We start from the raw sequence: 53,708 nt of genomic DNA on the forward strand, positions 1-53,708 counted from the left end.
CCTTTGATCTGGGCGACGTGGCCCGTCAGGATCATGGAGGCCTGACGGCGGCTGATGTCCTCGATGCGGGCACTCAGGGCCATTAGAGCGCGGGTCATGTCGTTGCTCATGCGTCATCTCCCTGCGTGTCGATCAAGACATCGTTGATGTAGACGTCGGGCGGCACGATCTGCGCGTCGTTGAAAAGACCGTCTCCCAGGTGGCGGAGATCCTGTGTCCACTCGACGGCGATGATGGCTGTTGCCCGTCGCTTGATGTCGCCCGCCACAACGGGTGTGATGCGGGCCGCCCGTGGTCCTGACAAACGCGTCAAGCCGAACAGCTGTGCTGCCGTGAGATCGGAGACAATGACTTCTGCGATGTTCCAGGCGGTTTCATCGTGGCGCTGGCCGTTGGTGATGACGAAAGCGGCGCAGGAAAGGGTTGCCGTCTTCCGGTCTGCGGCCTCTTGCGTGCAGTCAGCCTTCAGCACGGCAACGCGCACTGACGGAGTCTTGACGATGATGCTGTCCAGCGCCTCGATGTCGAACCGGCCGAACTGAATATCGCAGCTCTTCAGCTCTGGCAGCAGCGCCTGAATGTGAGAGGTTACGGCAGTGCGGAAGAGGTTGATGCGTCCGGTCATTGCAGCAACCCTTGCAAGCCATCCTCGACCATGTCGACGATTTCGCGGCGGTTGTCGAGGGACAGGCCGAGATACGGCCGTGCCGGGATCGTGACGCTTTGCACAAGCCGGAACTGTCCGGCAATACGGAACGCCAGCGCCTTGGCAGTGCGGGGTTTGATCGTGCCGCCCTGCTGATGAATGCGGGCATAGACCAGCGCCGATCCAACCTGCACTTTTTCGGGACTTGCGGCATAATCGATTGACCGGGTCAGGGCACCGTCCTGAAAAAGGATGGATGTCCCCGCCGCATTGGGTTTCCACGGCGTTCCGTCCGGGGCAGTCTTCTCGTCTGTGATGCGGCGACGGGTCTGCTCCTGGACAAGACGACCGATGCTGTCGGCCAGCTCCGTCATTGGCGCATCGGCGATGCGGTTGATCTGCAAGAGCGCACTGGTCAGCGCCTGGTCCTGCACGTTAAACGAAATGCCGCCCATCAGTAACTCCTGCGGGTAAAGACGCGGGGCTGCGCATAAAATGCTGCCCCATCACCTGAGGCATTCTCATCGTGCGACACGGCAGGTTCATCTGCCCCGAGGCCCGCGCGCCCGTCGGCAATTCGCTGGAGGAGTTTGACGGCATCCTCGTACCGCTCACGGATTGTCTGGGTCAGCGTGGCGTGTCGATTGGCCAGTGTGTAAATGGCAATGTTGATAGCGGGCATACGCAGGTCCTGGTGGAGAGACCTTCAACGGCAGCTCATAACGCGCCGACAGATGCGTGTCGATTTCGGTACTGGCTGCATCCAGCGCGGTCGCTGCTGCGGCCTCGGGATCGCTGTCCTCATCAATCAGGCTGAGCAGAAACTCAGTCCCGTAAAGCGCATCGATGTCGGTCTTCGTCGCATAGGCCATTGTGGTCTCTGTTCGTTCGAGAGAGGGAGCGGCCGGTCGGTCGCCCCCTGAAATCACCAGATCGTCCGGGCGCGGACGTCAGAAGACGTCGAGGGTTTTCAATTCGGCAGAGATCGTCTCGGACAGATCGTCTGGCAGATGATCGCCGATCTCGTAACGAGTGCCGGCATAGTCGACACGTTGCATCACCTTCGGACCGAGGACAGGTGACTTTGGCGGCTCCACCTGTTCCGATGTCGTCTGAGGGACCTGTGTCTGAAGAGCCTGTGTTTGCGGCTCGTTCCCAGGGGCGGCTTCCGGATCGATGACCTCCGGCTTTTCCCGGGTGTCAGATGCCTTGGGTGTGGTGCGCTTCGTGGTCATGTCGCTTGCTCCCGGATCAGATGGGGTTCTTGATCAGATAGCCGAGGCTCTTGGCGACACAGAGTTCGCGCACCCGCTCGCCAACGCGGACCCTTTCGCCCCCTTGCAAGCCAATATCTGGATCCGGAATGGAGCCGGAGATCCGCGTGCCGAGTTCTGCGGTGAAGCCCCAGGTCATGATCGCGTCATTGGCAGCCTGCTTTGTCACGTTGACGTAGCGCAGCGAGATGAAGTTGCCCCAGGCGCGATCCAGAGACACGGTCTGCCCCTTGGCGGCGGTGTTGATCCAGGCTTCGCCGAGCAGGAAGTTTTCCAGGTCGATCTCGAACAGATCACAGAACTGCTGTTTGGTGATCGCACCATCTTCGGTCAGACCGCCCTTGCTGGCCTTGATCAAACGCGGGTGGCGCTTGAGCCGATCCCAGACCGGGCGGGCCATCGTGATCTGGTTCGGGCGATAGATGAGCGTGCTGCTCATGCCTTCGTCGATCACGCCATAGGGATCTGAAGCGTCGAAGTCGGAGAACTTGGATCCGCCAGCCAGCACAATCTGACGGCTGGCATCGTAGTTGTTGCTGTCCTGAACAACGGCTGCCACGCGGACTTCGCGGTCATTGTCGAGCTGATCGGTCAGGCCTTCAACGGCAGCGGCACGTGGATCATATGCGGACCGCTTTTCGGCCCGCAGTCGAGCCGCTTCATCGACGTCCGACTGCGGGATCGGACTGTCATAGCCATAATCCTTGGTCGAACTATCAGCTTCTTCAGCTCCGAAGGTCAATTGCTGGACACGCCCCAGCCGGCCGACTTCGCTGTCGGAGGTGTTGAACGCCTTTTCCAGAGGGAAGACGTTGTATTTGAAGGTCTCACCGCCAACCGCCACACCCGGTAAGGCGCGGGCGGCGATGCGGGCGGCGGCCGGATTGCGATAAGCAATGGAAACGGCGGTCAGGGATGGGTCAACGGGGAACGGGCGCGGAGCCATGGGGCGATCCTCTAAAAAAGGGCGGTCGATCAGGCGGAGGCACCGGTGATGACACCGGGCGCAACGCGATAAGAGATGACGTCGTCGGCATCGCCGTCTTCTTCGGCAAAGCCGATGATGCGGACGGTGTCGCCGCTGTCGGGCGCAGCCAGAACAGCCTTGGCATTGGCGTCGCTGGTCAGCGGATCGCCATTGGCAACGGTGCCGCCCAGGCGCACATCGAGACAGACCGGCCAGCGTGATGTCAGCCATGCCGCCATCACTTGAGCCGGTATCGCCGACCGCACCGATCAGTTTGTCACCCGGCCCGCTGGCGAGCACAGCGGCCCGTGTCCCGGCGACGGAGGCCGCAATGAGATGCGCCGCAATGCCCGTGGCAGTGCGATAGGACATGGTCAACAACGGGATCATGCCGTTTTCTCCTTCAGTTCAGCGATGGCTTCCATCGTGGAAATGCTGCGCCCCAACTTGGCCTGGTCGTCCTTGTAGGTGCGGGCGGCGGCCGCGAGCTGCACCGGATCCACCGGCTTGTCCTCGCCGGTCCCCGGATCGGCCCGGCGCGCGTCGAGATCGCTCGGCTTCAGAATGACCGGCAGGGTGGCTGCCAGTTCGCGGAATTGACCCAGCCCGCCGTCGGCCTTGCACATTTTCTCGTAGGTGAGGCGGCTTGCCGGTGCGATCTTGCCTTCGGCCACGGCGGTGTCGAGCACCGATGCGATCTCGCGCTCCATGTTCTGCGTGGTCAGCTCTGCGACCTGGGCTTTCAGGGTTTCAAGCTCACTCTTGGCCGATTGCTCGGCCGCGATGACCTTGGTCTTTTCGTCAGACAGGCCTGCAATCGCGGCTGGCACATCGGTCATTGCCGTGACATTCAGCGCCGTCAGCACGGCCGCACTGTCTTTCTTTTGCGCCTCGATGGCCGCCAGAACGGCGGTCGCGTCGGCGCTTTCCCCGAGGCCGAGAGCCTGGGCAATCTTGTTCAGATCCATTTGATCCTCGTTGATGTCTGGGTTTTGAAGATGCTGGGCCCGTGCAAGGGCAGGCATGGCGATGGCTGGCCGGTTGACCAGAGCCGCGCCGGCGACTGACAGGATCTCGCCCGCCTCATTGGCGTAAAATTCAGGAGAAATGAAACGGTATTCGCGGGCGCTGATCAGCTGACGCGCCCGATCTGTCCAATCGACAGCGGCGAACAGGCCTTTGCCTGCGCGCCATTCCATGTTGGTGATCCAACCGGCAGCCGGTGCGATGTCGCCAGCCGGAGCCTTGTGGTACTGGGCATGCTCGTAGTCGATGACCAGCGCGCCATCGTTGGCCTGGAACGCGGCAATGATGGCGTCGGGATTGGTCAGCTGCCAGCTGCGGCCGTCACGGGCCTGAATGTGTGGCCCGGCCGGAAACAGCATGATCCACTTCGGGGCTGTCTGGTCGCCGGCAAGCTGGGTGCCGAAATAGGCTGTTGCGGTGCTCTTGGTCATGCGGCAAGATTGCCGTGTTGCTCCAAAGCAAAAGAGCCTGACACTGTCAGGCTCCTGCATCTTCCGGGGTGTCAGTGCGTCACCGCACCTTTCACGCCCTCTTCATATCAAATTTGAAGCCCCTTCAAAGCCCGTGGAGCGTTTTTTATCGCCTCCGGCAGGGATTGTGGCTGAAAGGCCTCTCTGTGGCGCTGTGAGGGGCTTATTGAAATCGCCGCTCTTGATCTCTTCTGAACAGATGTCAAAGCTTTGCCGGAGTTTCTGTCCGGTTCAGGCGATCAACTGATCCTTCAAACGAAAGCCAAGCAGTGGCCAGATCTTCTCGCGGGCGTTTTCCTTTGCGTATTTGCGACCAAGCGCCTCATCGAAGTTTTGAGGCGAAGCACAGGCGCTTTCGCCCGTAACGGTGAAGCCATTCCGGAGGGTCAGGCAGCAGACTGTGAGGCAAGAGCCCGTAAAGACGTGGAAGTCAGCGCTGACGATCTCTGCATCCAGCATATCAGGCGTGATACGTGGCGCGATCAGCCCTTTGGTCTGGATTTCGGTTTCAATCTCTGTCTCGTTGCGGGTCATGTGATCACCTTGTCCTATGTGCTGCTTGCAGGGATGTGGTCGGTTTGGCATACTCAGTGTCAGGCGCGAGCCAGGTTCTCTCAGGACGGGTTTGCCGTATCTGCGAGGGAGTGCCGCCCCTCCGCGCCGATGTCACTCAATCAGTTTTCCTGTCTTGCGGGCCCGTGCGATGGCCCGGCGGGCGTCTGTCTCGCTCTTGCGATGGAAGCTGGTCAGATACCATTCCTCGCCATCGCCGACCGCCTTCAGCACAACCCGCCACCACTGACCGTTGCTGATGCCGAGCAATACGGCAGAACCGGCCTGTTTGGCCTGAATGGCTGCGGCCGGATCCGCTGCCACGCTCAGGGCATGGCGCAGATCATCCGGATCAAGTGCCCGGTCCGGATTATCGTGCAGGATGTGCCCGACACTGTCTGCCGACAGCCGCACCGGCACGGCCTTGACCTTCAGTCGCTCGGCCACTCTGACCGGTGCCGGTGCGACAGGCAGCCAGCCCTTCGGCATGTGTCCGTCAACCAGCGCCTTCAGGAGACGGGAGCCGACAAGATCCTTGATCGCGATGGCCTGTCTCTGCTGCGGCATGGCGGCAATGTGGTCGCTCAGGAAAGTGCTGATATTCCGGGCACGATTCCTGCCGGGGTTTTGTGCCCAGCCGGGGTCAATCCCCTCGGGCACCTGCTCGCGGGCTCCGGTTCTCTTGTTCGTCCAGGGGCGGGTGCGGATTTCCGGCGCAGCCTGACCGTCCTTCCATCCCAGGCTGATGGCTTCGCGGCGTGTGATCTGACGGGCAGAACACTCGCAACCCCAGCCATTGGGCGGGTAATGCGTGTTCCACCAAGGCATCATCGACCGGCAGCACCACGTCGACAAATTGCAGATGTTCCTGCCGTGGTTCACGCGCCGCCGTGCGTTGATAGCGCAGGAAGGGCAGAAAGCGCTTGGTGCGCTGTGTGCGCTCCCATTCTCCCGCCGCGTAGGCGGTGCGGGTGTTGGCCCAGTAGATTGTTCGCAGGCGGCGTGGGCTGCCGAGCTGGACAGGTGCCAGGTCTCCATCTGCGGGATCTGTTGCCAGTGCCTGTCCCCACCATCCTTTTTTCTGCAGAATGGGTGTCAAGGACTTTGAGAAGGTTTCGAAGGGCACCTGGTCGCGAATGGCCACCGTCAGTTCATCGCGGATGTCATCGAGAATGTCATAGCCCGCTGACTTGGCAACGGTGAAGGTGAAGGCATGTTCGCTTGGCGCTATGTCACGCCAGTCAAACGTCGGTTTGGTGCCTTTGGCATCGAAATAGCGCGTGACCTCGGCCGGGGCCTGGGTGAAGAGATCATCCGCCATTGCGGCTGTCCTCAGGCAGGTCCCCCAGACCGCGTGCGATCATCGTCAGCTTCGCCAATCGCTCCGCCAGCGGCCCCGCATCCATGTGCGCAATCATCTCGTCCAGACCCGCTGCGATCTCGTCATAGGACGCGGCCTTTTCAAACAGGCTTTGAAGCGGCTTCACAAGCGGTTCGAGATCATCTTGCCAGTCTGCGAGTGCATCCGCTGCAATCTGGTCCAGTTCCGTGCCCTGGGCCGCTGCAGTGTGGTGGCCACCACACTGCGGACAAGGCGTCTTGGAGGCGAGCCGCGTTGGCCGTTGCAGGGCTCTTGCCTGATCCGTCGCGATGGTCTGGCTTGGCGAGGTCAGCAGTTCATCCGTGTCGTCGGGTGTGTCGAGCCCGATCTTGCTGCGCACGCTGCTCATGGACACCTTGAGCCCCAGAGGCACAAGCCGCTCGACGGACTGGGTCAGCGTCTCGATGTCTTCCGGTTCGACAATTGGCCAATAGACATTTGGATAGCGCTCTTGCGGGCCAAAGTTGAGGTCGACAAACGGTCTGATGAGATCTCGGTTTGTTGTTGCCGACAATTGGCGGGCATCGGCCCGCGCAATATCCTGTCGAACCTGCTCATGCACTTCGGCCTGCGCCATCGACGATCCGTCGTCAGATGTCATCGTCTGCCCAAGCACACCCTTTGAAATCTGCTTGTCGAGGTACTCTGCCTTGGCTTCAAAGACTGCATTGCCACTGCCGCCCTTGGCTTCGATGAATTCAATGTCCATTTCGCGCGGGATGATGGCGGCGGCATCGGCGGAGAGATCGCGCACGGCGCGCAACAGTATGCGTTTTTCGTCCTGACTGGCATTTTTCGAATAGCGGCCAACGCGCAACGGCATTCCGAAGACTTCCAGAAAGGCCATCCAGTCTTTCAGCGTATAGGACTTGAACAGGAAGGCCCAACTTGCTAGGCGCGCCAGTCCGCCGCGCACCGGCAGGCCGGATTTGAGCTTTGGCCGATGGATTGAAAACTGAAAGGGCGGCAGGTCCAGTCCTTCCAAATCACCGGATGTCTTCAGGCGCACTGTCTGCCCGTCGGTCCGGTCAATGACGAAATGCCGCTGGTCGCGCCACTTGTAGCTTCTCGGCCACCATTCGCGGGCGGAAAAGTCCCAAATGGTTTCGACAATCGAAAAGCCTTTGCCAAGCGCATCCAGCAAATCCAGCACATAGGTGTCGATGAACTCCGGTTGTTCGATCAGCTCGCGCACCGCATCTGCGATTGTCTCATCGCGCGCCGCGTCGCTTGCCGCCTTGACGATCGGTGTGATGCCGGTCAGGGCCATCTTTCGTGTTTGCAACACAGACGCATAGTGCAGATCGCGTTCTTCCATCTCGACCGCCAGCGCAATGTAGCGATCATGATACCCGTGCGCCGCCTGTTCCAGCAGATAGGCAAGGCCGTGCGGCGTCAGGCCAGCCGTGATGGTTTCCTGCCAGACAGAGCGCATACCAAACAGTTCGGGAGCCGCAAATTCCTGTTTCAGGGATGCGGTTGACACAGGCCGGCCAAGGCTGTCGAGAATGGGCATCAGATCAATCCTTCGCTGATTGCCGGCAGAAACGGATTGCCCGGGCGGTTTTCAAAAAGCGCATCCTGGCTGACATCGAGATCACGCGCAGAAGTGTAGTCGATGATCTCGATGTCGCTGCGCGTGGCGAAGAAAGCCAGCGCTCCGGCAATCGCACCATCGCCATGGCGATCAAAGCCGTCGGTGCCTTTCAGCCGGTGATTGTCCGGCACCTTCACATAGCCGTTGACATAAGCCAGCGCCTGATGATCCGTGAGCACGTCTTCATGGGCGGGCAGGATGATCGTCTTGTCCGCAAAGGCTTCCAGGTATGCTGGCATTTCTGTCTTGTACCAGGCATCAGACAGCTGCACTTCCATGACATTGGAGCCATAGCGCTGCGCGGCCTTCTCGGCGATATAGGCCCCGTTGCCGCGCGCATCGAGCGCACCACCGGACAGGCGCGGCAAGCGGTCGACGATGTAGAACAGGATTTCGCGCTGTTGATCGAAAGGCACATTGCGCAGCTCGACCTGAATTTTGGATCTGCGGATCAGGTCGCGGCCCAACTCCAGGGCCAGAATGACGGTTGCATCGCCTTTGCGGGCAAAGTCTTCGCCAAAATAATGCGCCCGGCGACTGTCGAGCGTATCGAGAACGGGGCGCACTTCGCGCTTGCAGAAGTCTGATGCAGCTTTCGTTCGCACGTCATCCGGAGCGTTTTTGAAGTCATCGTCACAATGCCAGCGAATGACTGGAATGCCTTGCTGCTGACATGCCTCAATCTGCACGCGGCTTAAAGCAGCTCCTTCGGCGTCTGCCGGGATGGCGTCGAGCTCCTGGCGCATCTGCGCCTTGCGAACACCATAGCTGGCCCGGATCTGATCTTCCCAGTCCCGTTCATTGTCCGGCGTCCAGTCAACGCCTTTGATATAGCACACGCGGCGATAAAGACCGTTGCGGATCGCCGTTTCAAACGGGATCTCATGCACGGCAAACGGGATCTTTCCGGCCCGCGCTTCCCGGATCAGCTCGTTGAAAGGCGAGAGGGTGCCATTGTGAGAGGAGATAACGCGCACCTTGCCACCCCAGATCAGCAATGCATTCACCGCGTCGAGCACTTCGCGGACATCTTTATGGAACGCTGCTTCGTCGATGACGACAACACCTTGCAGACCCCGGATGTTTTCCGGACGCGATGACAGGGCCTCGACGCGAAAGCCGGAGGCAAAGCGCACCACATAGGTGGCGATCTCGCGGGTGCGCCCATCGGCCTGCTGATCCAGAAAGACACCGTCTTCAATCGAGGTGATCTCGCTGGCCACCGTGCGCGCGAAATGTGCCACATAACCGATGAACTCGCGGCCTTTGTCGCGAGTATCGCCAATGTAAAAGACATTCTGGCCACCGGCTGAGCGTTTGGCGGCGGCAATCAGAGTATCGTCCAGGGCTTCGGCAAAGGTTATGCCGGTGCGCCGCCCTTTGGCGCAGGCCTTCAGGTCGCTTTGGTCGGCAATCCAGCCGGCCTGATGGAGCATCAAGACGCCATCTGCCAGAGGATCGAGATCGTCCGGCAAATCAGACCCGCGCGGCAGGTCTGCTGGTAAGGCGTGAGGATCGCGTGGTAAAACGGGATCCTGCCAGGCACCGCGGGGGATCTCGGGGCTATCGCTCATGCGTCACCTGGCGTGGTCTTGGGGCGCACACCAAGGAAGTCGCGGCGCAACTGTGCAATCGTGTCGGGAGACAGACCCTTTTCGTTGGCCACCCGGTCGATGGCGGCCGTGGCCTTGGTTTCAAATTCCTGTTCGATGGTCCTGCGGCGCTTTGTCGAGACGTTCTGTGCCAGGGTTGCCGAGCGCAGCGCGTCGGCCAGCGCTTTAGCGCCCTTGGGATCAATGCCTGCTTCACCAGAGGCCGTCAGCAGTTCGAAGACCAGCGTCTTGATGGTCTCGGCCGCAATCAGCGTCAGATCGTCAGAGCTTTCGGCATCCATGCGATCTGAGATGGTGGCTGCGATCTCGCGTGTTTGCTCCAGCCGCCGGGTCATGAGGGCCAATTTGAGCGAATATCTGTTGAAGGCAGTGAAGGAGGGAAGATCAAAATCGATCCCGTGTTCGCCCTGGATGGCGATCAGCTTGGTTCGAAATTCCGGATAGATGTCCGTTTGCGTCCGGTCGCGGTCGGCCAGTTCGCGCGCGGCCCAGGCGACGATTTCGTCGCATTCCTCGGGCAACAGATCAATCTTGGAAAGACGTCCGCGTCCTCGGGCCATGCTCAACGCTCCAGCGACGGACGGGCGACCCCATCCAGTTGAGCGCGCCTGTCGACATGGTCGAGGCCGGGTGCCTTGAGCGTGGCAATCAGCACGGATCCGGCTTCGTTCAAACGCACCGCTCCGAGATCTTCCAGAGTGCGTAACTGTGTGCGCACCCATTGCCGTGTTCGGTTGTGACCGAAGGTTTCCAGAACGCGCTGCAAAATGGTCTCATTCAGTGTGTTGTGGGTCTGCGCTGCAAGCTCTTTCAGAATGATGAGCCTTGCGTCCTCGGTCAGGTATTCGTTGAAATCGCTCATCACAGCTTGCCCTTCAGCAGATAGTCTTCGACGCGGTGTACGGTTCTGGAAATCCCGCCCATGTGTTCTTCAAGACGTCCGATAACGCCGCTCAGATTGGCCAGAGACAGTTTCACTTCCATCAGGGCTTCAGCATCCGGAAGGTGTTCCATGTCGGCCTCGATCTTGTCGATGCGATGAACCAGCGCTGCATTCTGTTCGATCGTCCGTTGTGACAAGGCCTTCAGTTCGCGTGTGTTGTCATTGGCACGCTTGCTCATCCAGACATAGGCCGCGGTGCCGGCAGAGCTGAACGCTGACAGGATGGCCAGCCAGTCCTTGATTGTTCCGAGCTCCATCATCGGTGTTGGCTCTCCTGTTCATGGTCTTTCTGGCAGGGCAGGCAGCGGATTGCGGCATAGCGGTCGCGGCGCAGATCGCTGATTGGCTCGCCGCATGCACAGACCGACCTGCCTTTGCGGGTCAGCGACTGGCAAACAGCGACGACGCCGTCGCAGCGTTCGCGTTCACTGCGGGCAGCAGCCATGGTCGAAATCTCGTTCATTCATCATTGCGGCTCTCATGACTGGCAGCGGAGACGGCGGCAACCCGACGCTCTTCGCAGGTGCGCAGGGACGAGCGGTCCTGAGACCAGAAGCGTGTGGTCTCGCCTTCGCTCAAGCCTCGGTCTGGCAACCGCACCGGCTTGGCGCAGGGCGTCGTGGCCTCGGCTGGCAACTGAATTTCCACCCGCGCCGTGCGCACGACCGGGCGATCACTGGCGGTTGAGCAAGCGGACGCGATCGCGCTTGAGGCCACCGCAACCATCATCCGGAAGCGCTGCATTCTCTTTCTCCAACTCTGCGAGTTTCTGCTCGGCGGACTGTATCTGGGCGGTGGCGTGTTGTTGCGCCTTGAGCGCCGCAGTGGTTTGAGCCGCTTTCCAGGCTTCAACCTGGGCATTGCTCTTTTCGAGCGCGGCCCGCCAATAGGCATCGCGTTCGGCGGTGGCATGCTGGCGGGCATCCCGCACCATCGCGTGCACTTGATAGGCCGCAAAGGCGGCAGATCCGCAGGCAAGCGCCAGCACCACGGCGCACACCAGTACCGGTCCGCCAAAGCGGCCGGCGAGCTTAATCAGCAAGGCGGTCATCTGACGTCCCCTGACACGTCGCGATCCCGTCCGCGCGCAGTTGCGGTGTCATCCGGGGTGTCCGTATATGGTTCGCACAGTGCCTCGTGGCGGGGCATGCGCCGGTCGTTGCGGGACGGGCGTCCGGCAAGCGTTGCCATGTCGACGGTGCCGAACCCCCGATGAATGCCCAGCATCGCGGCGATCAGAATGACCATGGATGGCAAGGCGATGCGCGCCATTTCCACGGCGTTGTCTTCGCCAAGCAAAGCCCCCAGGACGAGCGCGAGAATGACCAGCCATGCAAGCGAGGCAGAGATCCATAATGCGCGTTTCGACGTGGTATAGTGCGGCTTTTCCATGATCAGCACCCCGCTTTTGCCATGGGCAGCGGTCGTGATCGGACCGGCAATGCCGTCGGGATTGAGCCCATTGGATCTCTGAAAGGCTTTGACAGAGGCTTCCGTGGCTGGTCCGAAGGTGCCGTCAATGGCTCCGATCTGGAAGCCGAGGTCTGCCAGGCGTGATTGCAAACGAGCAACGGCTTCGCTTTGCAGGCCCCGATGCAACACAGGCCCCTCAAAGCGGATTGCAACGTTTCTACCCATGAGGCCGGCGATGACGTCCTTCGCGACGGCAAGCTTGTCAGAGCGATCTTTCAGGCCGTTGGTGCCGCCGTTAATCTCATGCGTGATGGCATAAATGTTGTCGGCATCGGCCAGCCGGTTGAGGTTGTGAACGGTCCAGAACCAGATGGCCGAGAGACTGGCCCAGGGGCTTCGGTCAGCAGACTTGGATGAGCTTCAAAGTCCGGAGCGTTGGCCTCATGATGAGATCTGACCCAGACCGTGAAGGCCCGGTAGTTGCTGCGCCCTGTGCACTGGATCGGGCCACGGCCGCGAAACCGGCGACCGTCACCGGGCTCTGTGTTGCCCAGATCTTTCCGGCCTTCATATGCCGAGCCGGAGGCGTATTCGGTCAGTGTCTGAAAGCTGTCGCTCTCATGGGCAAGCTGGGCAAGGAAGTGTGCCGAGGCGCAAACTGGTCGAGATCCGGGCGCGATCCAGCAGAGAGCCAACGCGTTGACAAAGAGTGTCGGTGACAGTGCGCGTTTCGGCGGAGTTGACACGGCCGATCAGGCGCAACACGTGCGGGGTGATTTCGTCTGTCAGGCTGGGCATGGTCACTCCGGGTCTCTTGACCGTTTCGATGGAGTGAGTATGCTTTGTCAGACCTTCCGGTTAGCAGCCTGACACTGTCAGGGCCATCAGTTTTGGGGCTTGGTTTCGTCCAGCAGCCCGGTGATGTTTGCCCCCTCTTTCCCGTAACCCGAAATCCCGATCCAGCAAAAGGCATCCTGGCTGATGAAGCTTGGCTGCGAGTTTTTGACCCGCTGATATGCGTCGTCAAACTGGCGCAGCTTTTCCGGATCATTAAAAAATTCGGCCCGGATATGGTTTCTGTGAATAGCCTTGGCGAGAACCGCCTCATTCACTGACAACGTGTCGCAGAGATCGGCGAAAGCAGAGGCATCGCCCAGGATCTCGAAAAAGACACCGGGTGTGTATCTCATGTTGGAAGCAGCCCAGGCTGCGTGCGTCGAAATGATGATCAGAGATCCGGCGAGGAGGGCAATCAGGCGAGACATGTGGCAATCCTTGAATGAACCCGGAAACCCTAACAGCATCTTTTCGGCGTTGCCATGACAATAATCAGAACAGGTTGCCCTGATCGTCGCTGCCGGTCTTCCGCTTGCGGGCTCGGGCGCGGTAGGCCGAGCGCACATGCATGCCTGCAGCCTGTGCCGCGTCCGGGGCGGTCATGCCAGCATCGAGAGCACGGGACAGACGCTGGCGCTGAGCTGTAAAGCGCGCGAGTGGAATGAGCAGGCGCAGCCCCGTCTCGCCCACCCGGAAATGGGTGCAGATCTTGTCGGCAGCGTCATGACCGACCAACTCATAAAGCCAATGCCCCGGACCGGAATGTGCCGGAATGTAAACCACACGGCCGCCTTGCGCCCGTGCAACATCCCATGCCGCATCCATACCGGCAACTTCTGCGATTTCTGCGAGCACGTCGGGCAGCATGGTCATGGTGATCTCCGCTTGAGCTGCAATTCCGTTTTCAATAGATCGGACGTCACTGTCATCAGCCGGTCTTCCAGACGCCAGCGTCTGTGACTTCCCGGTTTTGTGGTTTGAAGGCCTTTCAACAGCGCGTTACGCTGTGCCTGAAGGGTCTTCAAATCCTGTCGTATATCGGTGACATCAAAGAGCGGGCCGAGCGATCGGGCTCTGTCGATGTTCACCGGGCGGGTCATTTTGTCTCGTGCCCGGTTCTGTAATCCCGCGACGGCCAGCCCTTCTTCACGCAGGTCACCACCGTGTCCTGCTGAAGCACAAACTTGACACCTTCGCTGATCACCCCGCTTGCCCCAAACCGCACACCGTCCACCACGGCGGCTGCGATCTGCTTGCGGATGGCCTCGATGTCGACGCCGTGTCGCCGCTCAATGTAGCGCAACACCGCATGATCCGTGACACAGACGATCGTCAGTCCTGTCTCTTTCATGACCGCCGCCCTTCATTCTGCGCGCGACGGATCCGCTCCCCCAACGCATTGGACACCTTTTGCCACTCCGCCTGTCCAAGCAGGGCAAGACTGGCTTGCTGCCGGGGGCTGCAATTGCCGCGACAGCCTCATCAAAACCTCGTCTGTCGGGATAAAGTGATGCGCCCGGTGTCAGGATCTGCCATTGCGCCCAGGCAACTTTGGCGATGTCACGGGCAAGCCAATCGTGACCGTTGGTGTTTCCGAACGTGACGCCACCCTCTCGGTGCAGGATGGCCTTCAGCGCTTCAATGGCTTTCCGGGCATCGGCAGGGTCATGGCAGAAGCGCACAGCATCGACGCCTGTCTGGCGTTTGACAAAGGCTTCCAGAGCGTTGTCATCCTTGTTGCGGAACACGCCGAGGTTCCAGCCGGCGATCCACAGCGCCTGCAATTTTGTGGCAAAGCGGCCCGTTAGTTTTGCGCGACCATTCGGACGCCGCGTGCGCGGCTTTGGCTGAAACCCGTCTGAGCGAAAGACGGTCAGCACCTGTTGCCGTTGTGCTTCGCTCATGTCTTTTGCCGACGTCTTGCCCGTGATCTTGGCCAGTTTGGCGCGGTAGGTTTCTTCATCCAGGCCGAGCTGTTTGCGGGCCACATGAATGGCAGCGAGAGAGGACGTCATGCTGCTGCTCCTTCCAGTCGTTTCGCCTCTGCCGTAAGCAGGCGGCTTTGAACCACTGAGCCTGTTGGGCAGGGCGTACTGAATGAAATGCTGTTCTGCTGGGTCGAAACAACGAAGGTTGCGCCACACTTGAACCGCCTGGATGACCCGGTTGCGCTGATCTCGCTGTGATCCGCACCACAGACGGGACAACGGGAAAGCACAAGCAGGCGCGCATAAAGACTGGCGTTGTTCATTTGCTTGACCTCACGCCTTTGCCAGATCGATGGTAATTGCCCGCCACGGGCCGTTCGGTGTGTCGCGCTCGTAAAAGCGCACATAGCTGCGGCTGCCAACCACCCGGATGGCTTCCCGAATGGCGGTCATGGCGCGGATCCAGCGCTCGTCGGTGATCTCCAGACGTAGCAGCATGAAGATCTCTGCCTTGTTGATCTGGCCGCTTTTGTCGGTGTTGAAGGCGCGGGTGACGATGGCCCGGATTTCCGGGCGTGCGTCGGCAGACCATTCGTTGAGGCATTCATCCAGCAGCTCCTTGGCGATCTGCAATTGCGGTCCGAACTCGATGGTGTCGGCCACCTGGACCTGCACCTTCAGACAGCCGTCGAAACTCAGGAAGGTCTTGTTGCCTTTCGAACCACCTTTGCTGACGCCGTATTCCTGCGCCATAAGGCTTTCCAATGCGCCGAGATCTTCAAAGGTATGCCCCTTGAAGCGGGCGATCTGGTCCGAGAGTTCACGGGCAAAGAACATGATCTTGCGCACCGTCTCATCTTCCAGCGCATCTTGTGCTTTCACCAGTTCGGCCGGAACAAGCGCTCCCTTGGCATCCTTCATGTAGACCGCTTTTTCCATCTCGACTTGAGAGGCCTTCAATGCAATCTGAAGGCGGTCTTTCTGGGCGTCCGGTGTGGTCTGCATATCCATGGGTCAATGTCCTGTTTCAGGCGGCGCAGAAGCGCCTTTGTTGAGGGCGAGGGAAAGGGCGCGGTGAGATTGGTTCATGCAGCCCCATCAGGCGTGTGAGCGCGGGGTGGCCGGCGTTTCGGGTCAAATACAACCACCTTTCCGGTGATCAGGTCTGAGGGGCCGATCAACGCCTGCAGGCGGTCTGTTGGTCAGCTGGCGGGGTTCCTGATCCAGCGCCATCGCATGACAGTCGTCGAGAGCCTTCTCGAAAAGATCGGCAACCTTGCGCGGCAGCAAGATGCTGCCGTCCTTGCGTCTGGCCTGACGGTAGGTGTTGCAAAGCACACGAAGATGGGTGGTCAACATTAGACGTCCTCCCGGGATGAACGGAACATGGCGCGGCCAAAGGTTGGGCGAAGCACGTTGTCGTCTTGAGTGTCTGGTTGCAGGTGGGCGGTGGTCTGGCGGGCAGTGGTCTGACGGGCGAACTCGCCCACCTGACGTCCGGCTTCGAGCATGCGAAAACTTTGCAGCTCCAGTTCCTGCGCCTGGGCTAGATCGCCAAGCGCCCCAAGCATGTCGGCGAGTTGGGTCACATCGGTTCTGGACAGGCCGTCGCTTTCACGAACCGAGGTGGCCAGATGTGCCAGTTCGGTGGAAAGACGTGTCATGCCATGTCCTCCACGTCCCGGTTCTGCCAGTACCTGACGGATGTGGTCGAGCGTGACGGTCTCCCGACCACCACCGACTGCGAGCATGGTCGCAAGCTTCATGGTCTTGTCGATCTGCCCAAGGGCACCGCCCTTGAGGCCAATGCCCGTCAGCAGTTTTGCTGCTTCCGGATCGGTCACACCCCAACTGGCGATATATGCGGCCAGATCATCCTGACGTGGCTTGTGGCGCTTGAGCCGCTTGCCGATCCGTCGCTTCAACTGCGCGTAGCTAGGACCATCATTCTTCTTGGTGAACCGGGCGTAGATTTCCTCGTTGCCGACCAGGGCCACACCACAACCATGGTTGTCGACAAAGTGGCGCAGCTGATTGACTGCATCATCGACGAGGTTCTGAGCTTCATCGACGATCAGCAGCGTGTTGCCGCCGTTGCTTTCCAGGCGCTGGCCGATGGCATCCACATACCGTGCGGGATTGTGTTGCTGGATGCCAAGCGCATGAACGAGCGTCACCAGCATGCCATGTACGGTCTTCGTGTGCGGGCTGATCGTCACCATGTGTACATGCGGTGTGGTGCGGGCGTAGTAGCGGCAGGCTTCCGTCTTGCCCAGCCCCGACGCCGCCGTGATGACAACAAGGTCCGGGCAGAGCTGTGACCACTGCAGGGTCTGCAGGATTTCTTCCGACATCTTCAAACGCAGGAAGCTCGGTCCGGCCGGAATGGTGGCCGCAAGCGAGGACTGATCCTCGACCGCATCCAGCCACTTTGCGATAATATCGTTCTGCCGGTCGAGCCGACCGGCATAGCTGCCGGAAAACCACTGCGAGAACGTACCACTGGCCATGTTGGACCGGCGCGCAACGTCTGCCTTTGTCCAGCCATTGCGCAGGGCGGCTTCGCGCACCCGGTCAATCAGGTTCCACCACGTTTCGACATCTTCAATTTCCCGTCCCGGAATAATCTCCGGCGCAGTTGCGGGGCGTGTCCAACCCGTTGTGGTTGCATTTGCACTTGTCGTGTTGAGGGTCATCATCTATAAAGGTTCCTGTTTCTATTTGGCGCTTGTCGCCATTCTTGGGGCGGGCTTCACAGCTCGCCTTTCTTTTTGGAACCGTACTCTTCACTCATCGGCTCTTCCCCTTGCGGGAAACTCAGGACGTCGGCCTTCGGCATGCGTTCCATTGCGCGTGCAAACATTGTGTCAAAGGCATCGTCATCAATATCGTCAGCAGGCTTCAGCGCAGCAGCCGTGCGTGCCCTGTGGCCTGTCGCCAGTCGTGTAACGGATGGCTTGATCGAGACCGGTGTCTGGTCGACCGGGCTGCGCGCTCCGGTGTAAAGCTGTGCCAGCTCTTCCGCAGACAGAGCGGCATGCGCATCGCGTTCAGCGCGCAGGGCCTTCTGATAGGTTGAGCGCGCTTTTTCATGCTGTCGGGCCGCTTCCGCGTCGTGGTAACCCGTGTCGACAACACAAGGTGCTTCGCAAATCAGTTGGTTGTTGAGGTCATAGACCCTCAAATCACGCATCAGATTATCGGGATCAAAACGGATGATCACTGACTTGCCTGCAAAGCCGGTCAACTCCGGCGACCAGTACCGGTTGCCATAAAGATGGATTTCACCGTTGCCCTTGCGGGCGCGGATGCCTTCCGAGGCCAGCAGCCACAAGGCGCGTTGCGCTGTCGACGCCTGTCGAACGATGGTCGCTGGATCTGCCATGCTGTCTTCAAACGTCTGATCGAAGCTGCGACCTTTGCAGTTTCCGCCTGTGCGTCCGGTCCGGGCGTTATGTTCAGCCATCGTCTGGTCAACGTGTTCGCGGAACACATCCAACGGGACCGCGCGGGTGCCATAGTTGTCCGGTTTGTTTTCTGGCTTGTTGCCTGTGTACGCGCCGGCACAGATGGGGTGTCTGGCGACATCGTCGGTGAGATCACGAAAGGCGCGCTCAATCGGCTTGGACTGACCGGAATAGGGCTTTGTGAATTGCAGATCCACCCCAAGGGTCGTCAGCAAGCCTTGTGGATCTTCGTCTCGTACCTTGAAGCGATAGCGGGTTTTTGAACCGCCCGTGATCCACTTGCTGGCAAAAGCGCGGCCGTTGTCCAGCGTGATGCGGTCTGGAATGCCGAAGCGTTCAACCATGTCGCCAATGACCAGGCTGTGTCGTTTCCTTGTTCTCGCTGTCGGACAAGCGCCAGGACGACAAATTTGCCGGAATACAAGTCTTGCAGAGCAACGAGGAAAAGGCGGGTCACACTGCCATTTGGCATTGAGACGAACACGTCGAACTTATGACCGTCCATATTGACAGCCTCAAGCGCATGCAGGTGATCGCGCAGACGGCGTTGAGCGGGATAAAGGGCCTTTGCCTTTTCGCGCCCCGACCGGGCAAGAACTTGAGCAGACTGCGGCACTTCCGCTTCCAGGCGACGACGCAGAGCCCGCTCAGATGGAAGCGGTGTCCACTTGCGTTGCGTGGCCAGCGCGGCGACACGACGATAACAAGCAGAAAAGCTGGGGCGTTCTGGACGGAGAAAGTCTGACTTCAGCGTCTCCCAGAGCATCACGGTGGCACGCGCAGTGGTCTTTTTTGCTCTGATATGATGGGGCGAGTACGGCCAACCAATCTGCACGTGGGCACGCAGCCGTTTTTTCAACCCACCTGTAAAGTGTTGCGATAGATGTGTGATCGCGCTTGGCGATGAGCGCGGCCGCTGCCCTGGCCTTGCATTCCTGCGATAGCTCAAGAAAATCCAGAACAGCCTTCAGGCGCTTTTCTGCAATGGCCTTCTGCTTGGCAGGCAAGGCTTCAAACCGTCCCCAAAGCTCCGATGAAGTCTGCTTGACCGGCTCGTCATTGGCAGGCAGGTCAAAGATCATGGCAAGACGTGCCTGTGCTGATTTGGGCAAAAGGCTGATGTGATACTCGTACCCGCCGCCCTTGCCAGCGCTGCGCCGGCAGCCGTCCATATGTCGCCACCCTTCGCGGGTGATCAGATCATGAAGGGCGCTTTTGCCCGATGGCATGCCGGGCAGCCTTGGCTTCCAGAAGGTCTTTCGGAGTGAACCATTGTTTCTTCACTTGGTCCTCCCCCGCACCTTTGAGGGCACAGATTTGAGGCCACGGATACGGGCCTTGATCGCCTCCTGTTCCTGCTGCCAATAGGCGATTTCGGCCAGGCATGGGTTTCATCGCCATCCATAATGGTCAGACCGTCATCACAGACCAGTTCATCCCAGAGCCAGACAGCGCCGGTTGCCTTCACAAAGGCCTTGAACCGCACAAGACTGATGTCATGGGTCTCCTTGCTTTCGGCTGTGTAGCTGTCGAGCGCGGTCTTGCTGATCGTGCGTCCGAGATACCGCGCCATGCGGGCGGCAATCTCGGCCCGGTCATACGGGCATTCGCGGATCGCACGTGCCATGGCCCGTTTCAGCTTTACCCGCAGCCGGTCCAGGTCAACGGTGTTGACCGTGGTTCGGACAGGGAAAGCTGTGTCGGCAAACATGTCCATCTGATTTGGGTTGCGGCTCATGGCAATCACTCCGCCGCTTCAACAGCCAGGGCTGTTCGATGTGGTGTTGAAACCGATCACGCACCTGACGGCCACAGCGGGACCAGAGATCGACGAGCTTCTGGAACAGGATTTCGTCCGGGCCCGATGTCGGCTTTGGAGCGCCCTGTAAAAGGGTGAAGACCTGCTTGATGTCTTGTGTTTCGCGAAAGCCGATTGCCGCCCGCCGCTGCATTGCCGGTTCCAGCTTGGCAAGCTTCAGAAGGATCGTTGTCTGGTCTGCGACGGCAGAGCAGCGAAGAGCAGAGCGCAACTCGGGGTGTAGCTGACGGGCGATTTGGTCAAGTCGTTTGGCGCTCTTTTCCGAAACGCCGAGCCTGTCTGCAACGTGAGCACTGAAGCTTGTTCCAAGAATTGGGTCACCATGACCCGATTTTTCGGACGGACGGCCAGCTTTGATTTCGCCGTGTTCGTCTTCCCAGAGTTTGCGGTAGCGCTGCACAAAGATGGCGCGATCAATCACAGAGAGCTCGTTTCGGAAGAGGTTTTCGGAGATCTCAAGCATTTCAGCTTTGCGGCTGTCCGCCTTCACCACAATCACGTCGATCTCATCAAGCCCGACGATCTGACAGGCGCGAAGCCGATGGGCACCGAAGACCAGTGTGTGGTTTCCAAGTTTCTGTGCAGGTGTTGAGCGCACCTGAATAGGGGTCTGCAAACCGATCTCGGCAATCGAGACCGCAATAGCCTGGGCGTGGTCTTCATCGATCTCCCGAAGGCGTTCGCCAACAAAAATGGATCCGATGGGCAAGGACTTGATTTCGGCCATCAGGCAGCCTCTTCGATTTTCTGGAGCAAAAGGGAGCGGGCACGCTGAGCTGCGACCAGATATGCATTTTCAAAGCAGATCTCAGAAAGACGGTTGTCGACAGTCCGCAGACCGCGACTAATTCCTTCGCGAGAGCGCTTTTGCATGTCGGCCACACGGCGTTTGGGAAGTTTGAATTGCTCAATCATCAGGTGATTGGCAATCTGACGTGCCAAAGCCGCATCAAACCACTCATGTGGTGGGGCAATGATGTCGCGCAGAGACAGATACGGAAACATCTCAGACACCGCTCCAAAGCATGCTGCTTCAATGAGCTTGGTATCCCGGTCGAGTTCCTGTATGGGAGCATTCAGGTCCATGGTCCGCTCCTGACAATCAGGGCAACCAGGACGGCGCTGCAACAAAGAAGAAGACCAAGGACAATGGCAGCAAGATCATCCCCAGGCTTCACAGCTTTTTGGCTAGCGCGAAATGGATTTTTGCCGTCAATTTTGGCATGAGGTTTCGCCATTGTAAGACTCGCTGGAATGCGGTGTAGTTTCTGTGCACGGACGGTCGGCACGACGGCCGGGAAGTTGGCTCCGCCAGCCTTCTTGCCGCGAAATGCGGATACCAAAGGCCAGAGCGAGCCGTCCGCCCGTGTAATCAGGCAGCACTCTTGGCGATTGCAGCTTGATATTTGGGCGACAGAATTCCTTTCTTGATCGGATAACGATCGGGAAAGAGCTCTTCGACCGGGACATCAAGAAACCGGGCAAGAGCCGTCTCGGCACGGCGGTTCGTCCGAGCCCAGACAGCACGAAAGTTGTTGGGGTTGATCCCCTCCAACTGTGCAAGGCCCGTCAGGGTCATTTCGCGGCGGTGCAATTCCGCCTTGATCGAATGCTGGTCCCATTTCGTTTTGGGGGTAGCCATTTGTTGAACCTCGCTGAAGCGGCCCGCCAAGGCCGTTTTGTCGGTGTGATAAACGCAATTGCGTTTCGCTGTGGTTGGGTGCCTGTGCGGAACGCTAAAATTGAAAATAGCAATTTATTGCCATCTGTCAATCGACAAGTGGCAATAAATTGCTATTAACGGAGAGCGATGAGCGATCTTCCCGAAAGGATCAGGTTTGCTGCTGAGAAGGTCGGTGGGCTTAAGCAGTTGGCAGAATCAATGGGTGTGCCACGAAGGACGCTTGGTTACTGGCTAAAAGGCGTTAATCCTAAGCCGCGTGCCATGCAGGCAATCGCCGACGTATCAGGTGTCGATCCGAACTGGCTTTATACCGGAGAAGGGGAGCCTTACGTGGCAGCGCCAATAGCGGAAGCATCTTCTGAGAGGCAAGAAGTTTCTACTGTCGATGTGCCTTTGTATGATCTCTATGCGTCTGCTGGTCGCGGTAATTTGGTTTTCGAAAATCAGAAACAGACTTCATTCCCGATCGCTGTTCAGTTTTTGCGGTTGCTTGGAGCGGATCCGATTACTTTGGCAATGGTTTGGGCGCGAGGAGACAGTATGCTGCCCACAATTTCAGACGGTAATCTGCTGCTCGTGGATACGAGTGACAGGACGCCCCGGTCTGGTTTTATCTATGTGGCTGGTTTTGATGATGATCTCTTTGTCAAACGTATTCAGCGTGAGGGCGATGGTTCGATTAGTCTGCTGTCAGACTCTAACTCTCACCAGTATCCGCCAATAAAGATCCCGCTTGAGCGCTAAGGCACGTTTGGCTATTCATGGTCGCGTTGTTTATACGATGCGACGGCTATAAGCGCTTCTCAACCGCTTGGGACCGGAAAGTTACATCAGTCCGATTTTTCATTAAATCTGTTTTGTTTCAGTGCGTTGACTAACTTTCCGCGCAACCGGAAAGTTTAAATTGGCGAAAGCTGCCGTTCCACCTCTCGGTCGCGCGCTTTTGCAGATCGTCTCAAAGGCTCTCAAAGCCCGTTTTAAGCCGTTTTGAAGCTCTCTAAAATTATGGGCGGTTCTTTTTGAAGCCCCGCATCTGCCAGCGGGAAATCCACTACTTTGCGCTCAAGTTCTCAATTCAAACGTCAAACGTCAAACGGGCCTTCCGTTCGCTCTTTGGCAGGAATTCTCTTTCACATGAGTATCTTATCATCCATTACCGGCTCTTCCCGTCTATTCCCGTAAATTCTCATTCTTCGTGTCAAACAACATTGAGACGTCTGTAGCCGGACGCTGTACCTTGCCCTCTTCAATTGAGCCGAGGTTGCTTTGTGCAGGAAACGTGAACGTCCTGTCCTCATTGATTGTGTTTCACACAGGGAATGCAAAGACAGCGTCGTTTGCTGTTCATCTCATTTGAGCTGACTTTTGTGCTTTGCTTGAATTGTAATACGGCAGCCTTTGCGATTGGCGGAGGCAGGCTTGTGCGTTAAAGCTGCCCAACGCACCCTGACGTATGGTCTCCTTTCGCCTGAAAACGCGGTCTTTGTGGCAGTCAGCGCCTGCTGGATGGGGCTTGACAGGCCTGTGTCCAATCGCTATCGCCCATCCATCGTACCCGCGATAGGGAGGGGGATGGTCCGTCAGGATCAGGTGTTGCCGGTGTCTTGAAACCGTTTTGGTTTGTCGGCGTTGGGTAATGGACCTTCCGTATCGAATGGGTGAGGGCGCTACGGGCGAAAGTCTGTTTCAGGATCCGTGATCCGAAACGGGCGCCGATGGATTTCTAACAAGATCGTGGAACACTCGTTTCCACGCCTCAAGGACGAAGCACATAATCATGCAGGTGACAGAAACCCTCGCCGAGGGCCTTAAGCGAGAGCTTAAAATCGAAATTCCCGCTGGCGAGCTGGCGGCCAAGCTTGAAACCTACCTTGGCGATCTCAAGGATAAGGTTCGACTGAACGGTTTCCGTCCGGGCAAGGTGCCACCCGCGCACTTGAAAAAGGTTTATGGCCGTCAGGCGATGGCTGAAATCCTGAACGAAACGATTCAGGAAACCTCTCAGAAGGCTCTCGAAGAGCGCGAAGAGCGTCCGGCTCTGACGCCGAACATCGATCTGCCGGATGAAGATGCAGAAGCCATCCTCGCCGGGACAGGTGATCTGTCCTACACGATGACCTACGACATTCTGCCGACGTTCGAAATCGTCGACTTCAAGGGCTTTGCCATCGAGCGTCCTGTGGTTGAGATTGCCGAGACGGAAGTCGATGAGCAGGTCAACGAGATTGCCAAGAACAACACGCCTTTCACTGAAAAGGAAGGTGCAGCAGCCGACGGAGACCGAGTAACCATGTCCTATCTGGGCAAGGTTGACGGCGAAGCATTCGACGGCGGCGCTGACGAAAACGGTCAGCTCGTTCTCGGTTCCGGTCAGTTCATTCCAGGCTTCGAAGAGCAGCTTATCGGCCTTAAGGCTGGTGACGAAAAGGTCGTTGAAGTGACTTTCCCGGAAGAGTATCCGGCTGAAAACCTTGCAGGCAAAGCCGCGACCTTCGACGTCACCGTCAAGGAAGTTGCAGCACCGGGCGACGCCAAGGTCGATGACGAATTCGCCAAGGGTCTTGGTCTGGAATCGCTCGACAAGCTCAAGGACATTGTCCGCGATCAGATCGAAAGCCAGTTCGGCGCAATGACACGTCAGCGCGTCAAGCGTCAGCTTCTCGACAAGCTGGACGATCACTACTCCTTCGACTTGCCGGAAGGTCTGTTGAACTCGGAGTTTGATGTTGTGTGGAAGCAGGTCGAAGAAGACATGCAGCGCAACGGCAAGAGCTTCGAAGACGAAGACACAACCGAGGAAAAGGCAAAGGAAGAATACAAGAAGATCGCGGAACGTCGCGTTCGTCTCGGCCTCGTCCTGTCGGAAATCGGCGAGAAGAACAACATCCAGGTCACTGACGAAGAATTGCAGCGCGCTCTTTACGACCGCGTTCGTCAGTTCCCGGGTCAGGAACAGCAGGTGTTCGACTTCTACAAGAACAACCAGCAGGCTCTCGCGTCACTGCGTGCGCCGATCTACGAAGAGAAGGTCGTCGACTTCATGCTTGAGCTCGCCGACGTGACCGACAAGTCGGTGACGAAGGACGAACTGACCAAGATGATCGAGAGCGATGAGGAAAACGCATAAGTGTTTTCCCCGCAATTGCGCAAATGAAGGCAAAGGATTTTAACTTTGCCTTCACAGCGTGTCTGCAATGACTTTTCGAACAAGGCGACATCTCCTATGTATGGAGTGTCGCTTTTTTCGAGTCAGCTCGTGAAACAGTCGACCAACGTTTGATCTGACAGCCGCGGCCCTTCGACAGGTCGGTTTGGCTCTCTCAAAATAATGGATGTGGTATGAAGGATCCTCTCGATATCTACATGAATACTCTGGTCCCAATGGTGGTGGAGCAGACGAACCGCGGAGAACGGGCCTTCGATATCTATTCCCGTCTCCTGAAAGAACGCATCATCTTTCTGACCGGCCCGGTCGAGGATCATGTTGCGACGCTGGTCAGCGCGCAGCTGCTGTTCCTGGAATCGGAAAATCCGACGAAAGAGATCTCGATCTACATCAATTCGCCCGGCGGCGTGGTGACGTCCGGTCTGGCGATTTATGATACGATGCAGTTCATTCGTCCGGCTGTCTCGACATTGTGCATCGGCCAGGCTGGCTTCGATGGGCTCGCTGCTGCTGGCGGCTGGCGAGAAGGACATGCGCTTTTCCCTGCCGAACTCGCGTATCATGGTCCACCAGCCATCCGGCGGGTTCCGTGGTCAGGCTGCGGACATCATGTTGCACGCTCAGGAAATCCTGAAGATCAAGCGTCGCCTGAACGAAATTTATGTGAAGCACACGGGGCAGTCCCTCGATGCCGTTGAAGAAGCGCTCGACCGCGATAACTTCATGACGGCGGATCAGGCCAAGCACTTCGGGATCGTCGATGATGTCATCGAAACCCGCGCCGGTCTGTCGGACGAAAGCTCCTCGTAACGCGATCACGCGGAGCTTCGCCGCTCCGTATGGATGATTAACCGTGGCCGTTAACCGGCCTAGTTGAAATATGCGAACGATGAACGCATATGGGTATAGGCCGGTTTTCCACGCTCACTTTAAAACTATATTGATTTTTAAGAGTGAAGCATGGTCACATCAGGAAACGTCGATCGGGACCAGTCTCGTATGACCGAGTCGGATGAAGTGAAGCGGTCCTTCATCCTGCCAGGTCCGGTCGGAAGGCGTTTGTCCTTCCAAGAAACGTGGGGTTGAACACTATGACAAAGGCCAGCGGCAGCGATTCCAAGAATACGCTCTACTGCTCATTCTGCGGCAAGAGCCAACACGAAGTGCGCAAGCTGATCGCCGGCCCGACTGTTTTCATTTGCGATGAATGTGTCGAGCTGTGCATGGACATTATTCGCGAGGAGAACAAGTCTTCGCTGGTGAAATCGCGGGACGGTATTCCGTCCCCGCAGGAAATCCGAAACGTGCTGGATGACTATGTCATTGGTCAGGGCAGCGCGAAAAAGGTTCTCTCGGTTGCTGTTCACAACCATTACAAGCGTCTGAACCACGCCTCCAAGAATCCGGACGTGGAACTGGCGAAATCGAACATTCTGCTGGTGGGACCGACCGGGTGCGGCAAAACGCTTCTGGCTCAAACCCTGGCCCGAATTCTGGATGTGCCCTTCACGATGGCCGACGCCACAACGCTGACCGAAGCCGGTTACGTGGGCGAGGATGTCGAGAACATCATTCTGAAGCTGCTTCAGTCTGCCGACTACAACGTCGAGCGCGCACAGCGCGGCATCGTCTATATTGATGAGGTCGACAAGATTAGCCGTAAGGCCGACAATCCGTCGATCACGCGCGACGTGTCCGGTGAAGGCGTGCAACAGGCACTGTTGAAGATCATGGAAGGCACCGTTGCCTCCGTTCCGCCGCAGGGCGGGCGCAAGCATCCGCAGCAGGAATTCCTGCAAGTCGACACGACGAACATCCTGTTCATCTGTGGCGGTGCGTTTGCTGGCCTCGACAAGATCATCTCGGATCGCGGGACCAAGACGTCGATCGGGTTCAAGGCGCAGGTTCATGCCCCTGAGGACCGTCGTATCGGCGAATTGTTCTCGGTTCTTGAGCCGGAAGATCTTCTGAAATTCGGTCTTATCCCGGAATTCGTTGGCCGTCTGCCGGTTATCGCAACGCTGGAAGATCTGGATGAGGAAGCTCTGGTCACCATCCTGACCGAGCCGAAGAACGCTCTTGTCAAGCAGTACCAGCGTCTGTTCGAGATGGAAGAAGTCGAGCTGAACTTCCACGACGAAGCGCTCAAGGCTGTTGCTCGCAAGGCGATTGAACGCAAGACCGGTGCCCGTGGGCTGCGCTCCATTCTGGAAGCCATCCTTCTGGACACCATGTACGAGCTTCCGGGCCTCAAGGGTGTCAAGGAAGTCGTCATCTCGCCGGAAGTCGTCAAAGGCGAAGCCAAGCCGCTCTACATTTATGAAGAGCAGCAGGAAGAGACATCGGCAACCAGCGCGTAAGGCTGATTTGCTTTTGTCCCAAGACACATCGAAATGCCGTTCCAAGTGAGCGGCATTTCCTGTTTAAAATGGCGGAAACAGGCGGTTGTCCACTTCTTTAGGCCGAAGAAGCTTGTGTGATCAGCGCAAGCGATCTTGCTGTCTTGACACGCGCAGCGCCCATATCCACCTAATAGGATGACATGATGGCAATGCATTCTGGCACCATGCCCATTGGGGTGGTCCGGTTTGGCTCGTCGGACAAATTGTCCGCTGCCATCCGACAGCTTCCCTCGCTGCTGGTTGGTCTGGGGCAGGGACGCGCAACGTAAAGGAATAAAAATGAGCGACATCGACATCCGGCCCCCGCAAGGTGAAGAGACCGGAACCTACCCGGTGCTGCCATTGCGCGACATCGTTGTTTTTCCTCATATGATCGTTCCGTTGTTCGTGGGTCGCGAGAAATCTATCCGTGCGCTTGAAGAAGTCATGGCAACGGACAAGAACATTCTGCTCGCTACTCAGGTGAATGCGGCGGATGACGATCCCGACACGGATCAGATCTACGAAGTCGGGACGCTGGCAACCGTGTTGCAGCTTCTCAAACTGCCGGACAACACCGTCAAGGTGCTGGTCGAAGGCGGCGCGCGTGCGCGAATCGATCAGTATTCTGATCGGTCGGAATATTATGAAGCCACCGCCACCGTTCTGCCCGAGACCGAAGGCGAAGACATTGAGGTTGAGGCTTTGGCCCGCTCGGTTATCGCCGAGTTTGAGAACTACGTGAAGCTGAACAAAAAGGTTTCGCCGGAAGTTCTGGGCACGGTCAATCAGATCGAGGATTACTCGAAGCTGGCGGATACGATCGCCTCGCATCTGGCGATCAAGATCCAGGAAAAGCAGGAAATCCTTGCCATCGTCTCCGTGTCGGAGCGTCTGGAGCGGGTTCTCGGCATGATGGAGAGTGAGATCTCCGTTCTTCAGGTCGAGAAGCGCATTCGCTCGCGCGTCAAGCGCCAGATGGAGAAGACGCAGCGCGAGTATTATCTGAATGAGCAGATGAAGGCCATTCAGAAGGAGCTCGGCGACAGCGAAGACGGGCGTGACGAACTGGCGGAAATTGAAGAGCGGGTCAAGAAAACCAAGCTCTCCAAGGAAGCTCGTGAGCGTGCGCATCAGGAAATCAAGAAGCTCAAGCAGATGAGCCCGATGTCGGCGGAAGCCACCGTCGTGCGCAATTATCTGGATTGGCTTCTGGGGATTCCGTGGTCGCGCAAGAGCAAGATCAAGCATGATCTTTCGATGGCTGAAGAGGTTCTCAACACGGATCACTATGGCCTTGAAAAGGTCAAGGAACGCATTGTCGAGTATCTGGCCGTGCAGCAGCGCGCCAACAAGCTGAAGGGTCCGATCCTGTGCCTTGTTGGTCCTCCTGGTGTCGGCAAGACCTCACTCGGTCGCTCCATCGCCAAGGCAACGGGCCGTGAATTCATCCGTATGTCGCTTGGTGGTGTGCGTGACGAAGCCGAGATCCGTGGTCACCGCCGCACCTACATCGGTTCGATGCCCGGCAAGGTCATTCAATCGATGAAAAAGGCGAAGAAGTCCAACCCGCTCTTCCTGCTCGATGAAATCGACAAGATGGGCATGGATTTTCGCGGTGATCCGTCGTCGGCCTTGCTGGAAGTGCTCGATCCGGAACAGAACTCCTCGTTCATGGACCACTATCTGGAGGTTGAATACGACCTGTCGGACGTGATGTTCGTGACGACAGCCAACACGCTGAACATTCCAGGCCCGCTGATGGACCGTATGGAAGTGATCCGTATTGCGGGCTACACGGAAGAGGAGAAGATGGAAATCTGCCGTCGTCACCTCATTCCGAAGGCTGAAAAGGATCATGGTCTGCGTGACGGTGAGTTCTCGATCACGGATGATGCGTTGCAGTTCATCGTGCGTCGTTACACCCGCGAAGCTGGTGTGCGTAACATTGAGCGCGAAATGGCAACCCTGGCCCGTAAGGCCGTTAAGAACATCCTGATGTCCGACATCACCTCTGTGGAAGTGACGCCGGAGGTCGTGGAAGAGTATCTGGGCGTGCCCCGGTTCCGCTATGGCGAGATGGAAGACGAAGATCAGGTCGGTGTTGTTACCGGACTTGCCTGGACGGAAGTGGGCGGCGAATTGCTGACCATCGAAGGCGTTGTCATGCCCGGCAAAGGCAAGATGACGGTGACAGGCAACCTGAAGGACGTCATGAAGGAATCGATTTCCGCAGCGGCTTCTTATGTCCGCTCGCGCGCCATTGATTTCGGCATTGAGCCACCGTCATTCGACAAGAAGGATTTCCATGTGCATGTGCCGGAAGGTGCGACGCCCAAGGACGGTCCTTCGGCCGGGATCGGCATGGCAACGGCGGTTGTCTCCGCACTTACGGGCATTCCGGTGCGCCGCGATGTGGCCATGACCGGGGAAATCACCCTGCGCGGTCGTATTCTGCCGATTGGCGGTCTCAAGGAGAAGCTGCTGGCGGCTCTGCGAGGCGGCATCAAGACGGTGATGATCCCGGAAGACAACGCCAAGGATCTGGCGGATATTCCAGACTCGGTCAAAAACGGCATGGAGATCATTCCGGTCTCCGGTATGACCGAGGTGCTTCAGACGGCGCTGGTCAGAATGCCTGAGCCGATTGAGTGGGATCAGGCAGCCGCAGACGCCGCTGCCAAAGCGGTGACCACCGACGACGAAAGCGCAAAAGGCTTTGTCGCTCACTGATTGACTTGGATCAGAAATATTGGAAAGCCCCGGCAAAACCGGGGCTTTTCTTTTGTAAAACTGCAATAAACGGCGGGTTTCCGCGACAAATACCTTGCGTTCTTTGTCGTTTCGCCCGACTTTCCGGCAACGGCGCTGGTGAGAATCGCCAGCTGGAGTGCCGTATCTTAGAAAGGTATCTGCTATGAACAAAAACGATTTGATCGCGGCGGTCGCAGAAAAGACCGGCCTGACGAAGGCCCAGGCAGGCGAGGCTGTCGACGCTACTTTTGATGCAGTCACGGAAACGCTGAAGTCTGGCGACGAAGTTCGCATCATCGGTTTTGGCAACTTCTCGGTTTCTGAACGTGCTGCGACCGAAGGTCGTAACCCGCGTACCGGCGAAACGATCCAGATTCCGGCTTCCAAGACGCCGAAGTTCAAGGCCGGCAAGGGCCTCAAGGATGCGGTGAACGCTTAAAGTCGTTTGCCCATGGCTTTGCCTGGATAAAGCTCTGTGTGCTTGATGCATGCAGGGCTTTTCTTTTGTCCGCAGACACGCTGCTTGCTCCCGTCACTTTGAACAAGAGGGCCCGCTTGCACCTGCAAACGCCTTCAGGCGGCGCTCTGGCGCGTTTGAGCCCTCATCCATCTGCAAAGGCCTGGAGACAAGCAGTCCACCGGGAGTGAATTTCAAAGGGGGGCACCATTCAGAGTGGCGAGGATGAAGTGCACCCGTCTGTCCACGCTCACCCTTGGCAGAATGTGCGTCTGATAGCCGAGAGCGGGAAAGGCCTGTAGAAGCCTTTCGTATTCTTGTGTTGCTGCCGCAAGGTCGTGCCGACGCGCGGTGTCCGTTTCGTGTATCTGAGGCCATGGAGGCGTCAGGAAGACGTCTGAGGCGTATCGGGTCTGTGCGGCCTGCCTTCGATCAAGGGGCGTGCCTGTTGCGTGGGACAAGGCCACCAGCGCATCAATCAGACTGCGATCGAAGAACACCGGCCCAGCCATACCCTCTGTTGCCAGATGATCGGCGAGCGCCATGTCGCGGGCGCTGCTGGCAAAGGTGACCATGTCGTTCCAAGGCAGGCGAGGGCTGTGGGGATCCGCTTCTGCCTCGACAATTCGACGCCCCGGTTCGGCAACGGTAGCGTATCCACGCTTTTTAAATGCGGACAAGAGCGTGGATTTTCCGCCGCCAGAGCATCCAGACAGAATAATGCGTAACGGGGCGGCTGTGGTTGTGGTCATGAGATCCTGATGTTTTCCATAAAGGGCTCTTTGGGCTGCCGACGGACCGTGCAGATGTTTTTGACCATTCATCAGCGATCTGCAATAGGCCAAGCTGTGGACTGTTTCGGAAAGGGGAGAAAAATCTTTCGAAAGGCGCTTGCCAAGGCAGCATGAAATGCATAGAAGACAGCTCACCGACGCAGTGGCACCACGCCACTCCCAAGCGTCCGGGCGATTAGCTCAGTTGGTAGAGCGCCTCGTTTACACCGAGGATGTCGGGAGTTCGAGTCTCTCATCGCCCACCATTCCCTTTAAAATTTCGATATAAAAAATCTTCTAGCAGGAAGTTTTGTGTCTGCATTTGCGTTGTTCAGCGCATGTGCTTCAAACAGTTTGTTCGTCTTTTGCTTGTCGCGTTTCACTGATCGTCTGCCCGAAGCGTGTCTGAAATGCACGGGAGAGGGTGGCGGGGGATGAGAAGCCGGTACGGGCGGCAATAGCAGCCGTGGTCAATGATGTTTCCTGCGCCAGCGTTTGTGCCAGGGCCAAACGCAACTGCCGATAATAGTGGCCTGCGGTGACATTAAGTGTGCGGTGGAACAGTCGCTCCAGCGTGCGGTCTGAAACGGCAGCTTCCTGAGCAATCTTTCCAAGGGGCAGTGGTGCATCCAGGGTGCGTCGCATCATTGAAATGGCGCGTGCCAGAGGTCGGGGCAGGGCTTCGCTTTCGATGCCTGCCACCATTTCCTGCCGGAACAAGGCGCCCACGTCATGCGCCAGCACATCGCCGGAACGCTGGCGGATCAGATCCAGCATCAACGCCAGCACCGAAGACGCCCCCCGGCGGTGACATAACACCCGTCACGCACATACACATCCGGCGTGAAGGTGATCAGCGGAAACGTCTCGCGGAAAGCGTCTTCTTCCTGCCAGTGGATGGTGGCCTTGCGCTCGTCCAGCAGGCCTGCGGCCGCCAGACACCAGCTTCCCATGTCCAGCCCCATCACCATATCGGCCGAGCGGCAAGCCTGGACGAGCTGCGCCAAAAGCGGCCTTTGCGCAAGCGCCCGCGCGCCATAGCCGGCAATGACGGCCAGTGCATCAAGTCGTGCCCGCGGGTCTTGCAGTCTGGCATCCGGTTGTAGCATCAGCCCGGACGAACTGCGCACGGCGGCAAGCGGCTGGTCCGGCCATGCGGGGAGTGTCGGCGCAATGTCGCTTCCCAGCACCTGCCAGCGGAAATCATCCGTACCCGACAGGTCGTTGGCTGCGCGCAACGGCTCGATGGCGCTGGACAGCACCATGTTGGAAAACCCGTCCAGCAGCAGAAAGCCGATGTGATAGGCATCTCTTGTCTGTTTGAGCAATGATCCTGTCCGTTTATGCAAAGACGAGAAGGCGTGTCGCTCTAGTATCGAAGGCAACAGACAATGTCCACGATTGCGGAGCGATTACATGAACTGGGAAACCTTCATCACCTGTGCAGTTACCGGGTCCGGCCAGAGCCACGTCAAGAGCGACAAGGTGCCGGTGACGCCGAACCAGATTGCCGAAGCCTGCATCGAGGCGGCCAAGGCAGGCGCAGCCATTGCGCATGTTCATGTGCGGGATCCCGAAACCGGCGCGCCATCGCGCGACTCTGCCTTGTACCGCGAAGTGGTGGAGCGGGTGCGCGAAAGCGACATAGACGTCATCTTGAACCTGACGGCTGGCATGGGCGGTGACATCGTTCTCGGCTCTGCCGAAGCCCCTCTGCCGTTCAATGGCGAGCAGACCGACCTCATTGGTGCGACCGAGCGTCTTGTGCATGTGGAAGAGCTGCTGCCGGAAATCTGCACGCTGGATTGCGGCACGATGAATTTCGCCGAAGCCGATTATGTGATGACCAACACCCCCGGCACACTGCGGGCGATGGCAAAGCGCATTCAGGCGGCAGGTGTCAAGCCGGAGATCGAAGTCTTCGACACTGGCCATCTGTGGTTGGCCAAAACGCTGGTAGATGAAGGCCTGATCGACGATCCGGTGCTGGTGCAATTGTGCATGGGGATCCCCTTTGGCATTCCCAACGATACCAACTCGCTGATGGCACTTCTCAACAATATGCCGAAAGACTGGACTTATTCCATGTTCTCCATTGGCCGGATGCAGCTCCCCTATGTGGCACAGTCGGTGCTGAACGGTGGCAACATTCGCGTTGGTCTGGAAGACAACATCTATCTGGATCGGGGCGTGAAGGCGTCTAACGGCGATCTGGTTGAGCGGGCGGTGAAAATTGTCGATGCGATGAATGTCAAGGTTCTGGGGCCTGATGATGTTCGCAAGAAACTCAACCTGAAAAAGCGCTGAGGTCCGATATGTCTCAAGTGATCAGAAAAGCGGCGGCTGTTGGGGGTGGTGTCATTGGCGGCGGCTGGATTGCCCGTTTCTTGCTCGCTGGCATTGATGTCAGTGTGTTTGATCCACATCCGGAAGCCCAGCGCATTGTTGGCGAAGTGCTGGACAATGCGCGGCGCGCCTATCGCCGCATGGTGCAGGCACCTCTACCGGAAGAGGGCACGCTGACCTTCTGCGCGACGTTGGACGCCGCCGTTACAGGTGCAGACTACATTCAGGAAAGTGTGCCTGAACGGCTGGACCTGAAGCATAAGACGCTGGCCGCCATCGAAGCGGCGGCGCCGCGAGACGCGCTGATCGGTTCATCCACGTCCGGCTTCAAACCCTCCGAGCTTCAACAGGGGCTGAGAACGCCGGATCGTGTCTTCGTGGCCCACCCGTTCAATCCGGTCTATCTGGTGCCGCTGGTCGAATTGGTCGGGTCTCCTGCCACTGGAGAGACGACGCTGGAGCGGGCTGATGCCATGTTACGCCCCACGGGGCTGCATCCGGTGCGTATCCGCAAGGAGATCGAGGCGCATATCGGTGATCGCCTTCTGGAAGCCGTCTGGCGTGAAGGCTTGTGGCTGATCAACGACGGCATCGCTACGACGCAGGAAATCGACGATGTCATCCGCTACAGCTTCGGGCTTCGCTGGGCACAGATGGGCCTGTTCGAGACCTATCGTATTGCCGGTGGCGAAGCGGGCATGAAGCATTTCATCGAGCAATTTGGCCCGGCGCTGCAATGGCCATGGACCAAGCTGATGGATGTGCCGGAGTTGACCGACGAACTGGTGGAGCGCATTGCCAGCCAGTCGGACATGCAGTCTGGGCATCATTCGATCCGGGATCTGGAACGTATTCGCGACGACAATCTGGTTGGTATTCTGCAAGCCCTCAAGGGCAATCGCTGGGGGCTGGGGAAACGCTGCGCGAGATGGAAGACAGTTTCTATGCGGCGGCACGGTCCAAAGGCGACAGCACGAGAGCGGCTGTTGATCAGGCGGCACCGTTGGAGTTGCATCAGGCACAGGTTCAGGGCGATTGGCTGGATTACAATGGCCATATGACCGAGCATCGTTATTTGCAGGTTTTCGGCGATGCAACCGATGCCTTCCTCGGCTTTCTGGGCATGGATGAGGCTTACCTGGCGCGCGGGCTTTCGGTTTACACGGTGGAAAGCCATCTGCGGCATTTGGCCGAAACCCCGGCCAACACAAAGCTGTTTGTCCGCACCCGTCTTCTGGGCGCAGATGCCAAGCGGATGCGTATTCATCATGAGATGACAAATGACGCCGGAGAGGTGCAGGCAACGGCCGAGCACATGCTGATGTCGGTCGATACGAAGGCGGGCAAGGTTTGTCGACTGGAAGAGCCGATGGCCGCTCATCTGGCTGGTTTGGCCAAGGCGCAGCATTCTCTGGCTTCGCCGGACCATGCCGGACGTCCCATCCGGGATATTGGCTGGGGCCTTGAGCCAACCGCGTAAGCAACCATACGTGATGAACACCGGGCCTGTTACTCAGGGCAGGCCCGGGGCGGTATGCCGCTGTGCCAATTACGTTTGCCAAGAGGATGATGTCCCATGTGCCGCCGACCTGACGATCCTGCACAGACCTTGCCGGATAACCTGGCCAACGGGCGCATCACCGATCCGCAAGTTCTTCGGTTCATTGCCGATACGGAGGCAGCCTATCCGGCGGCAGTCAATCAGGCAGGGCCGGAGGAAAACCGGCGCATTTATGAGGCCATGTGTGCCAGATTTCGCACGCCCCGCCCGGACGGCCTTGAGGTGTTGGACGAGCAGGTCGGGTCTGTACCCATTCGCCGCTACCGCGTGGCTCCGCAGGATGCTGCGAGACCTTTCATTCTCTTCTGTCACGGCGGAGGCTTTGTTGTTGGCTCGCTCGACAGTCATGACGATATCTGCGCTGAGTTGGCTGTCTCCACGGGCTGCGAGGTTGTTGCGCTCGCCTATCGGCTGGCACCAGAGCATCGTTATCCGGCGCAACTTGAGGATGTCTCCAGCATTTGGCAAAACCTGTCTGGACAGGGGCGCTCTGGCATCCTGGTGGGAGACAGCGCGGGCGGCACCTTGTCGGCGGCACTTTGCTTGCGATTGAAACGCCTGAGACACGCGATGCCTGTCGGACTGGCCCTGATTTATCCCTCGCTCGGCAGTGACGGATCCCTTGGTTCGTTCGTGGAAAATGCTGAGGCGCCACTGCTGCGAACAGAGGATGTCAGGCACTATGGCACGGTGCTGGGCCCGCGGCCCTTGCAACCCGATCCAGAGCGAGATCCGCTTGTGGCCGCAACCTTGCAAGGTCTGCCACCCACATTGATCCTCACCGCAGATATAGACCCATTGCGCGATGAGGGGCTTTTCTTTGCAAAGCGGCTGGCGGCTGATGGCGTCAAGGTCACATGCCGCAACGAGGCGCAACTGGTTCACGGCTATCTCCGTGCCCGCCACACCTCACACAAAGCCCGCAACAGCTTTGCTTTTCTGAAGCAGTGGCTGTACGCCTGCGCGACCTCGTCTGGCACGGGTCAATCGACAGGGTAAGTCCTGGTGCTTGCTGCGGGCGGAGCCGGGGGGCTGCTCGTTGCGTGTCCATCAAGCCTCGGGCGGCTGAGAGCAGTCTGAGCCTCCAGGAAGCATTCGCGGAAGCGGGTGGCGACGGCGGAGAGTGTGCTGATTGGCAGGTGAGCAATGCACAGACCAATCTTGAAGTTGAGAAGATCCGGGCGAAGAGCGCGCATGTCGTCGCGTTCCACCCAGCGGGCGGCATAGTGTTTGGGCAGAAAACTGACGAACCGCCCACTCAGGATCAAATGCGCGATGGCTTCCATGGAATAGGCCGTTGCGCCGGGTGGCTTGGCGAACAGCGTGTGATAGGCCGTTGAAATCACATAGCCGCGTTTGGCATAGGTGAGTGCGGCAATTCGCTCGAGACCGAGTTGATCCCCGCGCGCGTTAAACAGAGGGTGACGGGCGCCGCAATAAAGTGTCTGTTCCTCGTGAAAAAGCTGTTGCAGCTGTACGGCGGCATTCACCGGCTGATTGGCCATCAGGGCAATTTCGATCTGCCGGTTCAGCAGGGCATTTTCGAGTTGGTTGGGCGTCAGAACATTGACGCTCACATGCACATCCGGATAGCGCTCGTTGAAGATGGCAATTGCATCAGCCAGCGCGCACATCGGGTTTTCGACAAAGGCGTCGATGGCACCAACGCGCAATTCCCCCACCAGACGCCCCTTCAACGCTCCGAGTTCGGCCCGAAAGCTTTCCAGTGCGGCAAGGCATTTCAGTGTTTCGGCAAAGATCAACTGGCCGTGCTCGGTAAGGGCAAAGCCTGACCGGCCGCGTCGACATAAAGACACGCCAAGCCGCGTTTCCAGTGCCGACATTTGCGCGCTGATGGTGGAGCGCGACAGACCAAGTGCAGATTGCGCATTGGTGAAGCCGCCATTCTCGACCACGGCCCGAAAGATCCGCAGTTGTCGCAGGTCGACATCACTCAAAGGCGGAACGTGGGGAGCCATATAGGTTGATCTTTTCGGACGTTTAGTTTGCAACGTCGAGACTATTGGACGTGAAGGCCTGTGGCAAGCTGATCTCAGTGATCACCAGTCTTGGAGCTTCTCATGTCGTCCGACGTCTCAGCTACCCCTCGCAAGGATGCGCGTTTTCAGCCAATTTCGGGCATGGATCTGCCGCGCTATGCCGGTCCCGCCACCTTCATGCGTCTGCCGCTTGTCGGTCTGGACGATGACCTGATCAAGGATGTCGACATCGGTTTCATCGGGGTGCCCTGGGATGGTGGCACCACCAACCGTCCGGGCACGCGCCATGGTCCGCGCCAGTTGCGCGATTTGTCGACCATGATCCGCCTGATGCATCCTGCCACCGGCTTGAAGCCTTTCGAGATGTTCAATTGCGCCGATCTTGGCGATACGCCCGTTAATCCTGCCGATCTGGGGGATTCTGCTTGAGCGCATCACCAAGTTCTATCAGACGGTCGCGGCCAAGAAGATCATCCCGATGAGCGCTGGTGGCGACCATCTCGTCTCCTATCCGATCCTCAAGTCGCTGGCGGCCAACGGTCCCGTTGGCATGATCCACTTCGATGCTCACACGGATCTCTTCGACAGCTATTTCGGTGGTTTCAAATACACCCACGGCACACCATTCCGGCGCGCGATTGAGGATGGTTACCTGGATCCCAAGCGCACCGTCCAGATCGGCATTCGCGGCACCATGTACGATGATAGCGACATCGTCTGGGGCGAAGAGCAGGGGGTGCGCATCATCCGCATCGAGGAACTGGATGCGCGCGGAATCGACGATGTGATGGAAGAAGCCCGCAGTATTGTCGGCGAGGCTGAAACCTATGTGACTTTCGACATCGACAGCATTGATCCGGCTTTCACACCTGGCACAGGCACTCCGGAGATTGGCGGTTTTACCACCCGCGAAGCACAGCAGATGGTGCGCAAACTGGCAGGGCTCAACCTGATCGGCGCGGATCTGGTGGAAGTGGCTCCCCCTTTTGATCCTTCGGGCGGAACGGCCTGAGTCGGTGTGTCGATCATGTTCGAATTGTTGTGTGTGCTCGCCCAATCGCCTTTGGCACAAAAGATGCAATCGTCAACGACAGCATAACAAAGACAAAAACCAGACAGAGGGTAGTCAATTTATGGAAAATGAACGGAAAATCGCCAAAACGACGCTGCTTTCACTGGCAGCAGGGGCGTTGGCGTCCCTGACGCTTTGTGCGCCTGCATTTGCGGCTGACAGCCTTAAAATCGGGCTGTCGACGTGGGTTGGCTACGGCCCGCTTTACATCGCGCAGGACAAGGGGTTCTTCAAGGATGAAGGTCTGGACGTGGAACTGGTCAAGATGGAAGATGTCAAGACCCGTATGCCGGCACTCATCGCGGGGCGTTTGGATGCGGCTGTCACCACCGTTGACACAGTTTTGGGCTTTACCTCACAAAAGCGTCCGCTGACGTATCTCTTTGCCATTGATGACAGCCGCGGTGGTGACGGCATTGTCGCCCGCAATTCGATCAAGTCGATGAAGGATCTCAAGGGCAAGACAGTGGCCTACACCAAGGGGTCCGTTTCCGGTTTCTTCCTTGGGGTGTTGTTGAAGCGGGCTGGTATGTCGTTTGACGACGTTCACTCGCTCAACATGACGGCTGGCGATGCCGGAGCCGCCTTTGTGGCGGGCAAGGTAGACGCGGCTGTAACGTGGGAACCCTGGTTGAGCCGTGGCAAGGCAGCCAAGGATGGCCACGTGCTGATCGATAGCAAGCAGGCCCCCGGCCTCATCACTGACATCATGGTGACCAGCAAGAAGTCTCTCGACAAGAAGAAGAAAGACTTCGAAGCGCTCTACCGCGCGTGGACGAAGGCTGTTGCCTCGGCAGAAGACTCATGAGAGCGAAGCCGACAAGATCATGGCCAAGGGCGTTGGTGGCTGGTTGAAGGACCCGAAGGCCTTCGCTGAGAGTCGTCAGGGCATTGCGTTCTATGATGGCGACATGAACAAGAGTTTCATGGATCCAGCCAACAAGAAGGGCATTTCCGCAACGATCATGGACGCGGAGCAACTGGGCAAGGATACGGGGCTTTATGATGTATCAATGGCTCCCGGCGACATGATTGCATCCGGGATCGTTCAGTGAGTGGGCGTGTGACCGGTATGCGAACAAGATCGCTCCTGTCACCAAAGGTCGAGATAGCGCGCAGTGCCTATCTCGGCCTGAGCGCCGCCTCGGTGTTGGTGGTGCTTGGTGGCTGGTGCCTGCTCACTTACGGCCATCTGACGTCACCGGATTTTCTTGCCTCTCCCGGCGCGGTTCTGGTGGCAGGCTATGAGCGGATTCGGGATCTCTCGCTGTTCACCAACATGGCGGCATCGCTCTCGGTCATCCTGACCGGCTTTGCCCTTGCCTCGGTGTTCGCGGTGCCGCTCGGCATTCTCATGGGCAGCTTTCGCAGTGTGCAGGCGGTGGTCGAGCCGATCACCGGCTTCATGCGCTACATTCCCGTTTCAGCGCTGATCCCGCTGCTCATCCTGTGGATTGGCATCGGCATGGAACAGAAGGTTGCGGTGATCTTCTTGGGCACCTTCTTTCAGCAGTTGATCCTGATCTCCGACGTGTCCTCCCGCGTCAGCAAGGATCTGATCGACAGCGCCTATACGCTGGGGGCAGGGCGACGGCACGTTATAACCCATATTCTGGTGCCAGCCTGCATGCCGGGTGTGATCGACAATTTGCGCGTCACCATGGGCTGGGCCTGGACCTATCTGGTGGTCGCCGAACTTGTCGCAGCCGACAGCGGCCTTGGCTACATGATCCTCAACGCCATGCGCGGGCTTTTCACCGATGTCATTCTGCTTGGCGTTCTCACCATCGGCCTTTTGGGGTTGATCACCGATTTCATCTTCAAATGGTTGCGCCACAGGCTTTTGCCCTGGGCCACCAACTACTAAGGGAGATCTTTCTTGAGCCTTCTTTCCCTTCAAGACGTCACCATGCGCTTTACGCCCAAGGGCAAACCCTCGGTCACCGCGCTGGATGATGTCTCGTTGACGGTCAAGGACGACACCTTCTCCGTCATCGTTGGCCCATCGGGGTGCGGCAAGTCCACGCTCTTACGGCTGGCAGCCGGTCTGGAGCAGCCGACTTCGGGACGTATGATGCTGGATGGCAATCTGATCGACGGTCCGTCCGCGGACCGCGGCATGGTGTTCCAGAGTTATACGCTTTATCCGTGGTTGACGGTGCGCAAGAACATCATGTTCGGACCGCGCCTGAGAAAGCTTCCCCGAGCGGAGTGCGAGCGGATCGCCGATGATCTGATTCAGGCCGTGCGGCTCGATGGATTTGCCGATGCATATCCCAAGGAATTGTCCGGCGGTATGCGGCAGCGCGTGGCACTTGCGCGTGCATTGGCGAATGATCCGGCCATCCTGTTGATGGACGAGCCTTTCGGTGCCTTGGACAGTCAGACCCGCCAACTCATGCAGGAACTCCTGCTGGAGATCTGGCAGCAGCGACGTAAGACGGTGCTCTTCATTACCCACGACATCGACGAGGCTATCCTGCTCGGCGATGAAGTGCATGTGATGAGTGCGCGACCCGGACGCATCAAGGAAAGTCTGACGATCGACATTGAGCGGCCGCGCGGCATGCAAACGCTGACCACGCCAAAGTTCATGGAGTACAAGCGCCATATCCTGTCTCTCTTGCATGATGAGGCGGTGTTGTCGCAGGTGGCGTGAGGGTGCAGGCCTTCGGTCATGCGATATCTGGCGGGTGACAGTCCCTTTAGCTCTTTTGTCGCAGAAGGGGCGTCACACCGCTTGCGTGTGGCGCAGCGCAGGTTTGGAACAGCCCCGCTCGTCGTGATTTTTTGTCGCAAGCGCCGCCAGATTTGCAAACGAGAGAAAGAATTCTTTTCGGCAGGATGTCAGATCCACGACAAAAGTTTTCATGTGCAAAGTTTTTTGTGAGGCTACGCGCATAAGCATTTCAAATCATGTGGCTTTATCCACAATGAAGAGGGGGCTGATTTCCGTGTAAATCGTCGGGTTTATCAAGGTTTCACAAAAACCTGCGGTTCTACCGGTTTGAGCCGCTTGACTTGAACTCTCAGCCGCCGTAAATCAGCGCCACTTCGCGGTTACGCAAAACACGAAGCAAGCGGGTGTAGCTCAGTTGGTTAGAGTGCCGGCCTGTCACGCCGGAGGTCGCGGGTTCGAGTCCCGTCACTCGCGCCACTTCTTCGTAAAACGAAGATGTGTCGCTTCTAGAATGTGCCGTAAAGATTGCGGGTGTAGCTCAGTTGGTTAGAGTGCCGGCCTGTCACGCCGGAGGTCGCGGGTTCGAGTCCCGTCACTCGCGCCACTTCTGCTCGGAAACGAGTAAGGTGGCGCAATATATACCGTTAAGTTGCGGGTGTAGCTCAGTTGGTTAGAGTGCCGGCCTGTCACGCCGGAGGTCGCGGGTTCGAGTCCCGTCACTCGCGCCACTTAACGATGAATCGAACACATCTTTCTGATCAGTATTGAACGAATGGCCTTTCAAAGGTCAGACAGGCCTGTCTGCTCACCGCAGCGCAGGCTTTTTTGCGTTCGGTGGTTTTAAAGAGTGCGGTCGCCCATGCGCTTGCTCCTCCGGGACCTGAGGTCCTTCGCTCGTTTGCGGTCGACCGCACGAAATGCGGCATACCGGTGCCCCTGTCAGAACTCCCAAGCTGCGCAAGATGACCATGTGATTTGTCAGTTTGGACAATCGTCTTCAAAGATCCGTCTCGCACCTGTGATATCCCGCAAGGTCTTTGCAGCAAATGGTGTTTCTGACCTCAAGAACATTGTTTCGCGATCTTGCTATGAGTTTAAAACTCCCCTAGCGTCATGAATGTGAGGGGGAGGCTGACTCGCAAGGGACACTTGTGCGAGCGAGCGGAAATTCTGGATCCGGTAGACCGCCAGAGTGCGAAGCCCGTCTTTTGAAGGGCGGGTGATGTTGTTACGAAACATGAGTAAATATCTCATGTTATTGATCTATTTGCGTCAATTTGATTCGAAAAACCGCCATTTCCCGGCCACATGGGGAAAAATAAAGTGACTGTAAAAATTTTGTTTGTAAGGAAAGATACGGAATTTGGCCGTTTGTGGCTTGGGGAGGGCCTTGAGCGGTCGAATTGATGGTTAAGGGGGCTGGTAAGGGCCTTGCGTTGCCTGATTGTGTGGGCTAATCGTGCCTTCGCATACTGGCTTCCACGGCCAACAGGTCCTATAACTTAAGAAGACTTCTGCTTCTGGAGAGGGCCTATAAGGTTGACGCATTCGAGCGCGTCGCCTGTGAATGCAAGGACGCGAAAGACATGGAAGAATTATTGCGGGATTATGCCCCGATCGTCGTCTTCATCGGCATCTCGCTGGTGATTGGCCTCGCTCTGCTTATCTCTCCGTTTCTGCTGGCATATCGCAATCCCGATCCCGAAAAGCTGTCGCCTTACGAATGTGGGTTCAACCCCTTCGATGATGCGCGCATGAAGTTCGATATTCGCTTCTATCTGGTGGCGATCCTCTTCATTATTTTCGATCTCGAAGCGGCTTTTTTGTTCCCTGGGCGGTGCGCATGGGTGAACTCGGCTGGTACGGTTTCTGGTCGATGATGGTGTTCCTTGTGGTGCTGACCATCGGCTTTGTCTACGAATGGAAAAAGGGAGCGCTGGAATGGGATTGAGCACGACCAACAGTCCTCTCATTACGGAAAAGCCTCAGGGCATCATTGATCCGGCCACAGGCAAGCCTGTTGGCGCCAATGATCCGTTCTTCATCCAGGTGAATGACGAATTGGCCGACAAAGGCTTTCTGGTCACCTCGACGGACAATCTGATTCAGTGGGCCCGAACCGGTTCACTGATGTGGATGACCTTCGGGTTGGCGTGTTGCGCCGTCGAGATGATGCAGATGTCGATGCCGCATTACGACTGCGAGCGCTTCGGGTTTGCACCGCGCGGTTCTCCGCGCCAGTCGGACGTGATGATCGTTGCCGGCACGCTGACCAACAAGATGGCGCCGGCTTTGCGCAAGGTCTACGACCAGATGCCAGAGCCGCGGTATGTCATCTCGATGGGCTCCTGTGCCAATGGCGGCGGGTATTACCACTATTCCTATTCGGTTGTGCGTGGGTGCGACCGTGTTGTTCCGGTCGATATTTATGTTCCTGGCTGTCCTCCGACAGCAGAAGCGCTGCTCTATGGCGTGCTGATGTTGCAGAAGAAGATCCGCCGCACGGGGACCATCGAACGCTGATTGCTGCAAGGGATCGTCTGGATCCCGAGGCTCCCATGGAGTGAGGTCGAAGAGTATGGACGAAACGCTGAAGGAACTTGCCGAACACATTGAAGGCGCGCTGGCCGAGAAGCTGGCGTCCTGGTCGGTTGCCTATGGCGAATTGACACTTGTGACCACGGTTGCCGACGTCATTGATGTCATTCGCTTCCTGCGTGACAACAGTTCCTGCAAGTTCGTGAACCTGACAGACCTGTGTGGCGTTGACTGGCCATCGCGCGACAAACGCTTTGATGTCGTCTACCATTTCCTGTCTCCGGTTCAAAACTTGCGCGTTCGCGTCAAGCTGGAAACCGATGCCAACACGCCGGTGCCTTCACTGACGCAACTCTTTCCCGCTGCTCAGTGGTTTGAGCGAGAAGCCTACGACATGTATGGCATCCTGTTCTCCGGCCATCCGGATCTGCGCCGTCTGTTGACAGACTACGGCTTTGACGGCCATCCGCTGCGCAAGGACTTTCCTCTGACCGGCTTCGTTGAAGTGCGTTACGACGACGAAAAGAAGCGGGTTGTCTATGAACCCGTGCGCCTCAATCAGGAATTCCGCAACTTCGATTATCTCTCACCGTGGGAGGGCACAGATTATGTGCTTCCTGGCGATGAGAAGGCAAGCTGAGGAGAGGGCATGTCGAAAGAATTGACTGGCCGTTGCCTTTGCGGATCTCTCCGCTTCTCGGCCACGCCGGAAAATATGGACATGAGAGCATGTCATTGCTCCATGTGTCGCACATGGTCCGGTGGAGCATACATGGCCGTCGGCTGTGGCGACAGCGTCCGTTTCGAGGGTGAGACAACGCTCGGTGTCTATGCCTCTTCCAGCTATGGTGAGCGGGTATTTTGTACGGCGTGCGGGTCTTCGCTCATGTGGCGTTCAAAAGATGGCTCTTACAGCTCTGTTTCGATTCAATCTTTCGACACTCCCCCCGCTTTCAAATTCGCATCCGAAATTTTCATCGACGAGAAGCCGGATACCTACGAATTTGCCAATCAGACTCTCAAGATGACCGGCGCTGAGGTGTTCGCCCTCCATGCGCCCAAGCAGGACCCTCATCATGGCTGAGGCTCAGGTACGAAATTTCAATATCAACTTCGGTCCGCAGCACCCAGCGGCACACGGCGTGTTGCGTCTGGTGCTGGAGTTGGATGGCGAGGTGGTCACACGCGTTGATCCGCATATCGGCCTGCTGCACCGTGGCACCGAAAAGCTGATCGAGTACAAGACCTACCTTCAGGCTGTGCCGTATTTTGATCGTCTCGATTATGTCGCGCCGATGAACCAGGAGCATGCCTTTGCTCTTGCTGTTGAGCGTCTTCTGGGCGTCGAAGTGCCGCGTCGGGGTCAGTTGATCCGCGTGTTGTTCTCGGAAGTCGGGCGTATCCTCAACCATCTGCTCAATGTGACGACGCAGGCGATGGATGTCGGTGCGCTGACGCCGCCCCTTTGGGGCTTTGAGCCGCGTGAAGAACTGATGATCTTCTATGAGCGAGCTTGTGGTGCGCGTCTCCATGCGGCTTATGTCCGTCCGGGCGGTGTGCATCAGGATTTGCCGCCAGAACTGCTCGATGACATGTGGGATTTCTGTGATCCTTTCATCAAGCGTCTGGATGACATCGAGAGCCTTCTGACTGGCAACCGCATCTTCAAGCAGCGTAATGCCGATATTGGCGTGGTGACCCTTGATGAGTGCATGGCGCACGGTTTCTCGGGTGTTCTGGTGCGCAGTGCCGGTGCTCCGTGGGATTTGCGCAAATCGCAGCCCTACGAGTGTTATGACGAACTGGACTTCGATATTCCGGTTGGCAAGAACGGCGATTGCTATGATCGCTATCTGATCCGTGTCGAGGAGATGCGGCAGTCGATCAAGATCATGAAGCAGTGCCTGGAGCTTCTGTCGAAGGAAACCGGCCCGATTTCGTCGCTGGACGGCAAGATCGTGCCGCCAAAGCGTGGCGAAATGAAGCGCTCGATGGAAGCCTTGATCCATCACTTCAAGCTTTACACAGAAGGTTACCATGTGCCCGAGGGCGAGGTGTATGCCTGTGTGGAAGCGCCCAAGGGCGAGTTCGGCGTCTACCTTGTTTCCGACGGCACCAACAAGCCGTATCGCTGCAAGATCAAGGCACCGGGGTTTGCGCATCTTCAGGCGATGGACTTCCTGTGCACCGGTCACCAGCTTGCCGATGTGTCGGCCATCCTGGGATCTTTGGATATTGTGTTCGGGGAGGTCGACCGCTAACGCGGGCGCCTTGCCGATTTGAAGGGCTCACGGAGTGATTTTTCTCCTGCGGCCTCACTGATGAAACGGGGATAACACCATGGCGGTTCGCAGACTTGCCGCGGAACAACCTGAAAGCTTCGCGTTCACCGAGGAAAACCTCGTCTGGGCACGCAAGGTAATCGAGCGCTATCCGGCAGGACGTCAGCGCTCGGCGGTGATTCCGCTTTTGTGGCGCGCTCAGGAACAGAACGACGGCTGGGTGTGTGAACCCGCTATCCGGTATGTAGCTGATCTTCTGGACATGGAAAAAATCCGCGTCCTGGAAGTGGCGACCTTCTACACGATGTTCCAGCTTCAGCCGGTGGGCAAAAAGGCGCACATTCAGGTGTGTGGCTCGACGCCTTGCATGTTACGTGGCTCGGAAGAGCTGTTGAATATCTGCAAGTCGCGCTTGGCAAAGCACATGCATGAGATCTCCGAAGACGGCGATTTCTCCTGGGAAGAGGTTGAGTGTCTTGGCGCCTGCGTCAATGCACCGATGGTTCAGATCTTTAAGGATACCTACGAAGATCTGACAGGCGACACCTTCAACAAGCTGATCGACGATATTGCGGCTGGCCGGGAAGTGACGCCAGTGCCCGCAAAACGGTCGCCGTTTCGCTATGGCCGCAGGCGGTCAGACATCCTTGACGGAAATCGACGACGATACCAAGGGTGGCGATCCGCTGCCGCAGATCATTGATGGCTCCGAGCCGACATCGCGGGTGTTTGCCGGCGAGTCTATCAATGGTGGCGGCAACGATTTCGAAGGCCCGAGCTATCCGGCCGAAGACGCCGTGCAAAAGGTTCGCGAAGCATTCAAGGCGCAGCAGGCAGCGGATGCTGCGGCTGCCGCCGATGAAAAGAAGGCGTAAGGGGAAGACATGCTGAAGGATCAGGATCGTATCTTCACCAATATCTACGGGCTGCATGATTGGGGCCTGAAGGGCGCCATGAAGCGCGGCCATTGGGATAACACCAAAGCGCTGCTCGACAAGGGCCCGGAATGGGTCGTTGACGAAATGAAGGCCTCTGGTCTGCGTGGGCGCGGTGGCGCTGGCTTCCCGACCGGTCTCAAGTGGTCGTTCATGCCCAAGAAGTCAGACGGTCGTCCGTCTTACCTCGTGGTCAACGCCGATGAGTCCGAGATTGGAACCTGTAAGGATCGCGAGATCCTGCGTCATGATCCTCACACATTGGTTGAGGGGTGCTTGATTGCCGGTTTCGCTATGGGTGCGATTGCTGCCTACATCTACGTGCGCGGCGAATTTATCCGTGAGCGTGAACGTTTGCAGACGGCCATCGACCAGGCTTATGACGCCGGTCTTCTGGGTAAAAACAACAAGAACGGCTATGATTTCGACATCTACGTTCACCACGGCGCAGGTGCTTACATCTGCGGCGAGGAAACGGCGCTTCTGGAAAGCCTTGAAGGCAAGAAGGGTCAGCCACGCCTGAAGCCGCCGTTCCCGGCCGGTGCAGGTGTTTATGGTGCGCCGACCACGGTGAACAACGTTGAATCGATTGCCGTTGCCCCGACCATCCTGCGCCGTGGCGCAAGCTGGTTTGCCGGTCTTGGCCGCCCGAAGAATGCAGGCACCAAACTCTTCTGCGTGTCTGGTCACGTTGAACAGCCTGCGACCTTTGAAGAAGAGCTCGGGTTGCCATTTTCCGACATCATCGAAAAGCATTGCGGTGGCATCCGCGGGGGCTGGGACAATCTTCTTGCTGTCATTCCGGGCGGCGCATCCGTGCCTGTTCTGACGGCGGAAGAAGTGCGCGACGTGCCGATGGACTACGACGGGCTAAAAGATCTTGGCTCCGGTCTTGGCACTGCCGCCGTCATGGTGATGGACAAGAACACGGACATCATCAAGGCGATTGCCCGCATCAGCTACTTCTTCAAGCATGAGAGCTGCGGCCAGTGTACGCCATGCCGTGAAGGCACCGGCTGGATGTGGCGTGTGATGGAACGGATGGTGAAGGGCGAAAGCTCGTATGAAGAAATCGATATGCTCTTCAACGTCACCAAGCAGGTGGAAGGGCACACGATCTGTGCGCTCGGCGATGCAGCCTCCTGGCCGATCCAGGGGTTGATCCGCCGCTTCCGTCCGGTGATCGAGCAGCGGATTGACGATTACGTTGCCAAGACACGCAAGCCCACCATGGTGGCTGCGGAATAGATTTTGATCGGACCACCCGGACGTGCTGTTCGGTTGGTCACGTCGTTCTGGTGTCAGCCGGACGACGACGTGTTGAACACTTCGGAGCCGTAGCGGGCGGGGCGCTGATGCCTTTCCCACCGCGTAACCGGACCAGGAATGGAAAGTGACGGATCTTTCCGGCAGCTCTGTGGCCGTCGGAAAGCAGGTCGCGAGGATGGCAGCAAATGAAGAAGCTGATAGTTGACGGCAAGGAAGTGGAAGTCCCCGCAGACTACACGCTGTTGCAGGCCTGTGAGGCCGCAGGGGCGGAAGTGCCGCGTTTTTGCTTCCATGATCGCTTGTCGATCGCTGGTAACTGCCGCATGTGCCTGGTGGAAGTGAAGGGTGGGCCACCCAAGCCGACTGCTTCCTGCGCCATGTCGGTTCGCGACATGCGTCCGGGGCCGGAAGGCCAGCCGCCAGAAGTCTTCACGAAGACGCCGATGGTCAAGAAGGCCCGCGAAGGGGTGATGGAGTTTTTGCTCATCAACCACCCGCTGGATTGCCCGATTTGCGATCAGGGCGGTGAGTGCGATCTTCAGGACCAGGCAATGGCCTATGGTGTCTCCGGCTCACGCTTTGGTGAGAACAAGCGCGCCGTTGAGAACAAGCATCTTGGGCCGCTGGTGAAAACGGTGATGACGCGTTGCATTCACTGCACGCGCTGCGTTCGTTTCACCACTGAAGTGTGCGGTGTGTCCGATATGGGCCTCATCGGCCGCGGCGAAGACGCCGAGATCACAACTTATCTGGAAGCCGCGCTGTCTTCTGAAATGCAGGGCAATGTTGTTGATCTGTGTCCGGTCGGGGCGCTGACCTCCAAGCCTTATTCTTTCCAGGACGCGTCCTTGGGAGTTAAACAAGACCGAAAGCATCGACGTGATGGATGCGCTCGGATCTGCCATTCGCGTTGATACCCGTGGCCGTGAAGTAATGCGCATCATGCCGCGTCTCAATGAAGCGGTGAACGAAGAGTGGATTTCGGACAAGACACGCTACATCTGGGACGGTTTGCGGACCCAGCGTCTTGATCGTCCATATGCGCGCAAGCATGGCAAATTACAGCCGGTATCCTGGAATGAAGCATTCCAGATTATTGCTGATAAGCTGAAAGGTGCTCACCCTGAACGGGTTGGCGCACTTGCCGGGCAATTCTCCAGCGTGGAAGAAATGTTCGCGCTCAAGACTTTGATGAGCAAGCTCGGTGTTGCCAACATCGACAGCCGTCCGGTGTATTCGCCGCTTGATCCGGCTGCGGGACGGTCCAGTTATCTCTTCAATTCCACCATCGAGGGGATTGAAGAGGCGGATGCTATTTTGCTGATCGGCACCAATCCGCGTCTTGAAGCGACGGTTTTGAACTCGCGTATCCGCAAGCGTTACCTGCGCGGGGACGTGCATATCGGTCTGATCGGCGAGAATGCCGACCTGACCTATCCGGTCACCTATCTGGGCGCTGGCCCGGACAGCCTGACGAAGCTGCTCGAGCACCCGATGGCCAAGGCTGAAAAGCCGATGATCATTGTTGGGCAGGGCGCGCTGAATCGGGCCGACGGGGCTGCTGTTCTGGCGACGGCGGCCAAGGCTGCCAAGCAGCTTGGCGTGATCAAGGACGGCTGGAACGGCTTCAATGTTCTGCACACCGAAGCGCATCAGGTCGGGGCGCTGGATCTCGGCTTCGTACCAGGCATGAGGGGGGCAAGTCCACGGCTCAGATGCTGGAGCAGGGTGCGCTTGATGTCATGTTCCTGCTCGGCGCAGATGAAGTTGAGGTTCCGGCTGGCACTTTCGTCGTTTATCAGGGCACGCACGGTGACCGGGGTGCGCATCGCGCCGATGTCATTTTGCCGGGGGCGACCTACACGGAAAAATCGGGCATCTATGTGAATACGGAAGGCCGCGTCCAGATGGGCGACCGCGCTGGCTTCCCTCCGGGCGATGCCCGCGAGGACTGGGCCATCCTGCGCGCCTTGTCCGCCGTGCTCGGGCAATCGCTGGATTTCAAATCCTTGCGCGAGTTGCGCGGACAGCTCTTTGCCGAGTTCCCGCATTTTGCAGCGATCGACGAAATCGAGGCAGGCGAGATCAGCCAGATTGAAACCCTGGCATCCGGTGATACGTCCATGACTGCCGCGGGATTTGCGAATGTGATCCGCGACTTCTATCTGACCAACCCGATTGCGCGCGCTTCTGCAGTCATGGCGGAATGTTCCGCTCTGGCGCAGGCCCGTGTTGCCGAAGCCGCGGAATAAGGGAGAGACACGTCAATGTCGGAATTCATGACAGCCTATGGCTTTCCTTTTCTCTGGATGGTTCTGGAGAGCCTCGTGCTGCTCGTCGTCCTCCTGGTGATCATCGCGTATATTCTGTATGCGGATCGCAAGATCTGGGCAGCGGTTCAGTTGCGCCGTGGTCCGAATGTTGTCGGGCCTTTTGGTCTGTTCCAGAGTTTTGCCGATCTGTTGAAGTTCGTGCTGAAAGAACCGGTCATTCCGGATGGATCGAACAAGATCCTGTTCTTGCTGGCGCCGCTTGTCAGTGTGACACTGGCTCTGGCGGGCTGGGCTGTGATGCCGGTGGCGCAGGGCTGGGTCATCGCCAATATCAACGTTGGCGTTCTCTATATTTTCGCGATCTCCTCGCTTGGTGTCTACGGCATCATCATGGGCGGTTGGGCATCGAACTCGAAATATCCTTTCCTGTCGTCGCTGCGCTCTGCCGCGCAGATGGTGTCTTATGAAGTGTCGATCGGCTTTGTCATCGTCACGGTGCTGATGTGCGCCGGATCGTTGAACCTGAGCCAGATCGTGGCATCGCAAAACACCGGTCTTGCCAACATGATCGGTTTGCCCTGGCTGACGATCCTGAACTGGTACTGGCTGCCGCTGATGCCGATGATGGTCATCTTCTTCATCTCGGCGCTGGCGGAAACCAACCGTCCACCGTTCGATCTGGCAGAAGCAGAATCCGAGCTGGTGGCCGGCTTCATGGTGGAATATGGCTCGACCCCGTACATGATGTTCATGTTGGGCGAATATGCTTCGATTTCGCTGATGTGTGGCCTGTTGACGACCATGTTCCTCGGCGGCTGGTTGCCACCGTTCGATTTCGTGCCTTTCACATGGGTGCCGGGTGTCATCTGGTTCCTGCTGAAGTCGCTGCTGGTGTTCTTCATGATCGCAATGGTTAAGGCCATGGTGCCGCGCTATCGCTACGATCAGCTGATGCGCCTGGGCTGGAAAGTGTTCCTGCCGATCTCGATTGCCATGGTGGTGATTGTGGCTTTCGTCCTGATGCTGACGGGCTGGGTGCCCGGTGGTGTGAGCTGACGGCATAAAGTGATTTAACCCTCGCGGGCGTGATTGGTGGATCCAATGTCTGGGAGGGGCTGCTTCGGGCAAATGTTTGGACAAGGTGTCTGGGCAATTGAACTAAGAGCGGCGGGGTGAGGGGAACGTCCAGATGCCGATAAGCGGTGTCGCGCCTCTTGCCATCTTTGAGCAAATGGTCCGGCTGCATATGAGATGCGCTGGAATGTCTGGCCGGGAAAGCCCGGTGAGAGTGTTAAGGAAGGCACAAGGCGATGGGACTTGATCAGGCCGCCAAATCGCTGTTTTTGAAAGAGTTCGTTTCGGCGTTCTTTCTTACGATGCGGTATTTTTTCAAGCCGAAACCAACGATCAACTATCCCTTTGAAAAGGGGCAGGTGAGCCCGCGGTTCCGTGGTGAACATGCGTTGCGTCGTTATCCCAACGGTCAGGAACGCTGCATCGCCTGCAAGCTGTGCGAAGCCATCTGCCCGGCGCAGGCTATTACGATTGAAGCTGGTCCGCGACGCAATGACGGCACCCGCCGCACGACGCGCTACGACATCGATATGGTGAAATGCATCTACTGCGGCTTCTGTCAGGAAGCCTGCCCGGTGGATGCTATCGTCGAGGGGCCGAACTTCGAATTCGCCACCGAAACCCGCGAAGAGCTTTACTACAGCAAGGAAAAGCTTCTCGCCAACGGGGACCGGTGGGAACGTGAGATCGCTCGCAATATTGCGATGGATGCGCCTTACCGTTAAGGGCGCGCAAACTTCAATCGAGAGCAGGCTGCAATCCGGCGGTTCTGCTTTGGAACGGTCGACAACGGCCAGGATGACAGGCAGGTCTCTTCATGATCCTGAACGCACTTTTCTTCTATCTTTTTGCCGGGGTCACCGTTGCGTCTGCAATCATGGTGATCTCGTCACGCAACACCGTGCATTCGGTCTTGTTTCTCATTCTCGCGTTTTGTAACGCCGCTGGCCTGTTCATCCTTCTGGGGTCCGAATACCTGGCGATGTTGCTCATCGTGGTCTATGTCGGGGCGGTCGCCGTTCTGTTCCTCTTTGTGGTGATGATGCTGGACGTCGACATGACGGAAGTGCGCGAAGGGTTCCTGCAATATTTGCCAATCGGGGGGCTGATCGGCCTTGTGCTCCTGATGGAGTTGCTGATGGGCGTGGGGGCCTGGGTGATTGCGCCCGATGTCGTTCACACCACGGCGGAGCCGATGGCTGCCTTGGGACATGGAACAACCAACGTTGGCGCCATCGCCAGCGTGCTCTACACGAAATACATTTTCTACTTCCAGCTCTCTGGCCTTGTGCTGCTGGTGGCGATGATCGGGGCCATTGTGCTTACGCTGCATCACCGCGAGAACGTCAAGCGTCAGAATATTTCGGATCAGGTTGCCAGAACGCCAGAAACCTCAGTGGAGGTACGCAAGGTGGAATCGGGCAAGGGTCTTTGAATTTCGCGCTTCGGCGCACTCAGCCAAGGACCGGGGGCAGGCCAAGTGTCATTCCCGCAGCACCCGGTTGGTCTTAACGAAGGGAGCACGACGAGGCACCCATGCATATCGGTCTGTCGCATTATCTGTCTGTCGCGGCCATCCTGTTCACGATCGGGATCTTCGGGATCTTTCTGAACCGGAAAAACGTGATTGTCATCCTGATGTCCATCGAGCTTCTGCTGCTCGCTGTAAACATCAATTTTGTCGCCTTTTCATCGTTCCTCGGGGATCTGATCGGGCAAATCTTCACGCTGCTTATTCTGACGGTTGCAGCCGCTGAAGCGGCAATCGGACTGGCAATTCTGGTGGTCTATAACCGTAATCGCGGTTCCATTGCCGTTGAAGACATCAACATGATGAAGGGCTAGGGGCGCATGTATACGGCAATTGTTCTATTGCCTCTGATCGGCTTCCTGATTGCAGGGCTGTTCGGACGGTCTATCGGTGACAAGGCGAGCGAGTACATCACAAGTGGTCTCGTGATCCTTGCGGCGGTGCTGTCGTGGATCGCCTTTTTCACGGTTGCCTATGGGCAAACGACTATCGAACCCATCACCGTGATGCGCTGGATTTCAGCCGGTGCACTGAATGTGACCTGGGCCATTCGAGTGGACACGCTTACCGTGGTCATGCTGATCGTGGTCAACACGGTCTCGGCGCTGGTGCATGTCTATTCCATTGGCTACATGCATCATGACCCGCATCGCCCGCGGTTCTTTGCCTATCTGTCGCTCTTTACTTTTGCGATGCTGACGCTGGTCACCTCGAACAATCTGCTGCAGATGTTCTTCGGCTGGGAAGGCGTCGGTCTGGCGTCGTATCTGCTGATTGGCTTCTGGTACAAGAAGCCTTCGGCCAATGCGGCGGCGATGAAAGCCTTTGTCGTCAACCGGGTGGGAGACTTCGGCTTCGCGCTTGGCATTTTCGGCGTTTTCTATCTGTTCAAGAACATCGACTTCGACACGATCTTTGCCTCCGCGCATACTATGTTCGGGGACGCGGGCAATGCCCATAAGGTTGTAATGCCATTCTTGGGCTATGAGCTGGATTCAC

General features: G+C 57.8%; 64 protein-coding genes, 4 tRNA genes and 6 pseudogenes (2 of these 74 cut by a window edge). 33 read left to right on the forward strand and 41 right to left on the reverse strand.

Going from position 1 to position 53,708, the window contains the following annotated elements; translation table 11 throughout:
• The 37 genes from AC0L7U_RS00280 to AC0L7U_RS00460 all read right to left on the reverse strand — a co-directional run.
• Positions 1-110: the 5' portion of a hypothetical protein gene (locus AC0L7U_RS00280; RefSeq protein ID WP_473692875.1), read on the reverse strand. It extends 682 nt beyond the left edge of the window; the window shows 110 of its 792 coding nt (coding positions 1-110); it begins with the start codon at positions 108-110; its stop codon lies beyond the left edge, outside the window.
• Complete coding sequence (locus AC0L7U_RS00285; protein WP_473692877.1) at positions 107-625, reverse strand: hypothetical protein; 519 nt, start codon at positions 623-625, stop codon at positions 107-109. The genes AC0L7U_RS00280 and AC0L7U_RS00285 overlap by 4 nt, the downstream gene beginning before the upstream one ends.
• Positions 622-1,101, reverse strand: coding sequence for a phage virion morphogenesis protein (locus AC0L7U_RS00290; RefSeq protein ID WP_473692879.1), 480 nt, complete (start codon positions 1,099-1,101; stop codon positions 622-624). Before AC0L7U_RS00290 ends, AC0L7U_RS00285 begins: the two co-directional genes overlap by 4 nt.
• Positions 1,101-1,328 carry a phage protein Gp36 family protein gene (locus AC0L7U_RS00295; protein ID WP_473692881.1) on the reverse strand — a complete coding sequence of 76 codons (228 nt, stop codon included), beginning with the start codon at positions 1,326-1,328 and terminating at the stop codon, positions 1,101-1,103. Before AC0L7U_RS00295 ends, AC0L7U_RS00290 begins: the two co-directional genes overlap by 1 nt.
• Complete coding sequence (locus tag AC0L7U_RS00300; RefSeq protein WP_473692882.1) at positions 1,258-1,518, reverse strand: phage protein Gp36 family protein; 261 nt, start codon at positions 1,516-1,518, stop codon at positions 1,258-1,260. The genes AC0L7U_RS00295 and AC0L7U_RS00300 overlap by 71 nt, the downstream gene beginning before the upstream one ends.
• 78 nt (positions 1,519-1,596) lie before the next feature.
• On the reverse strand, positions 1,597-1,881 hold the full coding sequence (locus tag AC0L7U_RS00305; protein ID WP_473692884.1) for a hypothetical protein: 285 nt from the start codon (positions 1,879-1,881) through the stop codon (positions 1,597-1,599).
• 16 nt (positions 1,882-1,897) lie between these two features.
• The gene (locus AC0L7U_RS00310; RefSeq protein WP_473692886.1) at positions 1,898-2,866 is read right to left on the reverse strand and encodes a capsid protein; all 969 of its coding nucleotides are present in this window, start codon (positions 2,864-2,866) and stop codon (positions 1,898-1,900) included.
• 29 nt (positions 2,867-2,895) lie between these two features.
• A complete protein-coding gene (locus tag AC0L7U_RS00315) occupies positions 2,896-3,126 on the reverse strand; it encodes a hypothetical protein (protein ID WP_473692888.1) in 231 nt (76 codons plus the stop codon).
• A 147-nt stretch (positions 3,127-3,273) separates the two neighbouring features.
• Positions 3,274-4,272: a phage protease gene (locus AC0L7U_RS00320; protein WP_473692890.1), complete on the reverse strand. Its 999-nt coding sequence runs from the start codon at positions 4,270-4,272 to the stop codon at positions 3,274-3,276.
• A gap of 342 nt (positions 4,273-4,614) precedes the next feature.
• Positions 4,615-4,917 carry a Gp49 family protein gene (locus tag AC0L7U_RS00325; RefSeq protein WP_473692891.1) on the reverse strand — a complete coding sequence of 101 codons (303 nt, stop codon included), beginning with the start codon at positions 4,915-4,917 and terminating at the stop codon, positions 4,615-4,617.
• 132 nt (positions 4,918-5,049) lie between these two features.
• Positions 5,050-5,595 carry a hypothetical protein gene (locus AC0L7U_RS00330; RefSeq protein WP_473692893.1) on the reverse strand — a complete coding sequence of 182 codons (546 nt, stop codon included), beginning with the start codon at positions 5,593-5,595 and terminating at the stop codon, positions 5,050-5,052.
• Positions 5,579-6,256, reverse strand: coding sequence for a phage head morphogenesis protein (locus AC0L7U_RS00335; protein WP_473692896.1), 678 nt, complete (start codon positions 6,254-6,256; stop codon positions 5,579-5,581). The genes AC0L7U_RS00330 and AC0L7U_RS00335 overlap by 17 nt, the downstream gene beginning before the upstream one ends.
• The gene (locus AC0L7U_RS00340) at positions 6,246-7,832 is read right to left on the reverse strand and encodes a DUF935 domain-containing protein (RefSeq protein WP_473692898.1); all 1,587 of its coding nucleotides are present in this window, start codon (positions 7,830-7,832) and stop codon (positions 6,246-6,248) included. The genes AC0L7U_RS00335 and AC0L7U_RS00340 overlap by 11 nt, the downstream gene beginning before the upstream one ends.
• Positions 7,832-9,487 (reverse strand): hypothetical protein, encoded by a 1,656-nt coding sequence (locus tag AC0L7U_RS00345; protein ID WP_473692900.1) that lies wholly within the window; start codon positions 9,485-9,487, stop codon positions 7,832-7,834. Before AC0L7U_RS00345 ends, AC0L7U_RS00340 begins: the two co-directional genes overlap by 1 nt.
• Positions 9,484-10,086, reverse strand: coding sequence for a DUF3486 family protein (locus AC0L7U_RS00350; RefSeq protein WP_473692902.1), 603 nt, complete (start codon positions 10,084-10,086; stop codon positions 9,484-9,486). Before AC0L7U_RS00350 ends, AC0L7U_RS00345 begins: the two co-directional genes overlap by 4 nt.
• A gap of 2 nt (positions 10,087-10,088) precedes the next feature.
• Positions 10,089-10,388, reverse strand: coding sequence for a VpaChn25_0724 family phage protein (locus AC0L7U_RS00355; protein WP_473692904.1), 300 nt, complete (start codon positions 10,386-10,388; stop codon positions 10,089-10,091).
• A complete protein-coding gene (locus AC0L7U_RS00360) occupies positions 10,388-10,729 on the reverse strand; it encodes a DUF2730 family protein (RefSeq protein WP_473692906.1) in 342 nt (113 codons plus the stop codon). Before AC0L7U_RS00360 ends, AC0L7U_RS00355 begins: the two co-directional genes overlap by 1 nt.
• Entirely contained in the window at positions 10,726-10,932 is a 207-nt protein-coding gene (locus AC0L7U_RS00365; protein WP_473692908.1) for a TraR/DksA C4-type zinc finger protein, read from the reverse strand. Before AC0L7U_RS00365 ends, AC0L7U_RS00360 begins: the two co-directional genes overlap by 4 nt.
• On the reverse strand, positions 10,929-11,213 hold the full coding sequence (locus tag AC0L7U_RS00370) for a hypothetical protein (RefSeq protein WP_473692910.1): 285 nt from the start codon (positions 11,211-11,213) through the stop codon (positions 10,929-10,931). Before AC0L7U_RS00370 ends, AC0L7U_RS00365 begins: the two co-directional genes overlap by 4 nt.
• Complete coding sequence (locus tag AC0L7U_RS00375) at positions 11,143-11,520, reverse strand: hypothetical protein (protein WP_473692912.1); 378 nt, start codon at positions 11,518-11,520, stop codon at positions 11,143-11,145. Before AC0L7U_RS00375 ends, AC0L7U_RS00370 begins: the two co-directional genes overlap by 71 nt.
• Entirely contained in the window at positions 11,517-12,107 is a 591-nt protein-coding gene (locus AC0L7U_RS00380) for a peptidoglycan-binding domain-containing protein (protein WP_473692914.1), read from the reverse strand. Before AC0L7U_RS00380 ends, AC0L7U_RS00375 begins: the two co-directional genes overlap by 4 nt.
• Before the next feature lie 393 nt (positions 12,108-12,500).
• Positions 12,501-12,680 (reverse strand): hypothetical protein, encoded by a 180-nt coding sequence (locus tag AC0L7U_RS00385; RefSeq protein ID WP_473692916.1) that lies wholly within the window; start codon positions 12,678-12,680, stop codon positions 12,501-12,503.
• An 86-nt stretch (positions 12,681-12,766) separates the two neighbouring features.
• Entirely contained in the window at positions 12,767-13,147 is a 381-nt protein-coding gene (locus tag AC0L7U_RS00390) for a hypothetical protein (protein ID WP_473692918.1), read from the reverse strand.
• Between the two features lie 64 nt (positions 13,148-13,211).
• Positions 13,212-13,592: a helix-turn-helix domain-containing protein gene (locus AC0L7U_RS00395; RefSeq protein ID WP_473692920.1), complete on the reverse strand. Its 381-nt coding sequence runs from the start codon at positions 13,590-13,592 to the stop codon at positions 13,212-13,214.
• Positions 13,589-13,819: a hypothetical protein gene (locus AC0L7U_RS00400; protein ID WP_473692922.1), complete on the reverse strand. Its 231-nt coding sequence runs from the start codon at positions 13,817-13,819 to the stop codon at positions 13,589-13,591. The genes AC0L7U_RS00395 and AC0L7U_RS00400 overlap by 4 nt, the downstream gene beginning before the upstream one ends.
• Complete coding sequence (locus tag AC0L7U_RS00405; RefSeq protein ID WP_473692924.1) at positions 13,816-14,025, reverse strand: hypothetical protein; 210 nt, start codon at positions 14,023-14,025, stop codon at positions 13,816-13,818. Before AC0L7U_RS00405 ends, AC0L7U_RS00400 begins: the two co-directional genes overlap by 4 nt.
• Positions 14,009-14,734: a gp16 family protein gene (locus AC0L7U_RS00410; protein WP_473692926.1), complete on the reverse strand. Its 726-nt coding sequence runs from the start codon at positions 14,732-14,734 to the stop codon at positions 14,009-14,011. Before AC0L7U_RS00410 ends, AC0L7U_RS00405 begins: the two co-directional genes overlap by 17 nt.
• Positions 14,735-14,980: 246 nt before the next feature.
• Positions 14,981-15,586, reverse strand: coding sequence for a DUF3164 family protein (locus AC0L7U_RS00415; RefSeq protein ID WP_473695585.1), 606 nt, complete (start codon positions 15,584-15,586; stop codon positions 14,981-14,983).
• A gap of 195 nt (positions 15,587-15,781) precedes the next feature.
• Positions 15,782-16,006, reverse strand: coding sequence for a hypothetical protein (locus AC0L7U_RS00420; protein ID WP_473692928.1), 225 nt, complete (start codon positions 16,004-16,006; stop codon positions 15,782-15,784).
• A complete protein-coding gene (locus tag AC0L7U_RS00425; RefSeq protein ID WP_473692930.1) occupies positions 16,006-17,346 on the reverse strand; it encodes an AAA family ATPase in 1,341 nt (446 codons plus the stop codon). The genes AC0L7U_RS00420 and AC0L7U_RS00425 overlap by 1 nt, the downstream gene beginning before the upstream one ends.
• 53 nt (positions 17,347-17,399) lie before the next feature.
• Positions 17,400-18,440 (reverse strand): transposase domain-containing protein, encoded by a 1,041-nt coding sequence (locus AC0L7U_RS00430; RefSeq protein WP_473695587.1) that lies wholly within the window; start codon positions 18,438-18,440, stop codon positions 17,400-17,402.
• Positions 18,323-18,880 carry a DNA-binding domain-containing protein gene (locus tag AC0L7U_RS00435; protein ID WP_473692932.1) on the reverse strand — a complete coding sequence of 186 codons (558 nt, stop codon included), beginning with the start codon at positions 18,878-18,880 and terminating at the stop codon, positions 18,323-18,325. Before AC0L7U_RS00435 ends, AC0L7U_RS00430 begins: the two co-directional genes overlap by 118 nt.
• On the reverse strand, positions 18,762-19,343 hold the full coding sequence (locus AC0L7U_RS00440) for a hypothetical protein (protein ID WP_473692934.1): 582 nt from the start codon (positions 19,341-19,343) through the stop codon (positions 18,762-18,764). Before AC0L7U_RS00440 ends, AC0L7U_RS00435 begins: the two co-directional genes overlap by 119 nt.
• Positions 19,310-19,852 (reverse strand): hypothetical protein, encoded by a 543-nt coding sequence (locus tag AC0L7U_RS00445; protein ID WP_473692936.1) that lies wholly within the window; start codon positions 19,850-19,852, stop codon positions 19,310-19,312. The genes AC0L7U_RS00440 and AC0L7U_RS00445 overlap by 34 nt, the downstream gene beginning before the upstream one ends.
• Entirely contained in the window at positions 19,776-20,660 is an 885-nt protein-coding gene (locus AC0L7U_RS00450) for a ParB/RepB/Spo0J family partition protein (RefSeq protein WP_473692938.1), read from the reverse strand. Before AC0L7U_RS00450 ends, AC0L7U_RS00445 begins: the two co-directional genes overlap by 77 nt.
• Entirely contained in the window at positions 20,660-21,019 is a 360-nt protein-coding gene (locus AC0L7U_RS00455) for a hypothetical protein (protein ID WP_473692940.1), read from the reverse strand. The genes AC0L7U_RS00450 and AC0L7U_RS00455 overlap by 1 nt, the downstream gene beginning before the upstream one ends.
• 286 nt (positions 21,020-21,305) lie before the next feature.
• On the reverse strand, positions 21,306-21,575 hold the full coding sequence (locus tag AC0L7U_RS00460) for a helix-turn-helix domain-containing protein (RefSeq protein ID WP_473692941.1): 270 nt from the start codon (positions 21,573-21,575) through the stop codon (positions 21,306-21,308).
• 168 nt (positions 21,576-21,743) lie between these two features.
• Here AC0L7U_RS00460 and AC0L7U_RS00465 point away from each other — a divergent pair, with 168 nt between their 5' ends.
• The 7 genes and pseudogenes from AC0L7U_RS00465 to AC0L7U_RS00495 all read left to right on the forward strand — a co-directional run bounded on the left by AC0L7U_RS00465 (position 21,744) and on the right by AC0L7U_RS00495 (position 30,357).
• The gene (locus AC0L7U_RS00465) at positions 21,744-22,361 is read left to right on the forward strand and encodes an XRE family transcriptional regulator (protein ID WP_473692943.1); all 618 of its coding nucleotides are present in this window, start codon (positions 21,744-21,746) and stop codon (positions 22,359-22,361) included.
• A 1,033-nt stretch (positions 22,362-23,394) separates the two neighbouring features.
• The gene (gene tig, locus AC0L7U_RS00470; RefSeq protein WP_473692945.1) at positions 23,395-24,744 is read left to right on the forward strand and encodes a trigger factor; all 1,350 of its coding nucleotides are present in this window, start codon (positions 23,395-23,397) and stop codon (positions 24,742-24,744) included.
• Positions 24,745-24,956: 212 nt separating this feature from the next.
• A pseudogene (clpP, locus tag AC0L7U_RS00475) lies at positions 24,957-25,593 on the forward strand (ATP-dependent Clp endopeptidase proteolytic subunit ClpP).
• Between the two features lie 281 nt (positions 25,594-25,874).
• Complete coding sequence (clpX, locus tag AC0L7U_RS00480; RefSeq protein WP_473692947.1) at positions 25,875-27,143, forward strand: ATP-dependent Clp protease ATP-binding subunit ClpX; 1,269 nt, start codon at positions 25,875-25,877, stop codon at positions 27,141-27,143.
• 185 nt (positions 27,144-27,328) lie between these two features.
• On the forward strand, positions 27,329-27,454 hold the full coding sequence (locus AC0L7U_RS00485) for a hypothetical protein (RefSeq protein WP_473692949.1): 126 nt from the start codon (positions 27,329-27,331) through the stop codon (positions 27,452-27,454).
• A 10-nt stretch (positions 27,455-27,464) separates the two neighbouring features.
• Positions 27,465-29,897: an endopeptidase La gene (gene lon / locus AC0L7U_RS00490; protein WP_473692951.1), complete on the forward strand. Its 2,433-nt coding sequence runs from the start codon at positions 27,465-27,467 to the stop codon at positions 29,895-29,897.
• Between the two features lie 184 nt (positions 29,898-30,081).
• The gene (locus AC0L7U_RS00495) at positions 30,082-30,357 is read left to right on the forward strand and encodes an HU family DNA-binding protein (protein WP_473692953.1); all 276 of its coding nucleotides are present in this window, start codon (positions 30,082-30,084) and stop codon (positions 30,355-30,357) included.
• A 212-nt stretch (positions 30,358-30,569) separates the two neighbouring features.
• Here AC0L7U_RS00495 and AC0L7U_RS00500 read toward each other — a convergent pair whose 3' ends face one another.
• A complete protein-coding gene (locus AC0L7U_RS00500; RefSeq protein WP_473692954.1) occupies positions 30,570-31,127 on the reverse strand; it encodes an AAA family ATPase in 558 nt (185 codons plus the stop codon).
• Positions 31,128-31,338: 211 nt separating this feature from the next.
• Between AC0L7U_RS00500 and AC0L7U_RS00505 the strand changes: the two genes are divergently transcribed.
• Positions 31,339-31,414 (forward strand) — tRNA-Val (locus AC0L7U_RS00505).
• A gap of 79 nt (positions 31,415-31,493) precedes the next feature.
• On the opposite strand, the gene AC0L7U_RS00510 is transcribed toward AC0L7U_RS00505, so the two are convergent.
• Together AC0L7U_RS00510 and AC0L7U_RS00515 are read right to left on the reverse strand one after the other, a co-directional pair.
• Positions 31,494-31,937 (reverse strand): helix-turn-helix domain-containing protein, encoded by a 444-nt coding sequence (locus AC0L7U_RS00510; protein WP_473692956.1) that lies wholly within the window; start codon positions 31,935-31,937, stop codon positions 31,494-31,496.
• Positions 31,925-32,476 carry an AraC family transcriptional regulator gene (locus tag AC0L7U_RS00515; RefSeq protein ID WP_473692958.1) on the reverse strand — a complete coding sequence of 184 codons (552 nt, stop codon included), beginning with the start codon at positions 32,474-32,476 and terminating at the stop codon, positions 31,925-31,927. Before AC0L7U_RS00515 ends, AC0L7U_RS00510 begins: the two co-directional genes overlap by 13 nt.
• Before the next feature lie 88 nt (positions 32,477-32,564).
• Between AC0L7U_RS00515 and AC0L7U_RS00520 the strand changes: the two genes are divergently transcribed.
• The 3 genes and pseudogenes from AC0L7U_RS00520 to AC0L7U_RS00530 all read left to right on the forward strand — a co-directional run bounded on the left by AC0L7U_RS00520 (position 32,565) and on the right by AC0L7U_RS00530 (position 36,054).
• The gene (locus AC0L7U_RS00520; protein WP_473692960.1) at positions 32,565-33,455 is read left to right on the forward strand and encodes a beta-keto acid cleavage family enzyme; all 891 of its coding nucleotides are present in this window, start codon (positions 32,565-32,567) and stop codon (positions 33,453-33,455) included.
• A gap of 8 nt (positions 33,456-33,463) precedes the next feature.
• Positions 33,464-34,974: pseudogene (locus tag AC0L7U_RS00525) on the forward strand (carnitine 3-dehydrogenase).
• A 96-nt stretch (positions 34,975-35,070) separates the two neighbouring features.
• Positions 35,071-36,054 (forward strand): alpha/beta hydrolase, encoded by a 984-nt coding sequence (locus AC0L7U_RS00530; RefSeq protein ID WP_473692962.1) that lies wholly within the window; start codon positions 35,071-35,073, stop codon positions 36,052-36,054.
• Here AC0L7U_RS00530 and AC0L7U_RS00535 read toward each other — a convergent pair.
• On the reverse strand, positions 36,039-37,034 hold the full coding sequence (locus AC0L7U_RS00535) for a LysR family transcriptional regulator (RefSeq protein ID WP_473692964.1): 996 nt from the start codon (positions 37,032-37,034) through the stop codon (positions 36,039-36,041). The two genes, AC0L7U_RS00530 and AC0L7U_RS00535, sit on opposite strands and share 16 nt — an antisense overlap.
• A 102-nt stretch (positions 37,035-37,136) precedes the next feature.
• Between AC0L7U_RS00535 and speB the strand changes: the two are divergent.
• From speB to nuoL, 22 genes and pseudogenes are all read left to right on the forward strand, one after another.
• Positions 37,137-38,064: pseudogene (gene speB, locus AC0L7U_RS00540) on the forward strand (agmatinase); the annotation flags it as partial.
• Positions 38,065-38,188: 124 nt separating this feature from the next.
• The gene (locus AC0L7U_RS00545) at positions 38,189-38,935 is read left to right on the forward strand and encodes an ABC transporter substrate-binding protein (protein WP_473692966.1); all 747 of its coding nucleotides are present in this window, start codon (positions 38,189-38,191) and stop codon (positions 38,933-38,935) included.
• Complete coding sequence (locus AC0L7U_RS00550) at positions 38,913-39,182, forward strand: hypothetical protein (protein WP_473692968.1); 270 nt, start codon at positions 38,913-38,915, stop codon at positions 39,180-39,182. Before AC0L7U_RS00545 ends, AC0L7U_RS00550 begins: the two co-directional genes overlap by 23 nt.
• A gap of 17 nt (positions 39,183-39,199) precedes the next feature.
• Positions 39,200-39,994: an ABC transporter permease gene (locus AC0L7U_RS00555; protein ID WP_473692970.1), complete on the forward strand. Its 795-nt coding sequence runs from the start codon at positions 39,200-39,202 to the stop codon at positions 39,992-39,994.
• Between the two features lie 12 nt (positions 39,995-40,006).
• On the forward strand, positions 40,007-40,786 hold the full coding sequence (locus AC0L7U_RS00560) for an ABC transporter ATP-binding protein (protein ID WP_473692972.1): 780 nt from the start codon (positions 40,007-40,009) through the stop codon (positions 40,784-40,786).
• A 421-nt stretch (positions 40,787-41,207) separates the two neighbouring features.
• Positions 41,208-41,284, forward strand: a tRNA-Asp gene (locus AC0L7U_RS00565).
• Positions 41,285-41,334: 50 nt separating this feature from the next.
• Positions 41,335-41,411: transfer RNA gene (locus AC0L7U_RS00570), tRNA-Asp, on the forward strand.
• 47 nt (positions 41,412-41,458) lie between these two features.
• A tRNA-Asp gene (locus AC0L7U_RS00575) sits at positions 41,459-41,535 on the forward strand.
• An 858-nt stretch (positions 41,536-42,393) separates the two neighbouring features.
• Positions 42,394-42,758, forward strand: a pseudogene (locus AC0L7U_RS00580) (NADH-quinone oxidoreductase subunit A).
• Positions 42,749-43,330 carry a NuoB/complex I 20 kDa subunit family protein gene (locus AC0L7U_RS00585; protein ID WP_473692974.1) on the forward strand — a complete coding sequence of 194 codons (582 nt, stop codon included), beginning with the start codon at positions 42,749-42,751 and terminating at the stop codon, positions 43,328-43,330. Before AC0L7U_RS00580 ends, AC0L7U_RS00585 begins: the two are co-directional and overlap by 10 nt.
• Before the next feature lie 55 nt (positions 43,331-43,385).
• Positions 43,386-43,985: an NADH-quinone oxidoreductase subunit C gene (locus AC0L7U_RS00590; protein WP_473692976.1), complete on the forward strand. Its 600-nt coding sequence runs from the start codon at positions 43,386-43,388 to the stop codon at positions 43,983-43,985.
• A gap of 81 nt (positions 43,986-44,066) precedes the next feature.
• Positions 44,067-44,429, forward strand: coding sequence for a GFA family protein (locus tag AC0L7U_RS00595; RefSeq protein WP_473695589.1), 363 nt, complete (start codon positions 44,067-44,069; stop codon positions 44,427-44,429).
• Positions 44,422-45,606, forward strand: a complete 1,185-nt coding sequence (locus AC0L7U_RS00600; RefSeq protein WP_473692978.1) for an NADH-quinone oxidoreductase subunit D — start codon at positions 44,422-44,424, stop codon at positions 45,604-45,606. The genes AC0L7U_RS00595 and AC0L7U_RS00600 overlap by 8 nt, the downstream gene beginning before the upstream one ends.
• A gap of 79 nt (positions 45,607-45,685) precedes the next feature.
• Positions 45,686-46,330, forward strand: coding sequence for an NADH-quinone oxidoreductase subunit NuoE (nuoE, locus tag AC0L7U_RS00605; protein ID WP_473692979.1), 645 nt, complete (start codon positions 45,686-45,688; stop codon positions 46,328-46,330).
• Positions 46,275-46,502: a hypothetical protein gene (locus tag AC0L7U_RS00610; RefSeq protein WP_473692980.1), complete on the forward strand. Its 228-nt coding sequence runs from the start codon at positions 46,275-46,277 to the stop codon at positions 46,500-46,502. The genes nuoE and AC0L7U_RS00610 overlap by 56 nt, the downstream gene beginning before the upstream one ends.
• 9 nt (positions 46,503-46,511) lie before the next feature.
• Positions 46,512-47,810, forward strand: coding sequence for an NADH-quinone oxidoreductase subunit NuoF (nuoF, locus tag AC0L7U_RS00615; RefSeq protein ID WP_473692982.1), 1,299 nt, complete (start codon positions 46,512-46,514; stop codon positions 47,808-47,810).
• Between the two features lie 206 nt (positions 47,811-48,016).
• Positions 48,017-50,083, forward strand: a pseudogene (gene nuoG / locus AC0L7U_RS00620) (NADH-quinone oxidoreductase subunit NuoG).
• A 15-nt stretch (positions 50,084-50,098) separates the two neighbouring features.
• Positions 50,099-51,160 (forward strand): NADH-quinone oxidoreductase subunit NuoH, encoded by a 1,062-nt coding sequence (gene nuoH, locus AC0L7U_RS00625; RefSeq protein WP_473692984.1) that lies wholly within the window; start codon positions 50,099-50,101, stop codon positions 51,158-51,160.
• A gap of 254 nt (positions 51,161-51,414) precedes the next feature.
• Positions 51,415-51,903: an NADH-quinone oxidoreductase subunit NuoI gene (gene nuoI, locus AC0L7U_RS00630; RefSeq protein ID WP_473692986.1), complete on the forward strand. Its 489-nt coding sequence runs from the start codon at positions 51,415-51,417 to the stop codon at positions 51,901-51,903.
• A 92-nt stretch (positions 51,904-51,995) separates the two neighbouring features.
• Positions 51,996-52,613, forward strand: a complete 618-nt coding sequence (locus tag AC0L7U_RS00635; RefSeq protein WP_473692988.1) for an NADH-quinone oxidoreductase subunit J — start codon at positions 51,996-51,998, stop codon at positions 52,611-52,613.
• A gap of 101 nt (positions 52,614-52,714) precedes the next feature.
• Positions 52,715-53,023 carry an NADH-quinone oxidoreductase subunit NuoK gene (gene nuoK / locus AC0L7U_RS00640; protein WP_473692990.1) on the forward strand — a complete coding sequence of 103 codons (309 nt, stop codon included), beginning with the start codon at positions 52,715-52,717 and terminating at the stop codon, positions 53,021-53,023.
• Between the two features lie 6 nt (positions 53,024-53,029).
• Positions 53,030-53,708, forward strand: a pseudogene (gene nuoL, locus AC0L7U_RS00645) (NADH-quinone oxidoreductase subunit L) (it continues 1,338 nt past the right edge of the window).

Source organism: Roseibium sp. 10G30-5, assembly GCF_055809635.1.

Bases quoted from the DNA above. Each gene is read 5' to 3' on its own strand.
- AC0L7U_RS00295 (WP_473692881.1), bottom strand. From the start codon at position 1,328: ATGCCCGCTATCAACATTGCCATTTACACACTGGCCAATCGACACGCC.
- AC0L7U_RS00535 (WP_473692964.1), bottom strand. From the start codon at position 37,034: ATGGCTCCCCACGTTCCGCCTTTGAGTGATGTCGACCTGCGACAACTG.
- AC0L7U_RS00500 (WP_473692954.1), bottom strand. From the start codon at position 31,127: ATGACCACAACCACAGCCGCCCCGTTACGCATTATTCTGTCTGGATGC.
- AC0L7U_RS00315 (WP_473692888.1), bottom strand. From the start codon at position 3,126: ATGGCGGCATGGCTGACATCACGCTGGCCGGTCTGTCTCGATGTGCGC.
- AC0L7U_RS00420 (WP_473692928.1), bottom strand. From the start codon at position 16,006: ATGTTGACCACCCATCTTCGTGTGCTTTGCAACACCTACCGTCAGGCC.
- nuoH (WP_473692984.1), top strand. From the start codon at position 50,099: ATGTCGGAATTCATGACAGCCTATGGCTTTCCTTTTCTCTGGATGGTT.
- AC0L7U_RS00440 (WP_473692934.1), bottom strand. From the start codon at position 19,343: ATGCCATCGGGCAAAAGCGCCCTTCATGATCTGATCACCCGCGAAGGG.
- AC0L7U_RS00415 (WP_473695585.1), bottom strand. From the start codon at position 15,586: ATGGAAAAAGCGGTCTACATGAAGGATGCCAAGGGAGCGCTTGTTCCG.
- AC0L7U_RS00395 (WP_473692920.1), bottom strand. From the start codon at position 13,592: ATGACCATGCTGCCCGACGTGCTCGCAGAAATCGCAGAAGTTGCCGGT.
- AC0L7U_RS00495 (WP_473692953.1), top strand. From the start codon at position 30,082: ATGAACAAAAACGATTTGATCGCGGCGGTCGCAGAAAAGACCGGCCTG.
- AC0L7U_RS00370 (WP_473692910.1), bottom strand. From the start codon at position 11,213: ATGCAGCGCTTCCGGATGATGGTTGCGGTGGCCTCAAGCGCGATCGCG.
- AC0L7U_RS00590 (WP_473692976.1), top strand. From the start codon at position 43,386: ATGGACGAAACGCTGAAGGAACTTGCCGAACACATTGAAGGCGCGCTG.
- AC0L7U_RS00555 (WP_473692970.1), top strand. From the start codon at position 39,200: ATGCGAACAAGATCGCTCCTGTCACCAAAGGTCGAGATAGCGCGCAGT.
- nuoK (WP_473692990.1), top strand. From the start codon at position 52,715: ATGCATATCGGTCTGTCGCATTATCTGTCTGTCGCGGCCATCCTGTTC.
- AC0L7U_RS00585 (WP_473692974.1), top strand. From the start codon at position 42,749: ATGGGATTGAGCACGACCAACAGTCCTCTCATTACGGAAAAGCCTCAG.
- AC0L7U_RS00305 (WP_473692884.1), bottom strand. From the start codon at position 1,881: ATGACCACGAAGCGCACCACACCCAAGGCATCTGACACCCGGGAAAAG.
- AC0L7U_RS00375 (WP_473692912.1), bottom strand. From the start codon at position 11,520: ATGACCGCCTTGCTGATTAAGCTCGCCGGCCGCTTTGGCGGACCGGTA.
- AC0L7U_RS00600 (WP_473692978.1), top strand. From the start codon at position 44,422: ATGGCTGAGGCTCAGGTACGAAATTTCAATATCAACTTCGGTCCGCAG.
- AC0L7U_RS00380 (WP_473692914.1), bottom strand. From the start codon at position 12,107: ATGGGTAGAAACGTTGCAATCCGCTTTGAGGGGCCTGTGTTGCATCGG.
- AC0L7U_RS00355 (WP_473692904.1), bottom strand. From the start codon at position 10,388: ATGAGCGATTTCAACGAATACCTGACCGAGGACGCAAGGCTCATCATT.
- nuoE (WP_473692979.1), top strand. From the start codon at position 45,686: ATGGCGGTTCGCAGACTTGCCGCGGAACAACCTGAAAGCTTCGCGTTC.
- lon (WP_473692951.1), top strand. From the start codon at position 27,465: ATGAGCGACATCGACATCCGGCCCCCGCAAGGTGAAGAGACCGGAACC.
- AC0L7U_RS00335 (WP_473692896.1), bottom strand. From the start codon at position 6,256: ATGGCGGATGATCTCTTCACCCAGGCCCCGGCCGAGGTCACGCGCTAT.
- AC0L7U_RS00350 (WP_473692902.1), bottom strand. From the start codon at position 10,086: ATGGCCCGAGGACGCGGACGTCTTTCCAAGATTGATCTGTTGCCCGAG.
- AC0L7U_RS00445 (WP_473692936.1), bottom strand. From the start codon at position 19,852: ATGAGCCGCAACCCAAATCAGATGGACATGTTTGCCGACACAGCTTTC.
- AC0L7U_RS00450 (WP_473692938.1), bottom strand. From the start codon at position 20,660: ATGGCCGAAATCAAGTCCTTGCCCATCGGATCCATTTTTGTTGGCGAA.
- AC0L7U_RS00435 (WP_473692932.1), bottom strand. From the start codon at position 18,880: ATGCTCTGGGAGACGCTGAAGTCAGACTTTCTCCGTCCAGAACGCCCC.
- AC0L7U_RS00360 (WP_473692906.1), bottom strand. From the start codon at position 10,729: ATGATGGAGCTCGGAACAATCAAGGACTGGCTGGCCATCCTGTCAGCG.
- AC0L7U_RS00530 (WP_473692962.1), top strand. From the start codon at position 35,071: ATGTGCCGCCGACCTGACGATCCTGCACAGACCTTGCCGGATAACCTG.
- AC0L7U_RS00345 (WP_473692900.1), bottom strand. From the start codon at position 9,487: ATGAGCGATAGCCCCGAGATCCCCCGCGGTGCCTGGCAGGATCCCGTT.
- AC0L7U_RS00455 (WP_473692940.1), bottom strand. From the start codon at position 21,019: ATGGACCTGAATGCTCCCATACAGGAACTCGACCGGGATACCAAGCTC.
- AC0L7U_RS00290 (WP_473692879.1), bottom strand. From the start codon at position 1,101: ATGGGCGGCATTTCGTTTAACGTGCAGGACCAGGCGCTGACCAGTGCG.
- nuoF (WP_473692982.1), top strand. From the start codon at position 46,512: ATGCTGAAGGATCAGGATCGTATCTTCACCAATATCTACGGGCTGCAT.
- AC0L7U_RS00485 (WP_473692949.1), top strand. From the start codon at position 27,329: ATGGCAATGCATTCTGGCACCATGCCCATTGGGGTGGTCCGGTTTGGC.
- AC0L7U_RS00410 (WP_473692926.1), bottom strand. From the start codon at position 14,734: ATGACGTCCTCTCTCGCTGCCATTCATGTGGCCCGCAAACAGCTCGGC.
- AC0L7U_RS00465 (WP_473692943.1), top strand. From the start codon at position 21,744: ATGAGCGATCTTCCCGAAAGGATCAGGTTTGCTGCTGAGAAGGTCGGT.
- AC0L7U_RS00635 (WP_473692988.1), top strand. From the start codon at position 51,996: ATGATCCTGAACGCACTTTTCTTCTATCTTTTTGCCGGGGTCACCGTT.
- AC0L7U_RS00520 (WP_473692960.1), top strand. From the start codon at position 32,565: ATGAACTGGGAAACCTTCATCACCTGTGCAGTTACCGGGTCCGGCCAG.
- AC0L7U_RS00400 (WP_473692922.1), bottom strand. From the start codon at position 13,819: ATGACCCGCCCGGTGAACATCGACAGAGCCCGATCGCTCGGCCCGCTC.
- AC0L7U_RS00460 (WP_473692941.1), bottom strand. From the start codon at position 21,575: ATGGCTACCCCCAAAACGAAATGGGACCAGCATTCGATCAAGGCGGAA.
- AC0L7U_RS00365 (WP_473692908.1), bottom strand. From the start codon at position 10,932: ATGAACGAGATTTCGACCATGGCTGCTGCCCGCAGTGAACGCGAACGC.
- AC0L7U_RS00425 (WP_473692930.1), bottom strand. From the start codon at position 17,346: ATGATGACCCTCAACACGACAAGTGCAAATGCAACCACAACGGGTTGG.
- AC0L7U_RS00310 (WP_473692886.1), bottom strand. From the start codon at position 2,866: ATGGCTCCGCGCCCGTTCCCCGTTGACCCATCCCTGACCGCCGTTTCC.
- AC0L7U_RS00300 (WP_473692882.1), bottom strand. From the start codon at position 1,518: ATGGCCTATGCGACGAAGACCGACATCGATGCGCTTTACGGGACTGAG.
- AC0L7U_RS00340 (WP_473692898.1), bottom strand. From the start codon at position 7,832: ATGCCCATTCTCGACAGCCTTGGCCGGCCTGTGTCAACCGCATCCCTG.
- AC0L7U_RS00385 (WP_473692916.1), bottom strand. From the start codon at position 12,680: ATGCCCAGCCTGACAGACGAAATCACCCCGCACGTGTTGCGCCTGATC.
- AC0L7U_RS00595 (WP_473695589.1), top strand. From the start codon at position 44,067: ATGAGAGCATGTCATTGCTCCATGTGTCGCACATGGTCCGGTGGAGCA.
- clpX (WP_473692947.1), top strand. From the start codon at position 25,875: ATGACAAAGGCCAGCGGCAGCGATTCCAAGAATACGCTCTACTGCTCA.
- AC0L7U_RS00320 (WP_473692890.1), bottom strand. From the start codon at position 4,272: ATGCTGTTTCCGGCCGGGCCACACATTCAGGCCCGTGACGGCCGCAGC.
- AC0L7U_RS00545 (WP_473692966.1), top strand. From the start codon at position 38,189: ATGGAAAATGAACGGAAAATCGCCAAAACGACGCTGCTTTCACTGGCA.
- AC0L7U_RS00390 (WP_473692918.1), bottom strand. From the start codon at position 13,147: ATGTCTCGCCTGATTGCCCTCCTCGCCGGATCTCTGATCATCATTTCG.
- AC0L7U_RS00325 (WP_473692891.1), bottom strand. From the start codon at position 4,917: ATGACCCGCAACGAGACAGAGATTGAAACCGAAATCCAGACCAAAGGG.
- AC0L7U_RS00285 (WP_473692877.1), bottom strand. From the start codon at position 625: ATGACCGGACGCATCAACCTCTTCCGCACTGCCGTAACCTCTCACATT.
- tig (WP_473692945.1), top strand. From the start codon at position 23,395: ATGCAGGTGACAGAAACCCTCGCCGAGGGCCTTAAGCGAGAGCTTAAA.
- nuoI (WP_473692986.1), top strand. From the start codon at position 51,415: ATGGGACTTGATCAGGCCGCCAAATCGCTGTTTTTGAAAGAGTTCGTT.